The sequence below is a fragment of the Nannocystis pusilla genome (assembly GCF_026626665.1).
GTDB classification, from domain to species: Bacteria; Myxococcota_A; Polyangia; order Nannocystales; family Nannocystaceae; genus Nannocystis; species Nannocystis pusilla.
This window is the reverse complement of sequence record NZ_JAPNKE010000002.1, coordinates 10,575,120-10,632,790: the sequence shown is the minus strand read 5'-3', so window position 1 is coordinate 10,632,790 and position 57,671 is coordinate 10,575,120. Positions and strand designations below refer to the sequence as shown.

Below are 57,671 nucleotides of genomic sequence, written 5' to 3'. Positions count from 1 at the left end.
GCGCGGCCGCGCCGCTGCGCACCGTCAGCGTCCGGCAGAACACGCAGCGCAGCACCTCGTCGAGCAGCGCCGCGTCGCGGGTCGCCCCGACCAGCCGGCCGGCCAAGAAGTTGCGCAGGCGGGTGAACGCCGCCCTGGTCTCGGGGACAGGTACCGAAGAATCTGGCTCGAAGGACATGCGCGATCGGTCATCCGCGACGCAGCAGCTTGAACGCGACCTCGCGCCCCTGCCCGCCGACCAGCGCGAGGTGGATCCACAGCACCGCCATGTTCTCGAGCGCCGCCGCGTTGCGCAGCGGGCCGGCGTCGATCGGGTGGAAGCCGGCCCGCTGGATCAGCGCCGACAGCGTCGCCTTGGCCTCGGCGTCGTCGCCGGCGATCGGCACGTCGACCACCGTGTCGCCGAGCTTCGGATCGGCGTGGAACTCCGCGCCGAAGGTGTTGAACGCCTTGAGCACGCGGGCCCCGGGCAGCGCGGCCTGCAGCGCCGCGGTGATCGAGCCCTCCGGCGGCGGCGCCCACACCGGGCCCTGGGACCACGTCAGCGGGTTGTTGCAGTCGACCACGATCTTGCCGCGCAGGTCGCCGAGGCCGTGGGCCGCCTGCACCGCGACCCCGCCGGGCACCGCCAGGAACACGATGTCGGCCGCGGCCGCCGCCTCGGGCGCCAGCGACGCGGTGACCTTGCCGTCCAGCTCGGCCAGCGCCTCGGCGATCTTCGAGCCCGAGCGGACCCCGAAGCTCACCTTTTTGAAGCCCGCCGCCACCAGTCGGCGGGCGATGGCGGACCCGACGGTGCCGGGGCCGACGATGGCGATGGCTGGCTCGTGCGTCGACATGGCGCGGAGCCTACCGCGAAATAGCCCGCCGCGCGAGTTCCGCAGGTCCTGCCCGGCACCCTCGCCGAACCTACTGACAGCTCAGCGCCGCCCCGTCGAACACCGTCATCGTGCAGGTCGAGTCGGCCGCGCAGCCGCACGCCCCGGCGTAGCAGGTGTCCACGTTCTGTCCGCCCGCGCAATCGCTGTCGACCGCGCAGCCGCAGCGGCCGGCGATGCACTGCACGTAGCCCGGCAGGTTCGAGTCGACGCAGTCCTGATCGATCTGGCACACGCACTGGCCTGACGGCACGTCGCAGAACGGATGCCCCGTCTGGGGCGGACAGGCCTCGTCCCCTGCGCACGGGCTCTGACACGCCCCCGCCTCGCACGTCGCGGCCGCCTGACCACACACCGTCACCTCGCGTCCGCCCGCGAACGGCGGGAGCGTCAGCTCGACCAGCCCGAAGTCGGCGCAGGCGAACGTCCCCGGGGTCAGCGCGCAGCGGCCCGCGTCCGCCACCAGCACGCACGCCTCCTGGGCCGCGCAGTCGCCCGGTCCGGCGCACGGCGTCTTCCAGCCCGACAGCTCGGCCAGGCACTGCGCGTCGCTGGTGCACGGCGGGAACAGGCACAGGCCGTCGATGCAGCGGAACCCGAGGTCGCCGCCGCCGATCCGGCAGTCGCGGTCGTTGTCGCACTGGGACTGGCAGCGCTTGGCCTCGGGCCCCGCGGTGGTCGTCTCGGCGCCGGTGCTCCCGCTCGTCGGGCCCGTCTCGGTGCTCGTCGGCCCCCCGGTCGGCGCGGTCGTGGACGAGGTGGTCTGCGGTTCGCTCGCGGTCCCGCTGTCGGCCGGCGGACACGCCAGCAACACCCCCACCGCGAGCACGAAGATCCGGGATCGGCCAGGCAACACCATCGCACCGACGCTAGCGCATTTTCGCCCCTGGGCGAAGGAACCCGCGCATGCGGACCCCACCCGGCTCCGGGCGAGCCCCGCACGCCGCGACCAGCCCCAATGCACATGTTTCAAGAGACATGTTTCTTCGTACATCTGACGCCCGCGCCGTCCTGCTCGCGGCACCGCCCGCCTCGCGCGGCCGCGAGCGCCGGCTCGGGCCATGGTGCCGCGCCCGCAGAAGTGGCACCATCCGTCGCAATGGAGCGCGAGCGCCAGGTGTCGTGCCCGCAGTGCGGCGCTCCGGCGCCGTTCCGCGGCACCGCGGTCTCGCTGGTGTGCGAGCACTGCGGCAGCACCGTCGTGCGCACCGGCGTCGACCTGCGCCTCCTGGGAAGGGTCTCCGCCGTGGTCGACGACGGCAGCCCGTTGCTGCTCGGCGGCAAGGGCAGCTTCGCCGGCCGCGGCTTCGAGCTCGTCGGCCGCCTGCAGCTCCGCTACGCCCGCGGCGCCTGGAGCGAGTGGTACCTGCAGTTCGCCGACGGCGTCGGCTGGCTGGCCGACTTCCAGGGCAACTACGCCGTCACCACCCCCGTCGCCGGCGGCCCCGAGCTACCTGGCTTTTACAACATGGCCATCGGGACATGGCACGAAGTTCAGGGCGGCGAGCACATGGTCGTCGACAAGCGAGCCGCCCGCTACCAGGGCGCCGAGGGCGTTCTGCCCTTCGTCGCCGAGCCTGGCCTGACCTTCTTCAGCCTCGACCTCGCCGGCCCGGACGACCAGTTCGTCAGCCTCGACTACGGCGTCGACCCCTACGGCACGCGCCCCGCCGTCTACCTCGGCCGGGCCGTCGAGCTGGCCGAGCTCGGCCTCGACCGCCTGCGCAGATTCGAGGGCTGGCGTGACTGAGGCGACCCCCGAAGTCACTCGCCCGCGCCCCGCCGAGGCGACCCCGCGGCGGCTGTTCCGCGACGAGGCCCGCACCGAGGCCGTGCAGTGCCTCGCCTGCGGCGGCCCTGTCGCCCTGCGCGGCTTCGGGGCGATCCAGCGCGTCGTCTGCCCCGCCTGCGGCAGCCTCCTGCGGCCCGAGGACAGCGGCGCGCTCGCGCTGATCCACCGGGCCGCCCGCGCCCACCAGGAGTCGGTGCTGCCGCTGCACGCCCGCGGCCGCCTGGACGGCGCCACCTGGGAGATCGTCGGCATCTGCTGGCGCACCGTCCCCGGCTGGCCGTGGCAGGAGTTCCTGCTCTACAACCCCTACCGCGGCTACCGCTACCTGGCCTACTCGACGAACGACGGCCACTGGTCTTTGGGACAGGTCATCCCCGGCGCGCCGAAGATCGTCCCGGGCAAGCGCCACGCGATCACCTACCGCGGCCGCCGCTACCGCCACTTCTCCGGCGCCGACGCCTACGTCACCTACGCCGAGGGCGAATTCCCGTGGCAGGTCCAGGTCGGCGACGCCGCCCACATCGACGACTTCGTCGCCCCGCCGCACGGCATCTCGATCGAGGAGGTCGCCGCCAGCGACGGCGTCGAGCTGACCCGCACCGCCATGCGCCACCTCGACGCCACCGAGGTCTGGCGCGCCTTCGAACAACCCGGCAAGCCGCCCAAGCAGAAGGGCGTCGGCATGCTCGCGCCCAACCGCTGGCGCGAGCAGGCCCTCTCGCTGTGGTTGTCGTGCCTGGTCCTCCTGGTCGCCTGGTACTTCGCGGTCCAGCACGTCTCCGCCGGCGCGAGCGAGCGCGAGGTGTTCCAGGCCACCGACCTGCGGTTCGACGGCGTCCTGTCGCAGGAGGTCACGATCGGCGAACCGGGTTCGTCGACGACCGTCGAGATCTCCTTCACCGCCTACCCGCTCGACAACTCGTGGGCGTTCGCCGAGGTCGTGCTGATCCCGATCGACGGCGAGGAGGCGATCGGCCTCGGCATGGAGGCCAGCAGCTACAGCGGCTTCGAGGACGGCGAGTCGTGGTCCGAAGGCGACCGCCAGGTCGACCACGTCCTCGGCCGCGTCGCCGGCGGCCGCTACCTGCTGCAGGTCACCCCCGAGCGCGACACCAGCGCGCTGGCCGCGAACGACCCGCTCGGCCTCCGCCTCGGCACCTTCGGCCCGTTCGGCGTGCGCAGCCCCGACACCTGGGCGATCCGCGTGCGCGAGGACGTGTTCCTCACCCGCTACGCCACCCTCCCCGTCCCGATCATCCTCGGCTTCCCGCTGCTGGCCTGGCTGCTCGGCCGCCGCCGCGAGCGCAAGCGCTGGGCGGGCAGCGACTACGGAACGTGACCTCATGACCATGTCCCCGAGAACATGCCCTCGAGGCCATCACATGTCCCTTTGACCATGTTTAGAACGACCTACTGGATCTGCTCCGTCGCCGCCCTGCTGCTCCTGCTGTTCGGGGCCCGCTCCGGCGTCCTGCTGGCCGGCACCCCGGAGCGCGGCAAGGTCGAGCGCGACCCCGACGGCACCGTGCGCGGGCGCGCGGCCTTCGTCTGGTTGGGCGGCGGCTATCACGGCGGCAAGTGACATGTCGGCCGCGCCCGGGACCCGCCTGCTGCTCGCCTCGGTGCTCGTGGTCGCCACCTGCGGCCTCGTCTACGAGCTGATCGCCGCGACCATGGCGAGCTACCTGCTGGGCGACAGCGTCACCCAGTGGAGCCTCGTCATCGGCGTCTACCTCAGCGCCATGGGCCTCGGCTCGTGGCTGAGCAAGTTCGTCGTCAAGGACCTGCACGCCCGCTTCGTCGCCGTCCAGCTGGTGATCGCGGTCGTCGGCGGCCTGTCGGCGGTGGCGCTGTTCTACGGCTACGCCTACCTCGCCAGCGTGCGCCCGCTGCTGTTCTCGATCCTGGTGATCGTCGGCACCATGGTGGGGCTCGAGATCCCGCTGCTCATGCGGATCGTCGGCGACGGCCAGGAGCTGAAGGACACGGTCGCGCGGGTGCTCGCGTTCGACTACGTCGGCGCGCTGCTGGCCAGCCTGCTGTTCCCGCTGGCGCTCCTGCCCCACCTCGGCCTGGTGCGCACCAGCCTGCTGTGCGGCCTGTTCAACGCCGCGATCGCGCTGGCCTGCGCGCGGGTGTTCCGCGCCCATCTGCCGCGCCCGCGCGCGCTGCTCGTCCAGGCCGCGCTGATCTGCCTCGGCCTCGCGGGCGGCCTCGTGTTCGGCGGCCGGCTCGAGCGCCTGGCGGAGCGCGAGCTCTACGACGCGCCCGTCATCTTCTCCGAGAAGACCGCCTACCAGCGCCTTTCGATCACCCGCAGCGGCGACGACATCCGCCTCTACATCGACGGCAACCTGCAGTTCGCCAGCAGCGACGAGCACCGCTACCACGAGGCGCTGGTCCACCCCGCGCTCGCCGGCGTGAACCCGCGCCGCGCCCTCGTGCTCGGCGGCGGCGACGGCCTGGCCGTGCGCGAGCTGCTCAAGTACTCCGCCCTCGAGCGCGTCGACCTCGTCGACCTCGACCCCGGCATGACCCGCCTGTTCGGCCGCGACCCGCTGCTGGTCCGCATCAACCACGGCAGCCTGTCCGACCCGCGCGTGCACGTGCACAACGCCGACGCCATGCGCTGGCTCGAAGAACATGTCCGAACGGGCAGCGAGGTCTACGACGTCGCCGTCGTCGACCTGCCCGACCCCAACAACTTCTCGCTCGGCAAGCTCTACACCGGCTCGTTCTACCGCCTGCTGCGGCGCGCCCTCTCGCCCGCCGGGGTCGGGGTGGTCCAGGCGACCTCGCCGTACCTGGCGCCGCGCTCGTTCTGGTGCGTGGTCAAGACCCTCGCCGCCGCCGAGCTGCACCCGCGCCCCTACCACGCCCACGTGCCGTCGTTCGGCGACTGGGGCTTCGTCCTCGTGTCCCCGGCCCCGCGCCCGGAGCCGACCCGCCTCGCCGACGTCCCGCTGCGCTTCCTCGACGACGCCCTCCTGCCGACCCTGTTCGTGTTCCCGCGCGACCAGCGGCCGCCCGAGGTCGACACCAACCGCCTCAACGACCAGCTGCTGGTCCACTACTACGAAGAGGACCTGCGCGCCCTTCCCGGCCGCGGAGGCCGCGGGTGAGCGCGGAAGACATGCCCTCGAAATTATGTCCTTCAGGACATGTCGATCCGGGCGCTCTCGCGCCTCGCCGGCACACATGTCCCTCGGGGCATGCTCTTCCGAACATCGGCGGCGTCCCCGTCCCGAGCCGGCGGCGCACGAGCGGGCGCCGGCCTGCCCTCGGAGCCAGCGGAGCGACATGTCCCCGAAGACATGCCGCTCCGAGCGTCCACCCTCCCCGTCGCGGAGCCCCCGGGTGAAGCGGCGCGAATTCCTCGGCGCCACCGCCGGCACCGTCGCGTCCGCCGCCTGCGGCCCGGGCCAGCACTCCCCTCCCCTTTCCGAGTTCGTCGGCCCCGACCCCGAGCGCGGGCATCACCTGCGTGAAGGGACATGGCGCGAAGGACCTGTCCACGAGACCATCCACACCGAGGTTGCGATCGTCGGCGGCGGCGCGGCCGGCAGCGCCGCCGCCTGGCGCCTGCGGCGGGCCGGCCTCGGCGACGTCCACCTGTTCGAGCTCGAGGACGACGTCGGCGGCACCGCGCGCGGCGGCGAGCTGCCGCGCTCACGCCACCCGCTCGGCGCCCACTACTTGCCGACCCCGCCGCCGGGCTGCCTCGCGCTCGAGCGCCTGCTCGAGGAGCTCGGCGTCATCCTCGGTCGCGACGCCCGCGGCCGCCCCGAGTACGCGCCCTCGGCGATCGCCGCCGCCCCGCTCGAGCGCCACTTCGGCCGCGGCCGCTGGTACGAGGGCCTCTACCCCGCGGCCGGCGAGACCGCCGACGAGGCCGCCCAGTGGGCCCGCTGGCACGCTCACCTGCGCGACCTCGACGGCCGGCGCGGCGCCGACGGTCGGCCCCTGTTCGCCATCCCCGTCGCCCGCAGCAGCGCCGAGCTGCGCCACCTCGACGCCGTCTCGTTCGCCGCCTACCTCGACGACCTCGGCCTCGTCAGCGAGCGCCTGCGCTGGGCCCTCGACTACGCCTGCCGCGACGACTACGGCTGCACCCTCGCCCAGACCTCGGCCTTCGCCGGCCTGCACCACTTCCTCGCCCGGGGTCTCGAGGAGACCCGCGGCGGCTTCCTGCTCACCTGGCCCGAAGGCAACGCGCGGCTCGTCCGCGGCATGCTGGAGCGCGCCGACCTCGGCGATCGCCTCCACCGCGGCGCCGCGGTCGTCGCGGTCGACCCGCACGCCGGCGAGCTCCGCGTCCATCGGCCCGCGGACGGCCGGCGCCTGCGCGTACACGCCAGGGCGATCTTGTGGGCCGCGCCGCGGTTCGTCCTCGGTCGCCTGCTCGTCGGCGCCGACCCGCTGCCCGCCGGCGCGCTGACCTACGCCCCCTGGCTGGTCGCCAGCGTCGACGTGCGCACCGCCCCGCGGGGCATCGGCGCCCGCCTCGCGTGGGACAACGTCCCGCTCGCCGGCCCCAGCCTCGGCTACGTCGTCGCCACCCACGGCGAGTCCGTCGACGCGCGCCGCCCCGGCGCCGTCCTCACCTACTACGAGCCGCTCTGCGGCGACGGCCCCGCCGAGCTCGCGGCTCAGCGCCAGCGCCTCCTCGCCGGCGATCTTTCCACCTGGTCCGACCACGTCGTCGCCGCGCTCGCGGCCATGCATCCCGGCATCGCCAGCGAGATCTCCCGGATCGCCGTCACCCGCTGGGGCCACGCCATGATCCGCCCCGTCCCCGGCCTGCTGTTCGGCGAGTCGCTCGCCCGCGCCCGCGCCCCGATCGGCCGCCTGCGCCCCTGCGCCGCCGACGTCGCCGGCCTGCCGCTGTTCGAGGAGGCGTTCTATCAGGGCTGCGGCGCCGCTCTGGCCGCCCTCGCCGACCTCGGCCGCAACGCCCCCGACGCCCTCGCCGACGAGCTTCCGGCGTGACGTAGCCACCCATGGACATGTCCTCGAGGACAGGTTCACGATGCGCCGCGCGCCGCGTCCTGCGGGTCCGCTCGGACGGGCCCGACTGCGAGCCTCGTCCGTCGCTCGCGCCCTCGTCCATCGGCGCCGCTCGCACATGACCCTCAAGACATGTTCTGCTGCGAGCCTCGTCCGCACCGGCGCCTCTCGCACATGCCCGTTCGGACAGGTCCTCGCCCGCGCGGCGCCGACGCCTCACCTGACCTTCCAGACAGCTTCAGCTCGCCCCGCCCGCGTCCCTGGGCACAAGCGGCCCCAGCAGGTCACCTCACCGTCCGCGTCTGTCGATCCTGGCCTCACCGAGCGCTCTCGCTCGCCCGATGCGGCCGCGGCCGCGCTATCCTCCACGGGTGCCGCTGACGCTCGCGCAGCTCGAAGCGCTCTCCCAGCAGGCCTTCCCGGCGCGAGCCGTCGCGCGCCGCGACCCCGATGGTTACGCCGTGCTGCACGCCGCGATCGGCGAGGCCATCCGCCCGGTCGCGCGCGCGCTCGAGTTCGACATGAGCAGCTTCGTCGCCCGCGACCAGCAGGAGCTGCTGGCCCTGCCGCCGCACATCCTGTTCGTGTGGTGCGACGAGGCCGACCTCATGGCCTCGTTCTACGCCCTGCCCGAGGCCGACATCGCCGCCAACGTCGCCCAGGCGCTGCACGCCGTCGCCGGCCTGCGCTTCGGCGACCCCGCGCTGCTGCCCCCCGAGCAGCGCGGCGCGGTCCTCCGGATCATGGCCGCGATCGGCACCCCGCTGGCCCGCGACGCCGACGATTTCTTCGCCGCCTACGTCGCCGTCCAGGGCCCCGACCCGGAGCTGCCGGTCCGCGCCGAGGTCGAGGCCCTGTTCGACCAGTTCGCCCCCTGCTACGTCGCCGACGCCGACGACCTCGATCGCCGCTTCACCCGCGTCATCCCCGTCCACCGCCACATCGACGCCTAGCGCCTGCCCTCCAGGACATTGCTCTAAAAGCATGTCCTGAAAGACGTCCGCGAAGTCTGTCGCCCTCGCACCCCTCCCGCCGGCCGATCGCAGACCCCACCCGATCTGCCCTCCCGCCGTGGTCGCGCGAGCCCACCGCGCCGTAACTGCCAAACCACCAGGGAGTCCGTTCGCTGTCTTTCAAGGCATGTCCGAAGGGCCAGCCCCAGAAGCGCCCGCTCCGCGCCGCCACGAAAGCGCACGAGCGCTGCGGGAGCGTGCTCGCGGTCACAATATTCGTACCGCTCCTCCACGCCTGCGCAGCCCGCGAGCCCGCCGCTCACCGTCCATGCCTCGCGCCATTCTCCGGTCCGCCCAGGACGGCCGGCTCGCGGCTCGCCGTCGCCAGTCCCCTTCGGGCCCATCGTCCTGCCCCATTTCTTCGGGGAAGGAATCGCCCCTCAGCGCAGGCCCGCGCGATCCGCCACCTCGCGGATCGCCGCCGCCAGCGCCTCGGGCACCTCTTCCTGCAAAAAATGCCCGGCCCGCGTGCGCGTCACGCTCGCCGTCGGAAACGCTCGCTCGTGGCGAGCCAGCGCGCGGCCGAGGATCGGGTCGCGCTCGCCCCACACCAGCGCCAGCGGACCCCCGCCGGTCACGAACTCTTGCAGCCACGCCTCGCCGCGGCGCAGCGGCGCGATGCTCGGGTGCTCCAGGCTGTCGGGCACCATCCGCGCGAGCGCGAGCGGGCCTGACCGATCGGACAGGTGCCGCAGGGGCCAGCGATAGGCGCGGGCCACCGGCCCCCGGATCGATCTCCGATCGCCCTGGGCCACCCACAGCGCGTTCTGCGGGAAGCCAAGGCCGCGGAACGCCAGATCGCTGACCACGGGCGTCCGCGCGAACCGATGGAACCACGTCCCGCGCGGGCGCGGCGGCAACACCACCGACGTGTTGCCGAGCACCACCCCGGCCACGCGCTCGGGCATCCGCGCCGCCAGCACCGGCCCCAGCGCGCCGCCCCAGTCCTGCCCCACCAGCACGAAGCGGCGCAGCCCCAGCGCCTCCACCAGCTCCGCCAGCGCGTCGACGTGGCGCTCGACGCTGTGCTCGTGCAGCGCGATCCGGCTCGACAGGCCGAAGCCGAGCAGGTCGGGCGCCACGCAGCGCAGCCCCGGCAGGCGCGCGATCACCTCGCGCCACAGGAAGCTCCACGTCGGGTTGCCGTGGAGCAGCAGCACCACCGGCGCGTCGGCCTCGCCGTGGTCGATGCAGTGGATCTGGCTGCCGTCGGCCAGCACGCTCGCGCGCCGGCGCAGCGGCAAGAGGGCGGCCAGCCACGCCGGCAGCTCGGGGACGTCGTGCATCGCCCGACGGCAACACAGCCGCCGGGCGATGTAAAGCGGGCCGCGCTACGACGAGCGCTCAGTGACCGCCGTGACCGTGACCGTGGCCGTGGCCGTGGCCGTGGCCGCCGCCCCAGCCGCCCCAGCCGCCGTCGTCGTCGTCATCATCGTCATCGTCGTCATCGTCGTTGTTGTTGTCGTCGGGCAGGCCCTCGCCGTACTTGTCGAAGGCGCTGACGAGCAGCGCGCGGTGATCCTTGAGCGAGCCGCAGTCGCTGGGCGCCTTCTTGGGGTTGCCCTTCTTGTCGAGGAAGCACTTGGGGTACAGCCCCTGCTCCTTGTACTCCTGGTGGCGGATGTCGCGGAGGCAGTAGGCGCCGTCCGGGGTCCACTCGGCCTCGATGAACCAGTTGGTCGCGCGCGCCTCGACCTGCGGCGACAGGTGATCCCAGATGTCGATCGCCGTGCCGTTGACCGTCCACGGCTCACCGATGCCGCAGTAGTCGGCGCGAGCCATGCGCGTGCACGCCTGGTGGTGATCGGCGAGCGAGATCGTCTTGCAGTTCTTGCCCTTCTCCCAGTCCTTGCAGCGCTTGGTCGTGGCCCACGGGCGGTAGCCCCACATCACGCACTTGGCGATGACGGCGTTCGTACAGGCCCACACGAACACGTTGGGGTCGTCGACGCGGTCGCCGGTCTCGAGGTTCCAGTAGTTGGCCACCGGGATCGCCGGCACCAGCCCGCCCTGCCCGTCCTGGCACAGCGGCTTCCACTGGTTCGAGCCCTTCGCGCGGTGCACCACGTCGTACAGGTACACGTCGTCCTGCCCCGGCGCTTTGGTCATGTCGTCGATGCGGAGGACGTAGTCCTCGAAGACCTCCTCGCCGTCGACGACCTGGCCGACGGTCAGCTCCACGTGGAGCCGATGAAGTCCTTGCCGCTCGCCCACTGCTTCTTGCCGTTCTTGACGACCTTGCCGCTGAACTCCGTGCCCTGCAGCACCGGCCCCTGCAGCACCGGCCCCTGCAGCACCGGCCCGTTCAGGTTCACGCCGTTCAGCACCGGCCCTTGCTGAAGCGGGCCCTCGAGCACGTTGCCCTGCAGCACCGGACCTTGCAGCACGGGCCCCATGATGATGCCCTGCAGCACCGGCCCCTGAAGCACCGGGCCCTGCAGCACCGGGCCGTTCAAGACGAGAGAGTTGAACTCCTCGTCGCGGGTCGAGACGACGTCGGCGGGTGCATCCGACCCCACGTAGCACCCTGCGCTGAAGCCCAGCAGCGACACGACAAGCGCCACATTACGCACGGCCATAACCACCCCCCATCGATTCCCCCGACTGTAGCACAACCGGCGGACACATGAAAGGACATCTGTCCGAGCGCGCGCTTTTAGGAGCGCGTCAGCGGCCATGTCGCACATACGCGCAACCCGACCGTGCTGTGGCGGAAACTCGTAGCGACCTCGAAGCGGTTGGCGACCCGGGCGGCGAACTCGTTATAGTAGAATGCGCCGCCGCGCGCATTCAGTTGCTTGTGGTCGTACGGCGACACCGTCAATTCGTAGGCGTTGCCGATCGTGTCGTAGAGGCCGTAGGGGCTCACGGACTGGGGATACGAGCCGACCGGGTCGGGCCCGTACGCCGAGCCCACGAGGCCGTACGTCCTGTCGATATTCGCTTGAGTGACCTCGAGGTGCTCGCCGATGGAGAATCTGCGATCGTCGGCCCCGCGGGCCGCACGCTCCCATTCGTGCTCATTGCAGAAGCGGGCGCCTGGGACCCGCCCCGAGGTATTGAGCCAGGCGAAATACGCTGTCGCTTCCTCGACCCCGATTCCCGTCACTGGCAGACGTTCCCATTCGACGCGGGCCCGCTGCGTCCTGCCCTCGTAGACCAGGGGCTCGCCGGTCCGCACTGTATAGACCTGGACCGTCTGATGGAGATCGAGCTGCCAGCCGCCCTGCGGCAGCTCGGTGAGGCGGGCGCTGTCGGAGAGCACGCGGGCGGCGTTGATGGCCAGGATCGCCGCCCGCTCGCCGGCCGGCAGCGCCGACAGGAACTCGATGTAGTCGGCCCAGGTCACCTCGTGACGGCCGATCACGTAGGCGCCGGTCTCCACGCGGTGCAGCGGCTCCGCGTTGGCCGTCACGCGCAGATCGGCGATGTCGCCGGAGCCGTAGAGGAAGCGCCCGGCGGGCACGTAGACGAAGCCGGCGGGGATCGTGTCGACCGGCGGCAGCACGACCGAGGTGTCGGCGACCTCCTCGCGCCTCAGCACGATCGGCAGGACGACCGGCGCGTGACCGGCGAGCTCGAAGCGCAGGCGATACGAGCCGCGATCGAGCGGCCGCGTCGCCACCGGCGTGGTCCCCAGGTCCTCCGTCTTGTCGATGCGCGCGTGCTTGGCGTCGTAGCGCTCGAGCTGCACCCGCGCCCCCGGCGGCTGGCTCGTCACGGTGAGCTGCGCCGGCGCGTTCCACCGCTCGACCCGCGTGCCGCCCTCGTCGTAGAGCTTGAGGCGCTCGAGCAGGTCCTGGATCACGAACTCGCCGTGACCCGCCTGCTCGGCCAGCAGCGCGCGCTCGAGCAGGACCTCGCCGAGCTTGTCGCGGATCTCGTCGCGCCGGCCGTCGAGGCTCAGCGCCGTCTCGAGCTTCTGCGCCGAGCGGGCCAGCCGCAGCTCCGCCTCCGGCAGCGCCGCCTCGTAGCGGGTCCACAGCCCGTCGGCGTGGGCCGTCTTGCCGCCCTCGTAGGCCGCCAGCGCCTGCGTGCGCAGCTCCTCGGCGTCGGCCTGCGCCTTGCCGGCGACCGTCCGCTCCTGCTCGGCCGCGGTGACCTGCGCGTCGACCTTGAGCCGGAGGTCGCGCTGGCCCTTGAGCCACATCGCCCCGTACATCGAGATCGCCACCGCCGGGAGCAGCACGATCGCCCCGCGCCGCAGCGCCCGCACCCGCGCCGCCGCGGTCTTGCACGCGGCGATGAAGTCGCGCTCCTTCGGCCGCAGCGACGCCGGGTCGAGCGCCATCACTTCTTGCAGCGGCGCGCCGCTCCACAGCGCGTCGCGACCGCGACCGAGGCGCTCCCACTCGGCGACCGCGAGCTCGAGGCGGTGACGCACCGCCCGACCGTCGCGCTCCTCCTCGAGCCAGGTGCTGAGCGTCGACCAGCCGCCGAGCAGCGCCTCGTGGGCGATCTCGAAGACCGCGTCGTCGTTGACCTCGCGGGCCACCACCAGGCGCGCGCGCACCAGGGCCTTGAGCGCCTCGGCGGCCGCGGGCGAGTCCGCCGTCAGCTCGTCCTCGGTCCGCACCGCGCGGGTGTCGTCGACGGTCACGAGGCGCATCAAGATCCGCCGCGCCGCCGCGCGCTGGGCCGGGATCAGCTCGGCCAGGACCGCGTCGCCGTGCCGCGCCAGCGCCCCGGTCACGCCGCCGACCTTCCGCAGGTCGGCCGGCGAGATCACGTTCGTCGCCTGGTCGCGGATCTCCCACAGCTCGGCCAGCGCGAACTGCAGCAGCGGCAGGCTGCCGCGCGCGCCGGCCTCGACGAGCTCGTCGACCAGCGTCGACGGCTCGAAGCGCACGCCCTTGACCTTCGCCGGACCGACGATCGCCTCGCGCGCGCCCTCGGGCGACAGCGGCCGCAGGATGTAGATCGCCCGCGACAGCTCGTCGCCGATGCCGGGCACCTGGACCACGCGGGTCAAAAAGTCGCCGCGCACCGTCGCCATCACCCGCAGCCCGGGCTGCCCTGCGGCCAGCCGCGCCAGCAGCGGCCCGACGATCGCCACCTCCTGCGCGGCGCTCAGGGTCACCAGCTCCTCGAACTGGTCGATCACCAGCAGCCGCCCGCGCGCCTCGCCGAGCTGCTTGCGCAGCGCCCGGACCAGCTCGCCCGGGCTCTCGGCGATCAGCGCGGCGAGTGTCTCTTCGGACATGTCGAAGAGGACAGCCAGCGTCGAGATCAGGGTCTGCAGCGGGTAGCGGCCCGGGGTCATCGCCGCCGAGGCCCACTGGCGGTGGTGGTCGAGGTTGCCCTCCTCGACCATCGGCACCACGCCGGCCTTGACCAGCGACGACTTGCCGACGCCCGAGTCGCCGGCGACGACCACCAGCGCGTCGGCGCGGAGGCGCTCGAGGACCGCGCGGATCTCGACGCCGCGGCCGAAGAACACCGCGCGGTGCTTCGACTCGAACGCCTGCAGGCCGCGGTACGGGTTGCCCTCGGGGATGACCAGCTCGCGCCCGCTCGGCTGTAGCGACTCGAGCGCGGCCAGCAGGTCGTCGGCCGAGCCGAAGCGCATGAACGGGTCGCGGCGCAGGCAGCGGTCGATGAGCCCGGCCAGGCGCGGGTCGCAGCGCGGCGCTCGCTCGAGCAGCGGCCGCGGCTCGTGCTCTTGCAGGCGCTCGGCCAGCTCGAGCGGCGTGCTCGCCTCGGTCGGCGGGCGGCCGGAGGCGAGGATGTACATCAGCACCCCGAGCGCGTAGACGTCGGAGCGGCGCGACGCCGGCTCGGCGCGCCACAGCTCGGGCGCCATGTAGTGCGGCGTGCCGAGCAGCGTGCCGGCCTGCGTCAGCGACTCGGCGGTGACCGGGATGTCGGCGGCCGACAGCGCCGCGGCCGACAGGCCCGCGCTCGAGCGCCCGGCCCCCGACTCGTCGTGGAGGCGGGGCAGCGCCGCGCTCGCGCTGGCGTCGCGCAGCTTGATCGTCTCGGCGGCGCGGTCGATGCGGCCGCCGTCGCTGCTGCGCATCACCACCGACGACGCGGCCTCGAGCGCCTCCTCCTTGGGCGGCTCGGGCCGCACCGGGTCGAGCGAGGCCGGGTCCATCAGCTTGGCCAGGCTGAAGTCGAGCAGCTTGATCTCGCCGGTCTCGGCCAGTATCGCGTTGGCGAGCTTGATGTCGCGGTGGAGCACGCCGTGGCGGTGCGCCGCCGCCAGGCCGCGGCACAGGCCGATCGCCAGCTCCAGCACCTTGCGCGACGGCAGCGGGACCTGGATCTCGTTGAGGCTCTTGCCGCGGATGTACTCGGTGATGAGGTACGGGTGGCCCTCGAGCTGACCGACGCGGTAGATCGTCACCACGTTCGGGTGCTGGATGCGGGCGACCGCGCGGCCCTCGACCTGGAAGCGCTCGCGGTCGTCGGCGTCGGGCGCGACGTGGCCGACGAACTTCACCGCCACCGAGCGGTCGAGCACCGTGTCGTGGGCCAGGTAGACGCGGCCCATGCTGCCCTTGCCGAGCAGGCGGACCAGCTTGTACTCGTCGAACGTGGCCGGGGGCTCCCACTCCACGATCGGGGTCTCGACGATCTTCGGCACCGCCCGCATCGAGCGGCCGTGCTGCGACGCCGACGAGACCTGGCCTTTGGGACCTGGCCTCGGATCCATGTTCGGAATCGCGCCGGACGCGCCTGCGTCGTGATCGCTCACCGAAAGTCCTCGGGGTTCCGGGACATCAGCACCAGCGTCGCACGGCCAGCGGGGGGGCGGCAAGTCCGTGCGTATCCCACTTGGGAGCGGCGCAGACGCGCGCCGGACGGCGTCCGGAGCGAGGTGCAGCTTTCTTCACCCCTGCAGACCCGTCAATTCGCGTCAAGCCGTCGGAACGATCGTCACGGCGTCGGTGCCGAGAGGTCGATGCTCTGCAGCGAGTCCTCGAGCTCGATCTTCTTCTCGAGCCGCTTCGACTGCAGCTCGACGATCGTGCGCCCGATCTTGTCGGCGTCGCGCGTGAATTCGTCGAGGCGCTTGTTCAACTTGCTGCGCAGATCGCCGGCCGCCCCGTCCTTTTTGATCGCCTCGAGGTTCTGCCGCGTCTCGCTGGCGCGCTGGTCGAGCTCGGCCTGCTGGCGCGAGAGCCCCTCGACCTCGGTGTCGATGCGGCCGATCTCCTGGCGCAGGCGGACGAGCGGCTCGATCTTCTTGCGCGCGTTCGCGTCGAGGTTCGGCAGGCGCAGCAGCGCGTCGAGCAGCTGCGGCGCGCGGCCGTCCCAGATCGTGATGACCGCGTGCGACGGCGTCTGCTCGACGACCTCGACCTTGCCCTCGATCGCGTTGCCGGTGACCTTGACCGGCACGAGGTAGGCGTCGGGCAGCTCCTCGAGGCCCTCGATCTTCGACTTGAGCGCGTAGGCCCCGCCCTGCTTCGGGTGGCGGATCAGCACCGAGTAGCCCTTCGGGTCAGGTTGGCCCTTCACCGTCCACGTCGTCGCCACCCGCTGGAAGTTCTCGACCTCGAGCACGCCGCGCACGATCTTGAGGATGTGCATGTCCTCGCCGGAGTACTGCGCCTGCGACGACACCATCAGCGACGGCTCGACCGCGAACGGGATCGTCGTGCTCGTCTGCGTCCCGACCGCCTCCGACAGGCCCTCGCCGACGAAGCTGCCGCCGGCGTAGATCGCGATCGGCCCGGGCTCGAGCACGAACGGCGTGGTGTTCTTGAAGCGGACCACGCGGTACGGGTTCTGCTCGTAGCCGGTGCCGGCGCCGCCCGGGCGGAACAGGAACGTCTGCTCGGCGGCCACGTCCTGGTTGACGATCGCCACCATCGTCGAGCTGCCGTCGGGCACCGTCACGCGCGCGTCGAGGTCGAAGCGCGTCAGGCCGCTGACGCTCTTGGCCCGCGCGCTCGCCTGCGTGCTGCGGCGCAGCGACTCGAGGTCCATCGCCGGCGGGGCCGCGGCCGCCTCCTCGGCCTTGGCCACCTCGCCGCCGTAGCTCTCGTCGTCGAGGTCGTAGCTGCGGCTCACGCTGCTGCTGCCGCCGCCGCCCTTCGAGGCCCCGGCCGGCTTGGCCGCCGGCCGCCTGGCCGACTTCTTCTCGGCCTCCGTCCGGGCGTAGTCCGGCGCGGGCGAAGGTGCCGGCGCGGCCTGGCCCGCCGCGATCCCGGCGGCATCCGGGCAGCCGTCCTCGTCGGTGTAGCCGTTGAACGTCTCGGGGCTGTCGGGGCACTGGTCGAGCGAGTCGGGGATCGCGTCGCCGTCGCGATCGCCGCCCGACTGGTACGACGTCTCGCCCATCGCCACCGCGGCCCGCTTCTGCACCCCGGCCTCGGTGAGGTCCGAGCGCGAGACCGTGCGCGGCGTGTGAAGGTCGTAGCGGAAGGCGATCGGCGCGCCCGAGGTCAGGCTCATCGACACCTTGCCCCAATCCTCGCCGCTGGTGTTGTCGACCACCGCCCACGCCTGCAGCAGCGCCGGCCCCTTCTCGCCCGGCTCGGGCAGGACCACGCGGTAGGTCGGCTTCCACATCGGCGCCGCCACCACGTAGCTGACCACCAGGTCGTGGCTGTTCGCCCCGGCCAGGCGGATCTCCACCGCCACCTGCTGGAACATCCCCTCGCCCGCGGTCGCGTCGAGCGTGCGGTGGAACTGCAGCGCCAGGTCGCCGTCCTGCAGCGTCACCCCGCGCACCTTCGACAGGCGCACCACCTGCAGCTGCTTGCCGTCCATCAGCGAGACCTTGTAGTCGCGCGCTCCGCCCTGCGGCGCCGGCACCCGCTCCGACGACGGCGGCGGCGTCGGGTCGGGCTCGTCGACGATCGCCTCGACCAGGACGATGCGTCCGCGCAGCTTGCCCTGCGTCGTCTTCAGCGTCACGTAGGTGCCGCGCAGCGCGTCGAGCACCTGCGCCAAACTACCTTGCCCCGGGGCCAGGGTCGAAAGGGCAGCATTGGCCCACGACTCGGGGTCGAGCGGCATCGACACGCTGACCGCCTGACCGCTCTTGCGGTCGATCACCGTCAGGCTCTTCAGCAGGTCGTTGACCTGGTCCTTGCGGACCTTGATCACCAGGGCGTCGCCCTTGACCTCGCCGCGGCGCTCGAAGTAGCCGATCCCGTTGCGGTAGAGCACCACGCGGTCGAGCCCGAGCGAGCTCTCGGTGGCGGCGTAAGGATTGCGCCCGTGGGCGCAGCCGATGAAGAGGAGGGCGACGAGGGCGGACGAGGCGAGCCTGGACACGTGCGAGGGATCTCCTGCGAGGTCGATGCTAACGCCGCGAGCCATTCCCCTCTTACTCGTCCGGACGCCCGCCGAACCCCGCCGGAGGCGCGTCTTCGGCCGCCGCGCGGCTTTGCCCGCCGGGGCCGCCACAAATCCTGCGGAGCGGCCGCACGCGGCGCCTCTGGACGCCTTGATCGCGCTTTGCCAAGCTCGCGCCGATGGCCCCCCCACGCAGGCGCACGCTCTACCCGGAGATCGAGCCCTACAACGCCGGCTTCTTGCAGGTCAGCGGGCTGCACCGCGTGTACTTCGAGGAGTCGGGCAACCCCGACGGCAAGCCGGCGGTGTTCCTCCACGGCGGACCGGGCGGCGGCACGGTGCCCGACCAGCGGCGCTTCTTCGACCCCGATCGCTACCGGATCGTCCTGTTCGACCAGCGCGGCTGCGGCAAGAGCACCCCGCACGCCGAGCTGCAGGACAACACCACCTGGGATCTCGTCGCCGACATCGAGCGCGTGCGCGAGCACCTCAACGTCCAGCGCTGGCTGGTGTTCGGCGGCTCGTGGGGCAGCACCCTCGCCCTCGCCTACGCGCAGAAGCACCCGCGCAAGGTCACCGAGATGGTGCTGCGGGGGATCTTCCTCCTGCGCCGCAGCGAGCTGCGGTGGTTCTACCAGGACGGCGCCAGCGCCCTGTTCCCCGACGCGTGGGAGCGGTTCCTCGCCCCGATCCCGGCGGCCGAGCGCGGCGACCTGATGAAGGCCTACCACAAGCGGCTCACCAGCGACGACGCGGCCGTGCGCCTCGAGGCCGCGCGGGCGTGGAGCGTGTGGGAGGCCAGCACCAGCTACCTGCGCGTCAACTCCGAGCAGATCGAGCGCGCCGGCGAGGACGAGTTCAGCCTCGCGTTCGCCCGCATCGAGGCCCACTACTTCGTCCACCGCGGCTTCCTCGAGCGCGACAACCAGCTGGTCGAGAACGTCCCGCGGATCCGCAACATCCCCACGGTCATCGTCCAGGGCCGCTACGACGTCGTCTGCCCGCCGCAGAGCGCCTGGGACCTGCACCGCGCCTGGCCCGAGGCCGACCTGCGGATCGTCGACGACGCCGGCCACTCCGCCTTCGAGCCCGGGATCCTCCATGAGCTCGTGGCCGCCACCGACCGCTTCGCCGCGGATACCTGACCTGTCCCCGAGAACCTGAGCTTTTCGCCATGACCGTTCGACCAGCTCACTCCGCCCCGCACCGCCAGGACCCGCTGTCGGCCCTGTACCCGCCGATCGACCCGTTCCACTTCGGCCGGCTGCAGGTCCCCGGCGGGCACGACCTCTACTTCGAGCAGTCGGGCAACCGCGCCGGCAAGCCGGTGGTGTTCCTGCACGGCGGGCCCGGCGGCGGCACCGACCCCAAGCACCGGCGCTTCTTCGACCCGGCGCGCTACCGCATCATCCTGTTCGACCAGCGCGGCTGCGGCCAGAGCGAGCCGTTCGCCTCGCTCGACGACAACACCACCTGGGACCTCGTCGACGACATCGAGCGCCTGCGCGAGCACCTCGGCGTCGACCGCTGGCAGGTGTTCGGCGGCTCGTGGGGCAGCACCCTCGGGGTCGCCTACGCCGAGGCCCACCCGCACCGCGTCACCAAGCTGGTGCTGCGCGGGATCTTCATGTTCACCCGCCGCGAGTCCGACTGGTTCTACGGCCGCGGCACCCGCACCCTGTTCCCCGACGCCTGGGAGGCCTTCGTCGCCCCGATCCCCGAGGCCGAGCGCGCCGACCTGATCGCCGCCTACTACCGCCGCCTCACCTCGACCGACCCGCGCGTCCGCGTCGAGGCCGCGCGCGCGTGGAGCCTGTGGGAGAGCCGCGTCGCCACCCTGCACCCCGACCCCGACGTCGAGATGCACTGCGACAACACCGACTTCACCCTCGCCTTCTCGCGCATCGAGTGCCACTACTTCGTCAACAAGGGCTTTAAATCACGAGACCCAGCTGCTCGACGAGGCGACGAAGATCGAGCACATCCCGACGACGATCGTGCACGGCCGCTACGACGTGATCTGCCCGCTCGAGAACGCCTGGCACCTGCACAAGCGGCTGCCCCGCTCGGAGCTCGTGATCGTCCCCGACGCCGGCCACTCCGCCTTCGAGCCCGGCATCGCCCTCAGCCTGCGCCGCGCCACCGACCGCTACGCCCACCTGTAGCGCGAGCCACGGCTGACCCGCGCGCCGGCTCGTCGCGCGCCGAGGCGCGCCGCGCCCTCGCATGGACGGGGGCGCGGCTTCACGAACATGCCCTTCATGACATGTCCTCCTGGGCATGTCCTCGCGGACATGCCCTACATGACATGTCCGAAGTTCACATCGCCGAGACGTCGCCGCCGGCCGCCGCGGCCGCCAGCGTGAGGCGATCGGCGCCCCAGTAGAGCTGCGGCCCGCGCTCGCGGGTGTGCACCACGAAGGTCGGCACCCCGAACACCCCGGCCGCCTCGGCCTCGGCGGTGGCGGTCACCAGCGCCTGCTTCAGCGCCGGCGTGTCCGCGGCGGCCACCAGCGCCGCCCCGTCGAGCCCGACCGCATCGGCGATCGCCGCCACCACCGCGGGGTCGCTGATGTCGCGGTCCTCGGCCCACATCGCCGTCGCCAGCGCGCGCACCAGCGGCGGCGGCGAGCCGGCGGCCAGCGTCACCCGCAGCGGCAGGACCGTGCGCATCGGGAAGCCCTGCGGGATGGAACGGCAGCCCCGCGCGCGCCGCCTGGCGATCGAGGTCCTGCATCGTGTGGCGCCGCTTCTCCGGGCTCTGCACGAACAGCGGCACGTCGGGCGTGCCGAGGGTGCGGAACAGCCCGCCGAGCAGGATCGGCCGCCAGCGCACCTGCGGGCCCAGCTCGCCCGCGCGCATGATGGCCAGATAGGCGAACGGGCTGCTGTAGTCGAAGTAGAAGTCGACCGGCGCCTCCGGCGACGGCGCCGGCTGCGAGGGGGCCCCGCCGAGCGCCGCCTCGACCATGTCCGCGCGGTCCTGCCCCCAGAACAGCTCGTCGCCGACGAAGTAGGTCGGCACGCCGAACACCCCGCGCGCGACCGCCTCGTCGGTGCGGCGGCGCAGCTCGTCCTTGATCTCCGGCGACTCGGCGCGGGCGAGGATCGCCGCGGCGTCGAGGCCGACGTCCGCGAGCGCCCGCGCCAGCACCTCGCGGTCGGCGATGTCGGCGTTCTCGTCCCAGTAGGCGCGGTAGATGCGGTGGACGAGCGGCAGCGACGGCCCGGCCGCGAGCACGCAGCGCAGCGCCTCGACCGTGCGCATCGGGTGGTTCGGCGGCATGCGCAGCGGCACCCCGGCGCGCTGGGCCGCGCGGCGGATGTCGTCGAGGTTGTGGCGGGCCTTGGCCGGGTTCAGGGTCGCCGCCAGGTTCTGCGGCGTGCCGCGGGCCTTGAACACCCCGCCGAGCAGCATCGGCCGCAGGTCGAGATCGGCGCCTGTCCTTGGGCCAGCTGCTCGACCTGCGTCGACGCCACGTAGGCGAACGGGCACGAGAAGTCGAACCAGAACTCGAGCCGCGGCGCCATCGCTACTTCCTCGCGCCCGTCAGCCACTCCGCCGCCTGGCGGGCGAAGTAGGTGAAGATCACGTCGGCGCCGGCGCGGCGGATGCCGAGCAGGCTCTCGAGCACCACCCGCTTCTCGTCGAGCCAGCCGCGCTCGCTGGCCGCCTTGAGCATCGCGTACTCGCCGCTGACCTGGTAGGCCGCGAGCGGCAGGTTGCTCGCGCGGCGCAGCGCCGCGAGGATGTCGAGGTACGGACCGGCCGGCTTGACCATCAGGATGTCGGCGCCCTCGACCTCGTCGAGCTCGGCCTCGCGCAGCGCCTCGCGGGCGTTGGCGGGGTCCATCTGGTAGGTCTTCTTGTCGCCGCTCTTGGGCGCCGAGTCGAGCGCGTCGCGGAACGGCCCGTAGAACGCCGAGGCGTACTTGGCCGTGTAGGCGAGGATCGACGCGTCGGTGAAGCCCTCGCCGTCGAGCGCCTCGCGCAGCGCTTGCACGCGGCCGTCCATCATGTCCGACGGCGCGACGATGTCGGCGCCGGCGTGGGCCTGGCACAGCGCCTGGGCGCACAGCGCCTCGACCGTCTCGTCGTTCAAGATGCGCCCGTCGGGCGCGACGATCCCGTCGTGGCCGTCGCTGTTGTACGGGTCGAGCGCGACGTCGGTGACGATCACCAGGTCGGGCCAGCGGTCCTTCAGCGCCTTGATCGTCTCGGGGATGAGCCCGTTCGGGTTCCACGCCTCGCGCCCGTCGGACGTCTTGAGCGCCTCGGCCACCGCCGGGAACAGCGCGACGAGGTTGACCCCGACCGCGCGCGCGGCCTCGACCTCGGCCAAGAGCCCCTTGCGCGACAGGCGGGCGCACCCGGGCATCGACGCGATCGGCTCGTCGTCGTCGCCGGCGTGGATGAACAGCGGGTAGATGAAGTGCTCGGGCCCCAGCGTCGTCTCGCGCACGAACGCGCGGATGGCGGGGTGCTTGCGGTTGCGCCGCGGTCGTTGCAGCAGGTTCAGCGGGTCGTGCGTCATCGCATCTGTCCTTCGTGACATGTCCTCAGAGACACCAGTCGCCCGCGCCCTCGGGCGCCAGCTTGGCCAGCGCCTGGCGCAGCTTGTCGGCCGCCTCGTCGAGCGCGGCCGGGCTGGCGCGGTGGTCGGCGTTGGCGAAGTCGAGGTCGTGCGGCCCGTCGATCGGGACCACGTGGAGGTGCACGTGCGGCACCTCGAGCCCGGCGATCATCAGCCCGACGCGGGCCGGCGCGAACGCCAGCATCTGCCCGCGGCCGATCGCCTGCGCCACCGTCGTCAGGTGCGCGGCGAGGTCGGCCTCGAGGTCGAGCCAGTGGTCGACCTCCTGCTTCGGCACCACCAGCGTGTGGCCGGGGCGCAGCGGCGCGATCGACAGGAATGCGGCGCAGCGGTCGTCCTGGTAGACGAAGCGACCGGGCAGCTCGCCGTTGATGATCCGGGTGAACACGGACGGCATGGCCGGGGATGCTACACCGGGCGGAGGCCCTTCGGCGCGCTGACCCACTTCGTCCCGGCCACGGCCAGGCGCCACGGGGCGTCGCGGTCGGCCGGCGTGGCGAAGTCGATGCCGACGCGCGGTCCGGCGAGGATCTCGCCGACCGGCGGGGCGTCGAGCGCCTCGAGCCCGCCGGGCTCGGTGACCGGATGATGCGACCACGACGTGTCGAGCTGCAGCGCCTGCCCGACCTTGCCCGGCCCGGTGAGCAGCGTCGGCCCCGTCGTCGTGGCCCCGCGGCGGCGCTGGATCTCCGTCAGCCCCAGCACCGGCTCGGCCGAGCGGATGAGCACCGCCGCCCCCTCGCCCTCTTCGTTGGTCGAGAGGTTGAGCATGTTGTGGATCCCGTAGCAGAGGTACACGTACGCGCGGCCCGGCGGGCCCCACATCGCCGCGTTGCGCTCGGTGAGGCCGAAGCGGCAGTGGTTCGCGCTGTCGTTCGGGTGGCGATAGGCCTCGACCTCGGTGATCCTCACGATCACCCCGTCGCGTCGCAGCAGCTTGCCCAGCAGATCGCGCGCCACGTCGAGCGCGTCGCGAGCGAAAAAGAGCGCGGCAGGAGTCGGTAGTCGTCGGCGGCCATATGGCTCCAGCGAGGGATGCTGACAGACCCGCAGCGTAGCCGTCGAGTGGGCCGCGCGTGTACGCCGTTCTTTGCGGAAAGTCGCGCCCCTGAGGCCGGCTGAGCGCTTCTGGCGCGCACGAGGCCGGTCGGCGTGGCATAATGTCAGGCCCCCTCAGGCGATGCTGATCTACCTCTACCTGTTCGCATTCGGACTCGGCGGCGTCCTCCTCCTCGGCTCGATCCTCATCGGCGACAAGGACGGCGGCAGCGACGGCGGCGACGGCGGCACTCAGGCCGAGCACTTCGACCACGGCGTCGGCGAGGACCACGGCGCGGTGGCCGGGCTGTTCACCGCCTTCTTCTCGCTGCGCTTCTGGATGTTCTTCCTCGCCTTCTTCGGGCTCACCGGCCTCGTGCTCGACGGCCTCGACCTCGTCGACAGCCCGACCTTCGCCCTCGTCGCCGCGGTCGCCATGGGCCTTCTGACCGGCCAGGGCACCGTCGCGGTGTTCCGCAGCCTGTCGCACAGCGAGACCAGCACGGCCGCGAGCGCCGCCGACTACATCGGCCGCAGCGGCCGCGTGATGGTCGGCTTCGGCGCCGGCGACCTCGGCAAGGTGCGGCTCACGCTCAAGGGCACCACCGTCGACGTCCTGGCCACCACCGAGGAGGAGCGCGGCTTCTCCTCCGGCGACGAGGCCCTCGTCATCGCCATGAACGACACCACCGCCGTCGTCGCCCGCGCCCCGGGCGTCTGACCGCGGCCAACCTGCACCGGAGGATCGAGTGAACCTGCCCGTCACGTCCCTGGCGTTCGCGCCAGCTGTGGAATCCACCTTCGAAGCGTTGACCCAAAACGTCGCCGGTCTGGCGATCGTCGGCGCGCTCGGCATCGGCCTCGGCGTGCTGCTCTTGCTGCTGCTGGTCAAGAACTTCCTCCACATCTGTCACCCGAACGAGGCGCTGATCTTCACCGGCCGCAAGCGCGTGAAGGACGGCGTCGACCTCGGCCCGCTGGTGATCCTCGGCCGCGGCGTCGTCGGTCAGGCGCCCGAGTTCCACGGCTGCGGCAAGGGCCGCGCCTGGCGGATCCCCGTGCTCGAGCTCGTCGACCGCCTCGACATGTCGGCGATGTCGATCGACGTCTACGTGCAGAACGCCTACTCGGCCGGCAACATCCCGCTCAAGATCCACGCGATCGCCAACGTCAAGATCAGCCCCGACCCGCGGCTGATCCGCAACGCGATCGAGCGCTTCCTCGGCCGCTCCACGCAGGAGGTCATGCAGGTCGCGCGTCAGACCCTCGAGGGCGCGCTGCGCGAGGTGCTGGCGCAGATGACCCCCGAGGCGGTCAACCACGACCGGCTCGAGTTCGCCAACAACCTGGCCAAGAGCGCCCAGGACGACCTCGACAAGCTCGGCCTGCAGCTCGACACCCTGAAGATCCAGCACGTTGCCGACGAGACAGGTTATCTCGACTCGCTGGGTCGGCCGCAGATCGCCGCGGTCCTGCGCGACGCCGAGAAGGCCGAGAGCCAGGCCCAGCAGGAGATCACCGAGGCCCAGGCCCAGGCCAACCAGCGCGCCGAGGTGGCCAAGGCCGCCGCCGAGACCGCGATCCTGGTCAAGCGCAACGAGCTGGCGAAGATCCGCGCCGAGCTCGAGGGCCGCGCCGCCGCCGTCGAGCGCGAGGCCGAGGCCGCCGCCAAGACCGCGCGCGCCAACGCCGAGCAGGAGCTGCAGACCGTGCGCAGCGACCTCGAGCAGAAGCGCCTCATGGCCGAGGTCATCATCCCGGCCGAGGTCGACCGGGCCGCGCGGCTGCTCCTGGCCAAGGGCGACGCCGCGCCGACGATCGAGAACGGCGCCGCGGTGGCCGAGGTCCTGCGCCTCACCAGCGAGGCGTGGCAGACCATGGGCCCGCAGGCGCGCGAGATCTACGTCATCCAGCACCTCGAGGAGCTGCTGGCCGCGGTGCTGCAGCCGATCGAGAAGCTCAAGATCCGCGAGGTCGCCGCGCTCGACCCGGGCGACGGCAGCGCGATCTCCAGCTACGCCGCCTCTTACCCGCGCGCGGTCGCCTCGGTGCTCAGCGCCCTGCGCGAGACCACCGGCGTCGACGTGCCCGCGATCCTGGCCGGAAAGACAGGTGCCCAGTGAACATGGAAGTATTGATGGCCCTGCTCGGGGTCGCCGCGATCGCGTTCGTCGCCCTGCTGCTCATCATCAAGAACGTCCTCTACGTGTGCCAGCCGAACGAGGTGCTGATCTTCAGCGGCCGCCAGCGCCAGACCGAGGACGGCAAGCTGTTCGGCTACAAGATCATCCGCGGCGGCCGGGCGATCCGGATCCCCTTGTTCGAGACGGTCGACCGCATGGACCTGACGAACATGATCATCGAGGTCCAGGTCAAGAACGCCTACTCGCGCGGCGGCATCCCGCTCAACATCCAGGGCGTCGCCAACATCAAGGTGCCGGGCGAGGAGCCGCTGCTCAACAACACCGTCGAGCGGTTCCTCGGCCGCTCGCGCGACTCGATCATGAAGACCGCGCGCGAGACCCTCGAGGGCAACCTGCGCGGCGTGCTGGCGACCATGACGCCGGAGCAGGTCAACACCGACAAGGAGACCTTCGCCCAGCGCCTGGCCGCCGAGGCCGAGCACGACCTCAACAAGCTCGGGCTCGTGCTCGACACCTTGAAGATCCAGAACGTCAGCGACGAGGTCGGCTACCTCGACGCCATGGGCCGCCAGCGGGCCGCCGCGATCCGGCGCGACGCCCTGATCGCCGAGGCCGTCAGCCAGGCCCAGGCCACCGAGCAGCGGTGGACCAACACCCGCAACTCCGAGCTCACCACCCTCGAGGCGCACACCCAGATCGCCCTCAAGGAGAACGAGCGCCGGATCGCCGACGCCCAGACCCGCCGCGCCGCCCTCATCGCCCAGCAGCAGGGCGAGGTCGAGGCCCTCATCGCCCAGGCCCGCGCCGAGGTCGGCATGCAGGACGCGCGCATCGAGCAGGTCCGCCGCCAGCTGCAGGCCGACATCCTCGCCCCCGCCGACGCCGCCCGCCGCAAGGCCGAGGAGGACGCCAAGGGCCACGCCGCGCGGATCATCGAGCAGGGCCGCGCCACCGCCCATGTGCTCTCGCAGATCGCCGCCACCTACAACAAGGGCGGCGCCGCGGCCCGCGACGTGCTGCTGATGCAGAAGCTGGTCCCGCTGTTCCACAGCCTGGCCGGCACGATCGGCGAGCTCAAGATCGACCGCCTGACGATCCTGCCCAGGGGGACAGGTACCGAAGGACAGCCGCTCGCCGCCCACCTGGTGGACGCCTCGGAGCAGATCAAGGCCGCCACCGGCATCGACGTGCCGAAGTCCTTGCGCGACGCGCTCGGAGATCTGCGCCCGCAGAAGGCCCCGCCGCTCCCACGTACGACCTGAACTTCGATTCAAGGCCATGAACCCGCGCCAGAGCTCGCTCCTGCAGCGGCCTGGCGCGAAGTTTTTGTGCCAATCGCCAAGCCAGCGAAAGTCGGCCCGTTTCGCGAGCGATACTGATCTCACCTTGACATGAATCTCCGTTCACGCCAATGAACCCCCGGTGTCGCGCAGGGTCGATGGCGGTGACGATGTGCCGCGCAAATCGCGTGGTGCGCGAGTCCGCGAGGTGGTACGGACGGAGACGCGCGCCGCATACCGCGAGGCGATCCTCGACGCGGCCACGCGGGTGTTCGGGCGGCTCGGATTCCAGGACGCGAAGATGGCCGACATCGCCGCCGAAGCGGGCGTGGCCGCGGGCACCGTCTACAACTACTTCAAGAACAAGGAAGAGGTGTTCCGCTCGATCCTGCAGCGGACGCACGAGCTGGTGTACCAGCGGATCCTGGTCCACCAGCGGCTCGAAGACCCGATCGAGCGCATGCGGGCCTCCACGCGCGAGGCGTTCGACTTCCTCGAGGAGCACGGCGCGCTGTTCCTGCTCTACGTCTCGATCGGCGGCGGCTTCGACTGGGCCCAGAAGCGCATCGAGCAGGCGCTGATCGACGAGAACCACGCCCGCTACTTCGCGCTCAGCCAGGCGACCTTGCGCGACGCGGTCGAGCGCGGCCAGCTGCGCAGCGACCTCTCGATCGAGCGCCTCGCGGTGCTCCTCAGCGGCCTGACCGACGCGACGATCTTCTCCTGGGTGCGAACCGGCTGTCCCCCGGCCTCCGCACGCAAGCCGACCCCCTGATCGACTTCTTCCTCCACGGCGCCAAAGCCCCATGACCGCACGCCACACCATCGTCCCCCTCGTCCTCGCCGGTCTCCTCGTCGCCGCCTGCGACAGCAAAGAGGCCGAGAAGCCCGCCTTGCCGGCGCAGGGCGCCGCGCCGACGATCCCGGTCCCGAGCAACAAGGGTCCCGGGCCGCAGCCGGGCGTCAAGGCGGGCGCGCGCGACCTCTCGATCGAGCGCTACGTCGGCACCGCGCTGCCCAAGCAGGAGGCCGAGCTCGGCCCGCGCATGAGCGGCACCCTCGCCACGGTCGACGTCGAGGAGGGGCAGATGGTCAAGAAGGGCCAGGTGCTGTTCCGCCTCGACGCTCGCTCGACCCGGCTCGGCGTCAGCCAGGCCGAGACCAGCCTGCAGGGCGCGCAGATCGCCCGCGACAACGCCAAGCGCGAGCTCGAGCGACAGCAGCAGCTCGCCGCCAAGGGCACCGTCGCCGCGGCCGTGCTCGAGCGGGCCGAGTCGGCCTTCAACAGCGCCGAGAACGGCGTCAGCGCGGCCACGGTCGCGCTGTCGATGGCCCGCCGCGGCACCGCCGACTCGGCCGTCGTCTCGCCGATCGACGGCCTCGTCGCCCACAAGTTCAAGGACGTCGGCGAGACCGTGACGATGATGCCGCCGACCATCGTCGTCGTGATCCAGGACCAATCTGTCCTCGAGGTCAGGGCGCGGATCCCCGAGGCCGCGCTGCGGCTGGTCCACGTCGGCGACCAGGTCACCGCCCACTTCTCCGCCCTCGGCGTCTCGCGCGAGGCCAAGGTCGTGCGCGTCCAGCCGACCGTCGACGCCGCCACGCGCACGATCGAGATCGTCACCGACGTCGACAACAAGGACGGGACGCTGCGCCCCGGCATGTACGTCGAGCTCGAGCTGCGCCCGCCGCTCGCCTCGGTGCTGCCCGGCGCCGAGGGTTCGGCGCCCGCGCCCGACGCCAAGGCCGCGCCCGACGTCAAGGCCGAGGTGGCCAAGGCGAACCCGAGCAAGAAAGCCCCGAGCGATCCCCCGCCGCCGTCTGCCGGCACCCACTGAGGTCCCGCCATGCTGCTCGCCGAAGTCTCGATCCGCCGCTCCATCTTCGCTACGATGCTGATCGCCGCGCTGATGGTGTTCGGCTTCTTCAGCTTGCCGCGCATCGGCGTCGAGCTGTTCCCGAACGTCGAGTTCCCGGTCGTCACCGCGACCGTCGTCTACCCGGGCGCCGACCCGGAGACGATGGAGACCAAGGTCGCCGACCCGATCGAGGAGGCGCTGCAGTCGATCAGCGGCGTCAAGCGCATGACCTCGCGCAACCTCGAGGCCGTCACCCAGGTGGTGATGGAGTTCGAGCTCGAGGTCGACGGCGTGCAGGCGCTGCAGGACGTGCGCGACAAGATCTCGGCGATCGAGCGCGACCTGCCGCAGGGCATCGACCCGCCGGTGGTGCAGAAGTTCGACGTCGGCGCCGCGCCGATCCTCTCGATCGCGCTGGCCGGCGACGTGCCGATGGCCGAGATGACGCGGATCGCCAAGGACGAGGTCAAGCAGCGCCTCCAGCAGATCTCGGGCGTCGGCAACGTCGACCTCATCGGCGGCCGCGAGCGCGAGATCAAGGTCCTCGTCGACCCGGCGCGCATGACCGGCTTCGGCCTCACCGCCGACGACGTCGCCAACGCCGTGCGCGCGCAGAGCCTCGAGCTGCCGGCCGGCTTCATCAAGACCGGCACCAGCGAGCTGACCCTGAAGACCCGCGGCGAGGTCAAGAGCGCCGCCGAGATCGCCGACATCCTGATCCCCGGCCCGCCCGGCGCGGTGGTCCGGATCCGCGACGTCGCCGAGGTCGTCGACGACGTCGAGGACGCCCGCTCGGCCTCGTTCCTCAACGGCAACTCGGCGCTCGCGCTGGTCGTCAAGAAGCAGTCCGGCGCCAACGTCGTGTCCCTCGCCGAGCAGGTGCGCGAGGTGCTGGACGAGATGCGGCCCGACCTCGAGCGGCGGGGCATCACCGCCGCCGTGCCGACCGACAACTCGGTGTTCGTCGAGCACGCCATCGGTGACGTCAAGTTCGACCTCATCCTCGGCGCGATCCTCACCATCGTCATCATCCTCGTGTTCCTGCACGACATCCGCGCGACCTTCATCGCCGCGCTGGCGATCCCGACCAGCATCGTGGCGACGTTCGCGTTCATGCAGTACATGGGGTTCTCGTTCAACAACATCTCCATGCTGGCGCTGTCGCTGTCGATCGGCATCCTCGTCGACGACGCGATCGTGGTGATCGAGAACATCTACCGCCACCTCGAGATGGGCAAGCCGCGCATGCGCGCCGCCCTCGACGCGACCAGCGAGATCGGCCTCGCCGTCATCGCCACGACCCTGTCGATCGTCGCGGTGTTCGTGCCGGTCGCCTACATGAAGGGCATCATCGGCCGCTTCTTCTTCCAGTTCGGCCTGACCGTCTCGGCGGCGGTGCTGCTGTCGATGCTGGTGTCGTTCACGCTGACGCCGATGCTGTCGTCGCGCATCATGCGGCAGCAGCACGGCCACGCCCCCGGCCTGTTCGCCCGCCTGTTCAACAAGATGTTCGGCGCCGTCGAGCGCGGCTACGCCGGCGTCCTGCGCTGGTCGCTGCGCTGGCCGTGGACCACCGTCCTCATCGCCCTGCTGTCGCTGTTCGGCTCGTGCGCCCTCGTCACCCGCGTGCCCGCCGAGTTCCTCCCGCCCGAGGACCAGTCGCAGTTCGCGGTCAACGTCGAGCTGCCGACCGGCACCGCGCTAGAGGCGACCATCGAGACGTCCGAGGCCGTGGCCGCCGACCTGCGCGCCAACCTGCCGCAGATCAAGGACACGTTCACCACCATCGGCGGCGGCGCGGTCGGCCAGGTCAACCGCGCGCGCATCACCGTCACCCTCGACCGGCCCAAGCAGCGCGGCTTCTCGCAGCAGGACGCGATGAAGTGGACCCGCGAGCGCCTCGCCAACGTCGAGGGCGCGATGTTCACCGTCGACCAGCTCGACCCGTTCGGCAACGACGGCGGCTTCCGCAGCCAGCCGATCCAGTTCTCGATCCGCGGCACCGACCTGAGCGAGGTCGTCGCCGCCGCCGAGGCGCTCAAGGGCGAGCTCGCCCAGACCGGCAAGTTCGTCGACCTCGACACCTCCTACCGCGGCGGCAAGCCCGAGGTCGCGATCGCGGTCGACCGCAACAAGGCCGCCGACCTCAGCGTGCCGATCGCCTCGATCGCCCGCACCGTACGCTCGCTGATGGCCGGCGACCCGATCTCCGACCTCAAGGAGGGCTCGGAGATCTACGACGTCATCCTCTACATGCCCGAATCGCTGCGCTCGAGCTTCGAGTCGCTCGGCAACATCAAGGTCCGCTCGGCCTCGGGCCGCCTGGTCGACCTGTCGGCGGTGGTCCGCGTCGAGCGCGGCGAGGGCCCCAGCGAGATCGAGCGCCAGAACCGCCTGCGCCAGGTGCTGGTGCTGGCGGCGCTCAACGACGTCACCCTCGGCGAGGCCCAGCAGCTCGTCACCGACGCGGCCAAGCGGGTCGTGCCGGCGAAGCTGCAGACCAGCTTCATGGGCGACGCCGAGGTCATGCAGGAGTCGTTCGAGTCGATGATCTTCGCCCTCCTCCTGGCGATCATCCTCGTCTACATGATCCTCGCGGCCCAGTTCGACAGCCTGATCCAGCCGATCACGATCATGGTCTCGCTGCCGCTGTCGGTCGTCGGCGCGTTCGGCGGCATCTACCTCGCCGGGATGTCGCTCAACATCTTCTCGTTCATCGGCCTCATCATGCTGATGGGCCTCGTCACCAAGACGGCGATCTTGCTGGTCGACTTCGCCAACAGCGAGCGCGAGAAGGGGGCCGTCATCACCGAGGCGCTGGTCCAGGCCGGCACCATCCGCCTGCGCCCGATCGTCATGACCGCCGCGGCCACCATCTTCGGCATGATCCCCGTCGCCCTGGCCCTCGGCGAGGGCGGCGAGACCCGCGCGCCCATGGCCGTCATCGTCATCGGCGGCATGATCACCTCGACCGTCCTCACCCTCGTCGTCGTCCCCGTCGTCTACCTGCTGTTCGACCGCATGGTCACCAGCCGGTCGATGCGCTGGATCAGCTTCAAGTTCTTCGGCGTCGACGCCAGCAAGCCCGCCGAGACCCTCGACGACCCGCTCCCGACCCAGGTGCAGGCCCACGCCGCGGCCGCCACCCCGGCCCAGGCCCCGCCCCCCGATCTGGTCATGCCGGTGCTCGTCGCCGAGGCCCCGCGGCCGCCGTCCGACGACTTCGAGATCGAGCGCGAGGTCGTGTTCCCCGCCTCCGCCGCGTCACCAAGCCGCCGGAGTGAGCGGCCGGGGCACCTTCCCCTTCGAACAGGTTCTTTAGAACAGGTTCTTTCGCACAGGACTCTCCCACCATGTCCCTCGTGTTGTCCGTCGCCCTGGCGCTGACGGCCCCGGCCCCGCAGGGCCGCCGCCGCCGCCCACCCGGCAAGCTCCGCCCGCCTCCGCCGACGCTGCCCCCTTCGATGCCACCGCGTACCTGCGCGAGGGCCCGCTCGCCGAGGCGCTCGCGCCCAGGTCCGGCGGCCTGACCGCCGACAAGGTCGCGGTGCAGGCGGTCGCCGAGTCACCGTCGGTCGCCGCCAAGGAGGCCCAGATCCAGGCCGCCGCGGCCAAGCTCGATCAGACGATGATCGCCTTCCTGCCGCAGCTCTCGGGCAAGGCCGGCTACACCCGCCTGTCCAAGGCCGCGATCAACTTCGGCGGCGGCTACAGCGTCGGCGCCGCGACCGGTCCCGAGCCCGGCGGCGACCCGATCCCGATCGGCATCGGCCCGTGCGCGATGGGCTCGCCGCAGATGTGCACGGTCGACCCGAACACCGGCCAGCCGCTCACGCTGGTGGTCGCGCCGCCGTTCAAGATCCAGATCCCGCTCAACTCGTACTCGCTGCAGGCCCAGCTGTCGGTCCCGATCTCGGACTACATCCTGTCGCTGGTGCCGGCCAAGCGCGGCTCCGAGACCCGCCGCGACGCCGTCGCCCTCGCCCGCGACGCCGAGCGCATCAAGGTCGAGACCGACGCCCGCCTCGCCTACTACAACTGGCTGCGCACGGTCGCCTCGGTGGTCGCCGTCGAGGACTCGCTGCGCCGCGTCAAGGCGCGCGCGCTCGACGTCGAGAACCTGTTCAACGCCGGCAGCGCGACCAAGGCGGAGGTGATGCGCCTGACCGCCCAGATCGCGCAGATCGAGCAAGCGATCAACGACGCCCGGGTGTTCCGCACGACCGCCGAGCAGGGCCTGGCGATCATGCTCAACGACCAGGACCTCGACTTCTCGCCGGGCGAGGACGTCATCGACCTGCCGCCCGACATGGCCGACCTCGGCAACCTCGACAGCCTGATCCGCGAGGCCCACGACAAGCGGCTCGAGCTCAAGTCGATGGAGAAGAGCATCGGCGCGGTCGACTACGGCATCAAGGCGACCCGCGCCGGCTACTTCCCGCGCCTCGACGCGTTCGCCGAGGCCACCTACGCCAACCCGAACCAGCGCTTCTTCCCGCTGGCGCCGGTGTGGCGCGGGTCGTGGTCGGTCGGCGCCCAGCTGACCTACTCGCTCAACTCGGCCCTGCGCACGCGCGCCGAGATCCGCGAGTACAAGGCCAACAAGCGCGAGCTCGTGGCCCAGATCGAGGTCATGCGCCGCGGGATCGCCATGGAGGTGACCCAGGCCTACCTCGCCCGCAACAAGGCGATCGCCGACATCGAGCTCAGCGCCCGCACGCTCGAGTCCGCGGTCGAGGCCTACCGCGTCGCCACCGAGCTGTTCGCCGTCGGCTCCGCCACCACCAACGACATCATCGACGCCGAGGCCGACCAGCTGACCGCGATCCTCCGGATCGTCAACTCGCGCATCGACCTCCGCACCGCCAACGCGCGCCTGCTCTACGCCACCGGGCGTATGAAGCCCAACAACGTCCAGGTCTACGACACCCGCGACAAGGCGACCCGCGGCTGAGCGACCTCGACCGCATGTCCGAAGGGGCATGTCCGCCAGGACATGCCCCTTTCGTCATGCGCGAAGGACATGCTCCTGCGAGCATGTCCTGGCGACCGCTAGCCCTGCGGGGCCGGCAGCGGGCCCGACGCGGCGCCGCGGCGGACCATGTCGACGCGGCGCCACAGCGCCTCGAGCAGCTCCGGCACGCCCTCGCCGGTGCGGGCCGAGATCGGGAACAGCGGGATGCCCTGGGCCCGCAGCAGCTTGCGCAGCGGTCCCATCGCCTCCTGGCCCTCGGGCGTGTCGATCTTGTTGAGCGCGACCACCCGCGGCCGGCCCTCGAACATCGTGCCGTACTGCGTGAGCTCCTTCTCCAGCGCCTTGAGGTCGGCCATCGGGTCGCGGCCGGGCGTCGGGTCGGGCGAGAGCAGGTGCAGCAGCACGCGCGTGCGCTCGAGGTGGCGGAGGAAGTCGAGGCCGAGGCCGCGACCCTCGCTGGCGCCGTGGATCAGGCCCGGCACGTCGGCGACCACCAGCGAGCGCTCGCCCGCCAGGGCGACCACGCCGAGCTGCGGCACCAGAGTGGTGAACGGGTAGTCGGCGACCTTCGGACGCGCGCGGCTGATCGCGCGGATGAAGGTCGACTTGCCGACGTTGGGGAAGCCGACGATGCCGACGTCGGCCAGCAGCCTGAGCTCGAGCCGCAGCCAGTACGCGTCGCCGCCGACGCCGGGCTCGGCGAAGTCGGGCGCGCGGTTGGTCGAGCTGCGGAAGTGGACGTTGCCGCGGCCGCCGAGGCCGCCGTGGGCCACCACCAGCTCCTGGCCGTGGAAGGTCAGGTCGCCGAGCTGCGCCCCGGGCTCGAGCTCCGTGTCGCGGCGCTCCTTCTCGGCCTGCGCGCGGCGGATCGGCCCCGACTTCTGGACCCGCACCGGCTCCGGGATGTCGGTGCCGTCGTCGGTCCAGGTGATCGCGCCGATCTGGTCGAGCTCCTCGTCGAGGCTGTCGGCCAGCCACGGCGGACGCTCGCCGGGCTCGCCCGCCAGCGCCTCGAAGAACACCGTCGTGCCGACGGGCACGCGGATCCGGAGGTCGTTGCCCGAGCGGCCCGTCATCTTGTTGGGGCCGCCGGGGCGCCCGCTCTCGGCCGCGAAGTGCTGGCGAAATTTCAGGTCCAGCAGCGTCGTCAAATGATCGTCGGCGACAAAGACGACATCGCCGCCCTTGCCGCCGTCACCGCCCGCGGGACCGCCGTCGGGCACGAACTTCTCACGGCGCCAGCCGACCAGCCCGTCGCCGCCTCGCCCTGCGCGGACGACGATCCGGACCTGGTCGATGAAGCGCATCGCTCACTCCGCAGCGGCGGCAGTGTCTGCCTGGGCCGCGAGCGGGTCGATGGCGATGAACGCCTTGCGCTCGTGGCCGCGCTTGTAGAAGCGGACCGTGCCGTCGACCAGCGCGAACAGGGTGTAGTCCTTGCCGGTGCCGACGTTCGGGCCAGCGTGGAAGCTGCTGCCCGCCTGGCGGACCAGGATGTTGCCGGCGCGCACGACCTCGCCGCCGAACCGCTTCACGCCGCGGTTCTGCGCGTTCGAGTCGCGGCCGTTCTTGATCGAACCTTGACCTTTTTTGTGTGCCATCGTCGTTCTCCAGCGGCGCGGTTCAGCCGGTGATCGAGGTGATCTTCACCTCGGTGTAGGCCTGCCGGTGGCCCTGCTTCTTGCGGTAGTTGGTGCGCTTGCGGAACTTGTAGACGATGAGCTTGGGCCCGCGCCCGTGGCTCACGACCTTGGCCTCGACCTTGGCGCCCGAGACCAGCGGCTTGCCGATCTTCACGGCGTCGCCCTGGCCGACGAGCAGCACCTCGAAGTCGATTGTGGCGCCGGCTTCCACCGGGAGCTTCTCGACGCGGAGCACGGAACCGGTGCTGACGCGGAACTGCCGCCCGCCGGTACGAATGATGGCTTGCTGGTTCTCAGACACGAAGCGCTCGCATTCTCTGGGGCGATCCGCCCGCCCGCGCGGCAGCCAGATGGTGGCTGCGACCGCCCGGATCGTTCTTCGAGACCCCCGCCGGGCGCGAGGAACAGGCTTATATGCGTGGCCGCCCGGGCCGGTCAAGCCGCGGGGGCGCGGTCGAGGTCACGCGCGCGTCCGCGCACGGACCGCCGACGGCTTCAGGCCCGGCGGCGCCGGCGGGCCCGGTGGGCCAGCCACAAGCCGAGGAGCGGCAAGCCGAGCGCGCTGCCCGCCCCCTGGTCGGTGCTGCGGCACTCGCACCCGCCCTTGTCGTCGGCGCCCGGACCCACTTCGGAGGTGCTGCCGTCGCTGGCAGATCCCCCGGTGTCGTCGGAGTCGGAGTCGACGCCGGCAGTGGTGCCCTCGCTGTCGCCCTCGCTGTCGCCCCCGGTGCTGGTGGGCGGGCTCGGCGTGCCGACGAGGATCGTCAGCTTGTCCTGGACCACGTGCTCGGCGTGGTCCTCGGCCTCGAGCACGACCTCGTAGGTGCCGGCCTCCAGGTTGGAGAAGTACCAGGCGCCGACCTTCTCGTAGTCGACCTCGTCGAGCGCGACCTGGCCGTCGCGGCTGACCTTGATGCGCCAGCCGACGCCGCCGTAGTTGTCGTGGATGTCGGCCTTGACCTCGATGTTGGCGCCGACCTCCAGCTCGATCACGTCGCCGTCGGGCAAGATGTTGACCGTGGGCGGCTCGGTGTCGGGCTCGGGGGTGCCGAAGATCTTGTTGAGCTCCGCGAGGTCGTTCTGCTGCTCGCTGTCCACGCCGCAGTAGATCTCGTGGATCAGGCGGCAGCCGATGGTGCCGGGGCCCTGACACTGCTCCTCGCACAGGGCCTGGCAGTTGTCGCCGAAGTGCTTGTTGTTGCCGGCCTGGTAGCTCATGATGCGATCGCTACCGAGCGTGTGGTCGAGGCCCCACGCGTGGGCGACCTCCTGGCTGATCGTCGCCGAGCTGCTGTCGAACGCGTAGACCACGTTGCGCTGGTCGCGGTCCTCGCAGTCGGTGCCCAGGGCGACGCCGCCGGCCGGGTCGCTGATGTTGGTGTCGGACCACGAGCCGCCGACCATCGCCATCGTGTAGGGCACGGTCTTGCTCGGGCGGTTGAGGTAGAGGACGCGGACGCCGAGCGTCTCGAGGTCCTGCTGGACCGCCTGGATCAGGGTCAGCGCGGTCGCCTCCGAGCCGTTGAACACCGGGTACGGGTGGTTGTGGCGGGCCAGCGTCGACTTGTTCTCGGCCGAGTTGTCGTCGCCGGCCTTGAGCATGCCGCCGTTGAAGTTGAGGAACACCGTGCCCTTGCGCGGGTACTGGTTGCCCTCGATGTCCTCCCAGGCCGGCAGCGGCTTTGGGTCGATCTGCTTGCGGCCCTCGGCGATCTCGCGCCGCTGCACGACCTCGCCGATCTGCACCCACCCCTCGGGCAGCTGCCCGGGCGCCTGCGGCTCCGACGCGCGCGCGCTCAGGGGCAGCGAGTCGAGCAGCGACAGGTCCGGCTGCTGGACCGGTTCGGCCACGAACTTGCCACGCGCCTGCAACACCTCGCGCATGTCGTAGTGATGCGCGCCGGTGGCCATCTTCGCGTAGGGGTCGTATCGCTCGCCGTCGGCGGCCGCGGCGACCGCCGGCAGCCCGACCGTCACGCCGCAGAGGAGGAGAATTGCGTCTGCCTTCAAAGCCATGTCTCCGCTCCTGCCCGCGCGCCTGGCGAGCTACGAGAACCCATCATACGAACATTCCCTTCGAGCACGCGTGGCGAGATGCACGCCCGCCTCGATTTTCGCTAAACTCTGGGTCCTCCCCGGACAATGTAGGATATTTCACACCCATGACTACCCTACAGCCTTCGACCGCGCCGCGAGCCCTCAAGAGCCTCCGCCATGCGCGATGGACCGTTGTTTGGATGTTGCTGGGGGCCGCCCTCGGGGCTCCCGGCTGTGCCACCTCACGCGTGGAGCCTGCGCGATCTCCCGCGGAAGCCTCGCTGGACCCGCAGGACGGCGGCGGGGGCGACGCCTGCGAACGCTGGCCTGCCTCGCAGCGCAAGGAGATCGCGGCGGTGCAGCCGCACGTGAAGTCGGCGGCGAAGAACAACAAGCTCGACCCGCGGCTCATCAACGCGGTGATCTGGGTCGAGAGCAAGTTCAACGCGCGTGCTCGCGGCCCCGGCGGCACGCAGGGGCTCATGCAGCTGATGCCGTCGACCGCGCGCGAGCTGGCGAGCAGCCTCGGCGAGCGCTCGCGTCCGCTCGACCCCGGCTTCAACGTGCGCGCCGGCAGCCTCTACCTGGCCCGCATGATCCGCAAGTTCGACGGCAACACCGACCTCGGGCTGGCCGCCTACCACGGCGGGCCCGGGCACGTGCTCAAGTGGCGCAAGGCCGGCAAGCGCGGCGTGCCCGAGGGCAGCAAGAAGTACGTCGAGAAGATCAACGCGGCCAAGAAGATGTTCTGAGGGCCCTGCCCTCGCGGACAGAGCCCTCAGGACAGGGCCTTTCGGACATGCCCGCCTGGACATGTCCGAAGGAAGCTGCGCTCAGCGGGACGCGCTCTTGCCGGTCTTGTCGAGGAACTCCTCGTAGTTGCCGGGGAACAGGTCGTAGCCCTTGTCGCCCTTGAGCTCGAGCACCTGGGTGGCGACCTCGGAGACCATGGCGTGGTCGTGGGACACGAAGATGAGCGTGCCCTCGTACTTCTGCATCGCCTCGGTCAGCGCGCGGATCGACTCGAGGTCGAGGTGGTTGGTCGGCTCGTCGAGCAGCAGCAGGCTCGGCTTGATGAGCGTCATCTTGGCCAGCAGGAGGCGCACGGTCTCGCCGCCGCTGAGCGCCTTGACCGGCTTGTCGGCGTCCTCCGAGGGGAACAGCATGCGCCCGAGCAGGCCGCGGATCTCCTCGACCGTCGACTTCGGGTCCCACTGGTACAGCCACTGGAACGCGGTCCGGTTCTCGACGTTGCCGAGCCCGTCCTCGTGGTCCTGCGGCAGGTAGCCGAGCACGACCTCGTGGCCGAGGGTGAGCTTGCCGCGGTCGGGCTCGTAGGTGCCGGCGATGCACTTGAGCAGGGTGGTCTTGCCGATGCCGTTGGGCCCGACGACCGCGATCTTCTCGCCCCGGGTGGCGTTGAAGGTGATGTCCTTGAGGACAGGCTTGCCGTCGAACGACTTCCACAGGCGGTCGACCGACAGCGCCAGCTTGCCGCTCGGGGCCTTCTGGTCGAAGCGGATGAACGGCCGCTGGATGTTGCTGCGCTTGAGGTCGACCAGCTCGATCTTGGCGATCGCCCGCCGCCGCGACTGCGCCTGGCTGGCCTTCTTGGCGTTGGCGCCGAAGCGCTGGATGAACTCCTTGAGCTCGGAGATCCGCTTCTGCTTGCTCTGGTTGTTCTTCTCGGCCGAGATCCGGTACTGGATCTTCTGCCGCAGCATGTCGTCGTAGCCGCCGGTGTACGTGATGATGTTCTCGTAGTCGACGTCGGCGGTGTGGGTGCACACCTCGTTGAGGAAGTGGCGGTCGTGCGAGATGACGACCAGCACGCCCTTGTACTCGAGCAGGAAGTTGGTGAGCCAGTGGATCGACTCGAGGTCGAGGTGGTTCGTCGGCTCGTCGAGCAGCAGGATGTCGGGGTTGCCGAACAGCGCCTGGGCCAGCAGCACGCGCAGGCGCATGCCGCCGGTCAAGGTCGACAGCGGCAGCTCGTGCTCGGCGGCCGGGATGCCGAGGCCCTCGAGCAGCCGCTCGGCCTCGGTCTCGGCGCCGTAGCCGTCCTCCTCGCTGATGACCATCTCGAGCTCGCCGAGGCGCATGCCGACCTCGTCGCTCATGTCGCCGCTGGCGAGCAGCTTCTCCTTCTCCTCCATGGCGTCCCACAGGCGGCGGTTGCCCATGATGACGACGTCGCGGATCCGGCAGCCCTCGAAGCGGAAGTGGTCCTGGTGAAGGACGGACAGGCGCGTCCGCGGCGGCTTCCACACCCCGCCCTTGTCGGGGTCGAGCTCGCCGGCGAGGATCTTCATGAAGGTCGACTTGCCGGCGCCGTTCGCCCCCGTCAGACCGTAGCGGTGACCGGGCTCGAACGACGTCGTGACGTCGTCGAACAGCACCTTCCCGCCGTACGACTTGGTGATCTCAGATACCGTCAACATCGCTGGCTTCCTCGCAAATAACCTCGTTCAGGGCCGCGCCCCGATCGGCGACGATCGTTAGGCGCCACAAGGCCCCGAGGCCGGCACGCCGCTTGCCGGGCGCGCCGGTGCGTGGTTAGCTTGCGGGACTTGCACCGGCAACGCCCAATCCTCCTCGCCGTGAGCCTGGTCGCGGTCGCAGTCTGGGCGGTTCCTCACGAGGTGCAGGCCTGCAGCTGCATGCCGCCACCCGCGCCCACGGTCGCCCGCGACCAGGCCGAGGCCGTGTTCGAAGGCCGCGTCGAGACCGTCCAGACCTCCGACGGCACCGGCATGGTCCGCTACGCGCTCGCCGTCCAGCGCGTGTTCAAGGGCGACCTGCCGGCGTCGACGACCCTCGTGACCCGCTCGAGCAGCGCCGCGTGCGGCCGCAGCTTCGTGCTCGGTAAATACCTGGTCTACGCCCACCGCACCGCCGAGGGCGATCTCGGCGACACGATGTGCTCCCGCACCCGCCAGATGGGCACCGCCGACGAAGATCTCGCAGCCCTCGGCGCCGGCACGCCGCCCCCGCCCCGGCTTCGCCGGAGACGCAGAGCCGCGAACCGCCCCGGATCGAGCCCCCGGCCCCGCCGCCGGCCCTGGACGCCCCGGCGCCGGCCACCCGCCGCGGCTGCGACCTGGCCGCCAGCGGCCCCGCTGGCCTCGCCGGCCTCGCCCTCCTCGCGCTCCTTCCTCGCCGACGCCGACCCCCGATGTGCGCGAGCCCGCGCACGCAGGCCGCTGTCAGCGAGCCCGGAGCCTGATAGCCTTCGCGCCCGCCTGGGCGGCATGCCCTGGAGCCACCGCGACCGTCGCCGACGGCCGGGATTCCGTGCATGCTTGCGCCAGCCTGGAGACCGCCCTGATGTCGTTTGGCCTGTTCCGCGTCCCCGACCCCGTCAACGAAGCCGTGCGCACGTACGCGCCCGACACGCCGGAACGGGCTTCGCTCAAGGCCACCTACGCCGAGCTCGCCAATAAGAAGTTCGACCTGCCGCTGTGGATCGGCGGCAAGGCGGTGCGGACCGGGAACATCAGCCCCATCGTCTGCCCCCACCAGCGGAAGGCCGAGCTCGGCGGGTTCCACCAGGCCGGGACCCGCGAGGTCGGCGACGCCATCGCGGCGGCACAGGCGGCCCGCGGCGAGTGGGCGGCGATGCCGTGGGACCAGCGGGCGGCGATCTTCCTGCGAGCGGCGGCGCTGCTGCGCGGGCCGTTCCGCGACCGGCTCAACGCGGCGACGATGCTGAACCAGTCGAAGACCGCGCACCAGGCCGAGATCGACGCGGCCTGCGAGCTCATCGACTTCTTCCACTTCAATGTCCACTACCTGACGCAGCTTTACGGCGAGCAGCCGATCTCGTCGCCGGGCACGTGGAACCGCGTCGAGTACCGCCCGCTCGACGGCTTCGTGTTCGCCGTGACGCCGTTCAACTTCACCTCGATCGCCGGCAACCTGCCGACGGCGCCGGCGCTGTGCGGCAACACGGTGGTGTGGAAGCCGGCCTCGACCGCGGTGCTGTCGGGCTCGGTGATCATGGAGCTGCTGCAGGCGGCCGGCCTGCCCCCGGGGGTCATCAACTTCGTGCCCGGCTCGCCCGCCGCCATCGGCGAGCAGGTGCTGGCCCACCGCGACCTGGCCGGCGTCCACTTCACCGGCTCGACCCCGGTGTTCAAGCAGATGTGGCGGTCGATCGGCAACAACATCGACAACTACGTCAGCTATCCGCGCCTGGTCGGAGAGACAGGTGGCAAGGACTTCGTGTTCGCCCACCCGAGCGCGGACGTGCAGTCGCTGGCGCACAACCTGCTGCGCGGCGCCTTCGAGTACCAGGGCCAGAAGTGCTCGGCCGCCTCGCGGGCCTATATCCCCGACAACCTGTGGCCGCAGGTGCGGGAGCACCTCGGCGACGGCATCGCCAGCATCAAGGTCGGCGACGTCAGCGACTTCACCAACTTCATGGGCGCGGTGATCGACGCCCGCGCCTACGCCAAGCTGCGCGAGGCGATCGAGGAGGCGCGCAGCCGCCAGGGCGGGCGCGTCGGCGAGGTCATCGGCGGCGAGAGCGACGACAAGACCGGCTTCTTCATCCGCCCCACGGTCATCGCCGGGGTCGAGCCGGAGTACCGGACGATGAAGGAGGAGCTGTTCGGGCCGGTGCTGACGATCCACATCTACCCGCAGGCGCGCTTCGAGGAGACCCTCGCGCTGTGCGAGCGCGGCAGCGAGTACGCGCTGACCGGCGCCATCTTCGCCGAGAACCGGCAGGCGATCGTCGACGCGACCCGGACGCTGCGCCACGCGGCCGGCAACTTCTACATCAACGACAAACCGACCGGCGCCGTCGTCGGTCAGCAGCCGTTCGGCGGCAGCAAGGCCAGCGGCACCAACGACAAGGCCGGCAGCCTGCTCAACCTGGTGCGGTGGATCTCCCCGCGGACGATCAAGGAGACCTTCGCGCCGCTCCGCGACTTCCGCTATCCGTTCATGAACGCCGGCTAGAGCGACCTCCTCGGCCGCGCAGCGGGCGGAGCGCATCCGCGCCTCGACTTCGTCTACCTTCGCCCGTAAGCCAGTCCCGAGGACCCCTCATGCGTCACGTCATCCTGCCCGCCTGCGCGTCCTTCGTCCTGCTCTTCGGGGCATGTTCCAACGGCAAGGCGACGGAGTCCGAGTGCGCCCAGTTCGCGGCCCACTTCGAGAAGCTGATGAGCGGCGGAGCGGGCGCGGCCGAGGCCGACAAGACCACGCAGCTGGCCAAGGACATGGCGAAGGACCTGCAGGCCAAGTGCCTGAGCGAGGGCACCTCCGCCGAGGTCCGCTGCGCGCTGGCGGCCGAGTCGATGGAGGCGCTGCAGCGCTGCGGCGACCCCAAGTGAGGCGCTGATGGCCACGGACCGGGCCCCGGACGCGCGCGGCGTCGTCGTCGGCGTCCACGTCAACCCCGCGGGCGGGGTGCCGAAGTACGCCGTCGGCCTCGCGCTCGTGACCAGCAGCGGGGTCGCGGGCGACCGCCAGCTCGACCTCAGGCACCACGGCGGCCCCGACCGCGCGGTCTGCCTGTTCGCGCTCGAGCGCATCGAGGCGCTGGCCGCCGAGGGCCACCCGATCGCCCCCGGCACCACCGGCGAGAACCTCACGATCGCCGGCCTCGACTGGGACCGCGTCGGCGTCGGCGACCGCCTGGCCGTCGGCGACGACGTGCTCCTCGAGATCACCGGCCCCGCCCCGCCCTGCAACACCATCGCCGGCTCGTTCAAGGGCGGCGAGTTCAAGCGGATCTCCGCCAAGCTGCACCCCGGCTGGAGCCGCCTCTACGCCCGCGTCCTGCGCGAGGGCGTGGTCCGCGAGCGGGCCACCGTCTGTCTGCTCGGACAGGGCGTTTAATACATGCCCAATCGGGCATGTCCATGCGGACATGCACGAAGGGGCATGCCCGAACAGACATGCCCCTTCTCGCTCGCCGGCAGCGGGCTCAGCAGCCGCCGCGCTTGCGCCGGCGCAGGCTACTGAAAAACCCTTCTTCGGCTCGGCGACCGACTCGCCGCCGAGCTCGGCGAGCTCGCGCAGCAGGTCCTCCTGGTCACCCGACAGCTTGGTCGGCACGGTGACCTCGACGTGGATGTGGTGGTCGCCGAAGCCGCGGCCGCCGATGACGGGCACGCCCTTGCCCTTGCGGGAGACGACGTGGTTCGGCTGGGTGCCGGCCTCGAGCTCGAGGTCGATGTCGCCGGACAGGGTCGCGGCCTTGACGGTGCAGCCGAGCGCCGCCTGGACCATCGAGATCGTGACCTTCGAGTGGACGTCGTACTCGTCGCGCTGGAACCGCTCGTCGGGCTGGACCGCGACCTCGACGTAGAGGTTGCCGGCCGGGCCGCCCTTGGCGCCGGCCATGCCGCGCCCGGGGATCCGCAAGGTCTGGCCGTCGTCGACGCCGGCGGGGATGTTGACCTTGAGGGTCGCCTCGCGCTGGACCGCGCCGGTGCCCGAGCAGGTCTTGCACGGCGTGGTGATCATCTGCCCCTGGCCCTGACAGCGCGGGCAGGTGGTCTGGATGGTGAAGAAGCCCTGGCGGTGGATCACCTGGCCGTGGCCGCCGCACTGACTGCAGGTCTGCGGCTTGGTGCCGGGGGCCGCGCCGCTGCCGTTGCAGTCCTCGCAGGCCTCGCGGCGCTGGACCGTGAGCTCGCGCTCGACGCCGGACACCGCCTCGGCGAACGGGATGACCACGCGGGTCTTGAGGTCCCCGCCGCGCTGCGGGCCGTCGCGGCGGCCGCTGAACCCGAGGTTGCCGAACAGGTCGCCGAACAGGTCGCTGAAGCGGCTGAAGATCTCGTCGGTACCCTGGAAGCCGGAGAAGCCGGCGCGCGACGGGCCCTCGTGCCCGTATTGATCGTAGAGCCGACGCTTGTCGTCGTCGCTCAAGACCTCGAACGCCTCGGCCGCCTCCTTGAACTTCTCCTCGGCCTCGGGATTGCCGGGGTTGCGGTCGGGATGCCACTGCATCGCGGCCTTGCGATAGGCGCGCTTGATGTCTGGCGCGGGGGCCGTTTTTCGACCCCGAGAACCTCATAGTAATCGCGTTTTGCGGGCACCGCGCGCGAGAAGCTAAACACCTGCGTGGTCGCTGTCAACGACGGCTCCCCCGAGCGGGCGAGGCCCGCCGTGCGGACCGCCACGCGCTCAGCGGAGCGCGCGCGGCGATGACGCTTGTGGTAGCGTGGCGCCCCCGAGGACACTGCCCGATGCACAAGACTGCTCTCATCCGCGCGCTCGTAGCGACCACCTGCGCACTCCCGGTCCTCGCCGGCGGGTGCAAGGAAGAACCGATCCCGCTGTTCGACGAGCAAGGCACCTGGGTGCTCTCGCTGTTCGCGCTCGAAGACGGCGACGCCATCAGCGACTTCGGCTCCGGCCTGCGCCAGGAGAAGTACATGATCTTCTTCGACAAGGAGGCGAAGATCGTGGCCACCGCGGCGTGCAACGACTCGATGGGCGAGCAGGGCTTGAAGGCGAGCCAGTGCGACCTGGCCGCGGAGCAGGGCGGCTACTACTGCCGCTGCTTCGAGTACGAGTACGACGAGACGGAGATGCTCTGGACCGAATTCGTGCCCAAGGGCCAGCCGGCGCCGCCGGAGCCGAGCGAGGAGGACATCGCCGCCGGCGTGGTGCTGCCGAAGAACGGGGTCCGGATCCAGCTCGAAGAGTACAGCCCGGAGACGTACAACGAGACCTACCGCTACACGCCGCTGCCGTTCGGCGTGTTCGACAGCAACGGCGTGACCTCGCAGTACGTGTTCCAGGGCCGCAGCGAGGCGTTCTTCGACGGGACCGGCTGCCGGAAGGTGTGCGGCATCGCCGGCGAGCCCGAGATGTGAGCCGCGCGCCGTTCCCTCGCCGGAGCGCTTCCGCTATCCTCCCTCGCGGAGGCGCTCGGCTCGCTGGTGCGGCCCCCGGTCTTCAACACCGGAGTGGGGTGCGAGGAGCGCCCTGGGCAGGTTCGATTCCTGTGCGCCTCCGATCTCCTCGGCACTGACGCATGTTCGACCCCACCTCCGGCCTGCTCGCGCTCCTCGTCGCCGTCTTCGCGTCCGCCGGCCTGCTGGTCGCCGCCCTCGGCGGCGCGCCGCGCTGCGCGGCCTGGCGCAGGCGTTCCGCCCCAGCCGCGCGCGGCTCCGCCTGTGGGCCGGCGCCGGCCTCGGCGCGGTCGTCGGGGCCGCGTTCGCGCTCGCGGCCGGCGGCCCCGGCGCGCTCGCCTGGTGGTGGCTGGCCGGCCTGCTCGGCGCCGGCCTCCACTGGGCCGAGGCGCGCCTCGGTCCCGACCTCGAAGATGATGTGTCCGAAAGTTCCGGTCGCTTCGGACATGTTTTGAAGTACATGTCCGCTTGTGCAGGTCTGGCCGCCGCCCTCGCCGCCGGCGGGCTGCTGCTGGCCCAGCAAGGCGGCGAGGTCCTGCGCGACGGCCTCGGCCTGGCCCCGTGGGCGGCCGGCCCGCTGCTCGCCGCGATCGTGCTGGCGCTCGCGCTGGTCGCTCGCCGTCGCCCCGGCGGCGACGACCTCGCCGGCGTCGGCCTGCTCGCCGGCTTCGCCCTGATCGCGTGGGCCACTCTGGCGCTGGCCGCCTTGCTGGCCGCCCCGGGCGCGCTCGCGGCTGGCCTTTCGACCATGGTCCGAGAGGCATGGACCGGCGAGGCCGCGCTGGCCGGCGCGCTGGTGGCCGCGGGCCAGGCTGTCCTTTGGAGCAGCTTCGCCGCGGGCCCCGGCACGGGCGGCGCGGCGGGCGGTGACCCGGCCGAACCCGCCGAAGGGGTGGTGGCCGTCGCTCCGCTGACCGCCGCGGCGGCGACCCTCGCCGGCCTGCTCGTGCTCGCCGGCGGGGACCCGCGCGCGCCGATGTTCTCCGCCGAGCCCAGCCCGTTGCCCGGCGCGCCGGCCGGCGCGGTCGCGCTCGAGCAGCACCTCGGGGTCGGCCTGCAGCCGAGCGACTACGGTCAGACCATCGTGCTGGCGGACGGCCTCGGCCTCGAGGCGGGCAAGCGCTACGAGGTCGTGCTGCGCGCCAGCCCGCGGGGGCACCGGGCCGGCGAGATCATCACCGGCGAGAACATGGTGGTGGTGCCGGCCTACGCCGTCGCGGCCGACGTCGACGCCGTCATCCTGCGCGACAAGGACCCGACCCGCGCCGGCAACCCCGGCTTCGACGTCCACGTCGCCTGCACCCGCGAGCACGTGACGACCCGCGTCGGCGAGTTCTACAAGCTGCGCCCGCGCGACCCCAACATCAACCTGTTCCAGCTCATGCGCGCGCGCGGCCTCGACGGCCCGTACGTGCCGCTGCGCGACTATCACTTCACCGCCAGCGTCCGCGCCGCCGTCACCCTCGGCAGCAACCAGACCCGCCACCTCCTCTACGAGGAGTCGCGCCCCGACGACGCCCCGGCCGACCCCGCCCTGCGCGAGCTCATCACCCTCGGCTACGCCGGCCCGTACCTCGACCCCGGCGGCGCGACCGAGGCCCCGCCGCTCGCCTTCGCCGGCGCGCCGGGGGCCTCGTTGACCCTCGACGAGCGCGTCCATCTCCGCCTCGACCCGCCCGCCCGCGGTCTGGAAATCGGGTTCGTCAATCGCCTCGGCGAGCTCGAGGTCCCGCCGTGGGATCTGCTCGCCGGCGCCACGCTCGCCGTGTTGCCTCACCGCGACGATCCGCAGCTCGACCTGCGCGTGCCGGTGCAGAGCCGCCTCGCGTTCGGCCGCCTGCGCTTCGCCAGCGCCGACCCCGCGATCGCGTTCGGCGAGCTGGCCACGACTCATCCCGACCATGGGGTCCCGCGCCTGGTGCCGCCGAGCCACCGCTTCGCCGCCGAGGCGCGGGCGTCCACTCGCGTGCCGCCGCCGCGCCCCGCGGGTCCGGTGTTATCCCGCTTCACCGCGATCTGCGTCCGGCCGGCAATCCGGGCTACTCGCTCTACACGCCGCACCCGGCCGAATTGCTGCTGGCGGGCATGCAGGCGCCGGTGCGCGACCAGTTCGGCGCCGCCCAGGTGCTGCCCGGCCTCACCGCGGCGCTCGGCCGCACGGGGGCGGTCGCCGGCGGGCTCGTGCTCGGCGTGCTCACCCTCGCGGGGCTGATGTTCTGGCTGCGACAGGGCCAGCGCTTCGCTGCGCGCTGCTTCGGCGGCGGCGAGGCAGGGGTCGCGCTGGTGTTCCTCGTCTGCGTCGTCGCCGGCCCCGCGTGCGATCCGGCCGCGCTGCTGCGCATCGCCGTGCCGGCGGTGGCCCTCTGCGCTGTGCTCGGGCTCACCGTCATCCTGGTCCGGTCGCCGCGGCTGCGACGGCGCTGAGCGCACGCGTCCGCTCGTCTCGCCTCGGGGTCTTCATAGGCCCTAGCACCGCGACGATTCGCCGCGCTTGTCGGGCCCGCGCGCGCCGGATAGCGTGTCCTTATGACGCGCCCTCAGCTCTCGATCTCCGCAGCCTTAGCGCTCGTGCTCGCCCCTGCGTGCGGCGACGACACCGGCGCCGCCACGGCCAACATGGCCTCCAACGTCAACGTGACCGACGACGAGCCCGAGGGCGGGCTCACCGAGGACGAGTCCGAGTCCGACAGCGTCGGGACGACCACCGCCGAGCCGGAGCCGTTCGTGCCGGTGCCGGCGGTCGGCGGCATCGAGCTCGAGTGGGTCGAGGCCAACCAGGGCATCGGCGTGGCGATCGGCCGCGACGGCGCGGGCGTCGGCGGGGCCGACCGCACCTCGTACCTGCTGCAGAACCGGCTCACTCTGGTCCGCGCCTTCTGGAAGAAGCTGCCCGAGGACTGGGTGCCGCGCGAGATCGAGGCGCGCCTCATCATCTCGGGCTACCCCGAGGGCGAGAAGGTGCTGAAGAGCAAGGCGGTGGTCGAGGGCGAGTCGTTCGTCGGCAACCTCGAGAAGAGCTTCTACTGGGGCCTGATGCCGGCCGAGGTCATCCCCGGGCTCAAGTACCGCATCGAGCTGTGGGAGACCGAGAAGGGCTGGGCGCAGATCGATCCGTCCACGCAGCCGGGCAAGAACCCGCCCAACCTGCCGCTGTCCGGCAACACCTTCATCGGTGTCGAGGACAGCTACCAGATCATGAAGGTGACCATCGTCCCCTACAACTACAACTTCGGGGAGTGCAAGACGACGCCGGACACCTCGGCGGAGCAGATGAAGCGGTTCGAGAACTACATGTTCATGATGAACCCGATCGAGAAGCTCGAGATCACGATGCACGAGCCGATCGATTGGCAGGGCGAGCTGACGAACTTCGGCCAGCTCAACCAGTTCATGGTCGACCTGCGCCAGCAGGACGGCGCGCCGCCGGAGCAGTACTACTTCGGCTACGTCGACGTGTGTTCGGGCGGCCTCGGCGGCGCCGGCGGGCAGGCGATCGACATCCCGAGCGGCGCCAGCAAGAGCGACGCGTGGAAGCGGATCTCCTCGGGCCTGTCGCTGCCGGGCAACCCCGAGTACGCGGCCGAGACCTTCGTCCACGAGGTCGGCCACTCGCAGGGCCGTTATCACATCGCGTGCAGCGGCGAGGCCGGGACCGACAACACCTATCCGATCCCGGGCGGCGACATCGGCGAGTGGGGCTTCGGCATCGTCAACTTCAAGCTCTACCACCCGACCGTCCACAAGGACTACATGACCTACTGCCACCCGGTGTGGGCCTCGACCTTCGGGTGGAACAAGGTCTATCCGACGATCCAGCAGCTCAGCTCGTGGGACATGGACGGCGCCCCCGCGCCCGAGGACGACGGCGCGATCCTCCTCGGCATGGTCTACCCCGACGGCACCGAGTCGTGGGTCACCACCCCGGGCGCGGTCGACGAGGCCAACCTCAGCGCCGTGCAGAACGTCGAGTTCTTCGCCGGCGGCGAGCAGCTGGCCGTCCACGCCGCCGAGGTCCGGCCGCAGCCCGACAGCGACGTCGTCAACATCGTCGTCCGCCTGCCCGAGGGCTTCGACGACGTGACCCAGATCGCCCGCGTCGCCGACGGCAAGCGCACCGTCACCAAGGCCGAGCACATCAAGATCAGCCACAAGTACCGGTCGCTGCCCCTGACGAACGAGTAGCGCCTGGCGCTCCGGTCAGGTCCGAAGGGACATGTCGATCGCGACATGTCCCTTCGTGCATTCATGGCACCGACCCGCGGGCGCACGAAGGGCCCCGGCGCGGGCGCGCCGGAGCCCCGGGGCCCTGCCGGCGCCGGCTCACGCGCGCTTGCACGAGCGGCGGATGCCGAACACGCCGAGCAGCAGCAGCGAGCCCCACAGGCCGCGGGTGCCGCCGCCGTCGGCGACGCAGCCGCAGCCGTCGTCGTCGAGCTGGCACTGGCCGTCCGCGCCCGGGGCGCCGCCGTCGGGGCACTGGCCGTCGGTGTCCGAGGCACTCTCGCCGCAGTCCTCGGGGCAGCTCTCCTCGGTCTCGTTGGGGTCGCACACGTTGTCGCCGCACACGCCGCAGTCCTGCGGGCAGGTCTCGCCGCCCGTCGGCTCGCAGACGCCGTCGCACATGCCGTCCGTCTCGCCGCAGTCCGCCGGGCACACCTCGCCGGCGTCGCAGGTGCCGTCGCCGCACATCGAGCCGGAGTCGCTGTCCGTGCCCGCGCAGTCCTCGGGGCAGGTCTCGTCGGGGTCGCACACCCCGTTGCACGGGCAGTCCTGCGCGCAGTTCATGTTGTTCTCGGCCGGCTCCTCGCACATGCCGTTGCCGCAGGTGTTCTCGCACTGCACGCACGTGGCCGAGTCGTCGTCGCAGGTCTCCCACTCCTGGACCACGCCGTCGCCGCAGTCGTCCGGGTCGACCTGCAGCTCGACCGTGAACGGACCGACGCAGGTGCGGTTCGTCGCGGCATCGATCGCGCAGTACTGCCAGGTCAGGGTGTCGGTCTTGCTGCCGTTGTAGGGCACGGTGAAGCCGACCCGCCACAGCGCCTCGCCGAACCAGATCGACGGGGCGATGTACTTCTTCGGGTCGTTGTCGGCCATCGTGACCAGCTCTTGCGGGTCGGCGAGGCCGAGCGCGAACTCCATGTACGGCAGGCGGCGGCCGTGAGCGGTGAGCGTCGCGCCGTCGCCGGTCAGGTTGAGGTCGCCCAGGTTCGCGTCGAACAGGTAATCGTGCCAGTGGCTCGGCGTCTTGTAGTCGTTGACGCGGGCCTCGAAGCCGGCCTGCTTGCCGAAGAACAGCAGCGCGCCGAGCTTGTCCTTGATGTTGTCGTCGTAGATCCGCGGCACCGTCGTGTCGACGGGCACGCCGTCGGCCGGGTCGTCGCGGCCGAAAAGCACGAAGTTCGGCAGCGCCGCGTCGCGCGAGGCCAGCGCGACGTCCTCGCGCATGTCGTGGTTGAAGTCGGCGAACATCAGGCCGAACGTCTGCGCCAGCTCGGGCACCACCGGGAACGCCGCGTCCATCGGCACCGCGGCCGGCGCGAACTTGCTGCCGTTGTTGAGGAACACCCGCGAGTTCTTGTCGTTCGGCCCGAGGCGCAGGCCGGTGGTCACGAAGTCGGGCGTGCCGTTGTTGTCGAAGTCGAGCGTCGCGGCGTCGAAGTCGAGCTTCGGCGGGTTGTTGACGATCTCCCAGAAGTTGTTCGGGTTGTCGGCGAAGTCGCCGCTGCCGTCGTTGATGATCACCGAGTTGCGCTTGGCGCAGTAGTCGATGCCCATGATGTCGACGCAGTTGCCCATCTGGCCGACGCCGTCCTGCAGCGTGACGACGTCGACGAAGCCGTCGCCGGTGAAGTCCATCGCCGTGAAGCCGGCGTTGACCTGCTTGGCGATGTTGCTCTCGAGCGCGGCGATCGGCAGGTGGGTGAAGTTGCCGTCGCCGTCGTTCTTGAGCACGACCGCCCAGCCGACGCCGCGGGTCGCGACCAGCACGTCGAGCGCGTAGTCGTTGTCGATGTCGGCCAGCTCCATGTCGAACGACCACACCGCCCAGCTCTCCATGCCCATCGGCAGGTTGGCCGCGCCGTCCTCGAAGGTGCCGTCGCCGTTGCCGAGCCACAGGCGCAGCGACGCGCCCTGGTCGACCGGGTCGCCGTACGGCTGGCTCGAGCCCCAGTCGGTGGCGACGATGTCGAGGTCGCCGTCGCCGTCGACGTCGCCCAGCTCGAGGTCGCCGATGCTCTTGTTGAGGCTGGGGCCGATGTCCTGGCGGGTGAAGGCGCCGTTGCCCTCGTTGACGAGGACGTAGCTCTGGCCGGTGAAGTTGACGCCGACCACGAGGTCCGCGTCGCCGTCGCCGTCGACGTCGCCGGCCTTGATCGCGTAGGCGTTGTCGGGGTCGTCGAACACGCCGCCCTGCTCGGTGAAGCCGGTGCCGCCGTTGTTGATGAACAGCTGGTTGGGCTGCGCGTTCTGGTCGCCGCCGGTCGCGTCGCCCGAGCTGTTGGCGAACACGACGTCGACGAAGCCGTCGCCGTTGACGTCGACCAGCTCGACCTTCTGGGTGATGTACCCGGAGTCCGACAGCTGGACGTTGTTGTCGAGCGCCCACGGGGCCGCGCCGGCCAGCGCCGGCAGCAGCGCCGTCGACACGGCCGTGACGGCCTGGAGCACGCGACCCGGACGAGGACAGGAGATGGACCTAATGCGAGCGTCGAACATGGCGTTTCACTTTCAAGCGAGGGGATTACTTCGTCAGCGAAAGACAGGTCAAAAATCGAACGGGGCCGAAGGTGGCGGACGCGCCGCCGGACCCTCGGCCCCGGTCACGGGCCGGCACTACGCGCGCTTGCGGAAGCGACGCACGCCGAACACGCCGAACAGCAGCAGCGAGGCCCACAGGCCGCGCGTGCCGCCCTCGGGCTCGGCCACGCAGCCGCAGCCGTCGTCGTCGAGCTGGCACTGGCCGTCGACGCCGCCCGCGGTGTCGGGGCACTCGCCGTCGCTGGCCGAGTTGCCGCCGCAGTCCACCGGGCAGCTCTCGCGGCTCTCCGGCGGCTCGGTGCAGATGCCGTCACCGCACACGGCGCAGTCCTCGGGGCAGGACGTGACCGTCTCGCTCGGGTCGCACACGCCGTTGCCGCAGCTGCCCTCGGTCGGGTCGCCGCCGCAGTCCTCGGGGCAGTTCGTCCCGTTCTCCGGTTCCTGGCACTCGTTGTCGCCGCAGAAGCCGTCGTAGTCGCAGTCGTCCGGGCAGTTCATCGCGTCTTCCGGCGGCTCGCAGGCTTCGTCGTTGTCGCACGGGCCGCAGTCGTCCGGGCAGTTCTCCGGGGTCTCCGGCGGGTTCTGGCAGATGTCGTCGCCGCACACGCCGTCGTAGTCGCAGTCGTCCGGGCAGTTCTCCGCGTTCTCCGGCGGCTCGCAGGCGCCGTCGTTGTCGCACGGGTTCGGGCCGCAGTCGTCGGGGCAGTTCTCCGGCGTCTCGTTGGGGTCGCAGGTCCCGTTGCCGCAGGTCTCGTCGCACAGGACGCAGGTCGCCGAGTCGGAGTCGCAGGTCTCCCACTCTTGCACGACGCCGTCGCCGCAGTCCTCCGGATCGACCTGCAGCTCGACCGAGAACGGACCGACGCAGACCCGATTCTCGGCGGCATCGATCGCGCAGTACTGCCAGGTCAGGGTGTCGGTCTTGCTGCCGGCGTAGGGCACGACGAAGTTCACGCGCCACAGCGCCTCGCCGAACCAGATCGACGGGGCGATGAACTTCTTCGGGTCGTCGTCGGCCATCGTGACCAGCTCTTGCGGGTCGGCGAGGCCGAGCGCGAACTCCATGTACGGCAGCCGCCGGTTGTGCGCCGTCAGGGTCGCGCCGTCGCCGGTCAGGTTGAGGCTGGCGAGGCCGGTGTCGATCATGAAGTCGTGCCAGCGGACCGGGGTCTTGTAGTCGTCGACGCGCGCCTCGATGCCGGCGTCCTGGCCGAAGAACAGCAGGGTGCCGAGCTTGGCGGCGAAGCCGTCGTCGTAGATCCGCGGCTCCCGGGTGTCGACCGCGACGCCGTCGGTCGGGTCCTCGCGGCCGAACAGCACGAAGTTCGGCAGCGCCGCGTCGCGCGAGGCCAGCGCGACGTCCTCGCGCCGGTCGTGGTTGAAGTCGGCGAACTGCAGGCCGAAGGTCTGCGCCAGCTCGGGCACGATCGGGAACGCGGCGTCGAGCGGGACCGAGGCCGGCTCGACCGCGGTGCCGTTCTTGTTGAGGAACAGCCGCGAGTTCTTGTCGTTCGGGCCCAGGCGCAGGCCGGTGGCCACGAAGTCGGGGCGGCCGTCGTTGTTGAAGTCGAGGGTCGCGGCGTCGAAGTCGAGCTTGGCCGGGTTGTTGACGATCGCCCAGTAGCTGCCCTGGTTGTCGGTCGGGTAGTTGCCGATCCCGTTGTTGATCAGCACCGAGTTGCGCTTGGCGCAGTACTGCACGTTCATGATCTCGATGCAGTTGCCGCCCTGACCGACGCCGTCCTGCAGCGTGATGAGGTCGATGAAGCCGTCGCCGTTCAGGTCGGTCGGCGTGAACGCGGCGTTGACCTGCTTGGCGATGTTGACCTCGAGCGCGGGCACCGTCAGCTTGGTGAAGATGCCGGAGCCGTCGTTCTGCAGGCCGAAGCCGAAGCCGACGCCGCGGTTCGAGACCAGCACGTCGAGCGCGTAGTCGTTGTTGACGTCGACGAGCTCGATGTCGAACGAGTAGGACGACCAGGTCGCCATCCCCATCGGCAGGTTGGTGTCGCCGTTGTCGAAGGTGCCGTCGCCGTTGCCGAGCCACAGGTGCAGCGAGGCACCCTGGTCGACCGGGTCGCCGTACGGCTGGCTCGAGCCCCAGTCGGTGGCGACGATGTCGAGGTCGCCGTCGCCGTCGACGTCGCCCAGCTCGAGGTCGCCGATGCTCTTGTTGGCGCTCGCGGCGATGTCCTGGCGCGTGAACTCGTTGTTGCCCTCGTTGATGAGGGCGTAGCTCTGGCCGGTGTAGTTGACGCCGACCACGAGGTCGGCGTCGCCGTCGTTGTCGACGTCACCGGCCTTGATCACGTAGGCGTTGTCGGCGTCCTCGAACACCGCGTCGAGCTGGGTGAAACCGGGCTCCATGCCGTTGTTGATCAACAGCTGGTTGGGCTGGGCGCTCTGCGGGCCGCCGTTGGTGTCGCCGGAACAGTTGGCGAACACGATGTCGACGAAACCGTCGTTGTTGACGTCGACCAGCTCGAGCTTCTGCGTCACCAGGCCGGAGTCCGGCAGCTGCACGCCCGGATCGAGAGCCCACGGAGCCGCGTCCGCGAGCGACGGCATCAGCGCCGCCGTAAGGGCCGTCGCGACCTTGAGACTCCGGCAGAGGGGTTGAGACTTCGGCAGACGGACGAAACGCATGATGTTTGAACCTTCAATCGGGGGAACAAAGTCGAGGCAGACCCGACGGGGGCCGCCCACGACACGGCCCTGGAGCGCCGTAGCCAGCATAAGAAGGGTCTCGCGCCGCCGTCCAGTAAAAGTGAGTCCACGCGCGGTCTCGAGCCTCCGGCTTACACCCCCTGCGCAATGGGGAAACCGGACGCCGGGCCCTTGGAACAGGCGACGTCCGTGTGACGCATCGGCGGCTCCACCGCGACCACCTGTCTGCAAGAACAGGTGACTGCAGGCGCGCTGGGCGCTACGCACCTCCCGGACCTACACCCGCGGTCCGACGTCGCGGAGGTCTCAGATGCCGACGACGTCGCCGTGCTTGCGGACGACGTAGCCGAGGCTGAGGCTTGCGCGTCCGTAACCCGGCAGTTCGACCTTCCAGCGCACCATCCCGTTGCTGTCGGGTCGCGCCCGATCGCTGGTCGTCGCCGCGTCGACCTCGATCTTCACCTTCTCGAGCTCCGACACCGGCACCCGTTCGCTGACCTGCACCGTGCGCGGCTCGGGGCCGAGGTTGCTGAGCTTGACCTCGATCTTGTGGATCTGCGACGTCCAGCCCGACAGCATCGCCCGCTCCTCGCGCGCCTGCGTCACCGTCCGCTGCACCCGCACGGCCCCGTCCGGGCCCCAGCCGATGGCGAAGTTCTCGTGCGGCGCGATGAACAACACGCTGGTGCGACCGACGAAGCCGCCGTTTTTGATCAGGTCGACCGGGCCGGCGAGGATGGGTTGATGCAGGCGGTCGTTGACGTGGGTGGTCTTCAAGACCACCGCCTCGGCGAGCTCGGCCATCAACACGTGCTCGCTGGTGGTCTTGAGCGTGCCGCTCATCAGCGGCACGCGGTAGGGCCGACCGTCGCTCGGCACGCTGGCGCGGGCCGCCGCGCGCAGGGTCAACACCTCGCCGCCGTCGTCGATGCCGGGCAGGTCCTGCGAGCGCTGCTTCGGCGCCGCGCCGAGCCCGGTGGTCTGCACCTCCTGCTCGCGCGCCTCGACGACGATGACCTCGCTCTTGCGCTGGACGAACAGCACGTCGCTGCCGAGCTGCGGCGGCTCGGTGCCCAGCGACGGCCGCTCGGTCGAGAAGATCAGCTGGACGTCGCTCCAGTCCTCGCCGGTGTTCTGCCACACGCAGCCCTCGCTGCTGAAGTGCAGCACCGGGTCGGCGCCCTTGACCAACTCGACCAGCTGCGCGCGGTGGTACGGCCGCCAGCACGCGCCCGGCACCACGTAGTCGACCTGCACCCCGTAGGCGCCGGCGGCCGCGACCCACACCTCGACCACGACCTCGGCCCTGACCGCGTCGCTGACCTGCGAGGTCGCGCCGATGCGCTGGTTCAGCCGCTTGATCTCGTGCTCGACCTCGGTGATCTCGAAGTCGAGCTCCTGCCGCTTCTGCCGGGCCTCGCCCTCGCGCGCGGCCACCCGCGCCAGCGCCTCGGCCCACTTCGCCGGCTCGTCCTGGCCGTAGCAGACGTCGACGCCGATGTCCTGGATCGTGACCTCGCCGACCCCGGCCAGCGCGGTCTCGTGGCGCTGCGCCAGCTCGCGCGCGGCCTGCAGCTCGGCTAGCCTTTGGGACAGGCGCTCGCGCTCGCGCTGCAGCTCGCGCGCGCGCTCGGGCTTGTCGTCGCCGAGCACCAGCTTCGAGCGGCGCACCCGGACGTCGCTGACGCGCTCGCGCCCGCCCTCGCCGGACTTCTGGCCGTGCGGGACGATCGCCGCGCACAGGGTCTTGTCGGCCATGACCGGGGCGACGTCGGCGATCCGCAGGCGCGTGAGGCCGGCGCGCAGCTCGAGCGAGGCGCGGCGGACGACGTGGGCGCGGTCCTCGAGGACGGTGACCTCCACGATCGGGGCCTTGAACTCGACCGGGGCGATCGAGGGGATGGCGGGCTCGTGCTTGTCGATGACGGTGGACTCGGACATGACTCACTCCCGGCGGTTGCCGCCGACCAGTTCCTTCTTCCCGGAGATCCGGACCACGTAGGTCGCGCTGAGCTTCTTCTGCTGGCCGGCCGGCACCTGCACGCGCCAGCGGTAGCCGCCCTTGAGCTCGTAGTGCTCGGGCTCGAACGGCGCCCAGGCCGGCTCGACCGCGCCGACGTCGAGCTGGATCTCGTCCTCGCGCTCGCGCAGGCTCGGCAGCCGCTCCTGCACCTCGACGTCGACCGGCCGCGCCGAGCGGTTGGCGACCTCGACCTCGATGTCGTGGCGGAGCGACAGCGAGCCGCCCATCAGGCCGGCCGCCTCTTCCCTGTAGTGAGTGTTGCGCGAGACCTTGATCGCCTGCTCGACGCCGAGGCCGATCTGCACCTCGCCGCGCGGCGGGGCGACCTTGAGGTCGGCCGACAGCAAGTAGTCGCCGCCGACGTAGATGTCCGCCGGGCCAGGCAGCAGCGGCGCGTCGAGCGGGTTCTTCAGCTTGACGAAGCGGTACACGTCGGTGCTCTCGCGCGGCACCACCACGTAGCCGAGCTGGATCGGCGTCTGCTGCTTGAGCAGCGGGATCGAGTGGTAGTCGCCGTCGGACGGGATGTCGATCGGCGTCTCGGCGGCGTACACGTAGTCGAAGCCGAACCACGACTCGGCGAACCGGTGGCGCGGCGGCAGCCCGCGACCGCCCGCCTGCTGCGCCCGCGTCACCGCGCCGTCGATCAGCGAGACCACGTCGATCTCGCGCGTCACCTCGCGCACCCACAACATCTCGAGGTAGCGCTCGCGCCGGTGCGACAGCGTCAGCGCGCCGCGCCGGCTGGCCTCGGGGCCAGGCATGCGCAGGTCGCCGTAGGCCAGCTGCTCCGGCGCCGCCTCGTGCTCGGGCTCCTGCT

Annotated in this window: 43 protein-coding genes, 1 tRNA gene and 4 pseudogenes (2 of these 48 cut by a window edge); 24 read left to right on the top strand and 24 right to left on the bottom strand. The window is 71.2% G+C overall.

The window, feature by feature from the left end; all coding sequences use genetic code 11:
• The 3 genes and pseudogenes from OV079_RS59750 to OV079_RS47010 form a co-directional block, all read right to left on the bottom strand.
• Positions 1-178: pseudogene (locus tag OV079_RS59750) on the bottom strand (HsdM family class I SAM-dependent methyltransferase) (its annotated part extends 1,094 nt beyond the left edge of the window); the annotation flags it as partial.
• Positions 179-188: 10 nt separating this feature from the next.
• Positions 189-839, bottom strand: coding sequence for an NADPH-dependent F420 reductase (locus tag OV079_RS47015; protein WP_267776557.1), 651 nt, complete (start codon positions 837-839; stop codon positions 189-191).
• 70 nt (positions 840-909) lie between these two features.
• A complete protein-coding gene (locus OV079_RS47010; protein ID WP_267776556.1) occupies positions 910-1,737 on the bottom strand; it encodes a hypothetical protein in 828 nt (275 codons plus the stop codon).
• A gap of 240 nt (positions 1,738-1,977) precedes the next feature.
• On the opposite strand from OV079_RS47010, the gene OV079_RS47005 reads away from it, so the two are divergent.
• The 6 genes from OV079_RS47005 (at position 1,978) to OV079_RS46980 (ending at position 8,630) form a co-directional block, all read left to right on the top strand.
• Positions 1,978-2,628, top strand: coding sequence for a DUF4178 domain-containing protein (locus OV079_RS47005; RefSeq protein WP_267776555.1), 651 nt, complete (start codon positions 1,978-1,980; stop codon positions 2,626-2,628).
• A complete protein-coding gene (locus tag OV079_RS47000; RefSeq protein WP_267776554.1) occupies positions 2,621-4,009 on the top strand; it encodes a DUF4178 domain-containing protein in 1,389 nt (462 codons plus the stop codon). The genes OV079_RS47005 and OV079_RS47000 overlap by 8 nt, the downstream gene beginning before the upstream one ends.
• Positions 4,010-4,066: 57 nt before the next feature.
• Positions 4,067-4,252: a hypothetical protein gene (locus OV079_RS46995; RefSeq protein ID WP_267776553.1), complete on the top strand. Its 186-nt coding sequence runs from the start codon at positions 4,067-4,069 to the stop codon at positions 4,250-4,252.
• Between the two features lies 1 nt (position 4,253).
• A complete protein-coding gene (locus OV079_RS46990) occupies positions 4,254-5,792 on the top strand; it encodes a polyamine aminopropyltransferase (RefSeq protein WP_267776552.1) in 1,539 nt (512 codons plus the stop codon).
• A 235-nt stretch (positions 5,793-6,027) separates the two neighbouring features.
• On the top strand, positions 6,028-7,659 hold the full coding sequence (locus OV079_RS46985) for an NAD(P)-binding protein (protein ID WP_267776550.1): 1,632 nt from the start codon (positions 6,028-6,030) through the stop codon (positions 7,657-7,659).
• A 389-nt stretch (positions 7,660-8,048) separates the two neighbouring features.
• Positions 8,049-8,630, top strand: a complete 582-nt coding sequence (locus tag OV079_RS46980; protein WP_267776548.1) for a hypothetical protein — start codon at positions 8,049-8,051, stop codon at positions 8,628-8,630.
• Between the two features lie 440 nt (positions 8,631-9,070).
• On the opposite strand, the gene OV079_RS46975 is transcribed toward OV079_RS46980, so the two are convergent.
• The 5 genes from OV079_RS46975 to OV079_RS46955 form a co-directional block, all read right to left on the bottom strand.
• Complete coding sequence (locus tag OV079_RS46975) at positions 9,071-9,976, bottom strand: alpha/beta fold hydrolase (protein ID WP_267776546.1); 906 nt, start codon at positions 9,974-9,976, stop codon at positions 9,071-9,073.
• A gap of 58 nt (positions 9,977-10,034) precedes the next feature.
• Entirely contained in the window at positions 10,035-10,871 is an 837-nt protein-coding gene (locus OV079_RS46970; protein ID WP_267776544.1) for an ADYC domain-containing protein, read from the bottom strand.
• Positions 10,862-11,242, bottom strand: a complete 381-nt coding sequence (locus OV079_RS46965; protein WP_267776542.1) for a hypothetical protein — start codon at positions 11,240-11,242, stop codon at positions 10,862-10,864. The genes OV079_RS46970 and OV079_RS46965 overlap by 10 nt, the downstream gene beginning before the upstream one ends.
• Positions 11,243-11,346: 104 nt before the next feature.
• Complete coding sequence (locus OV079_RS46960) at positions 11,347-15,390, bottom strand: nSTAND1 domain-containing NTPase (RefSeq protein ID WP_338089016.1); 4,044 nt, start codon at positions 15,388-15,390, stop codon at positions 11,347-11,349.
• A 182-nt stretch (positions 15,391-15,572) separates the two neighbouring features.
• On the bottom strand, positions 15,573-17,924 hold the full coding sequence (locus OV079_RS46955; RefSeq protein WP_267776541.1) for a DUF4139 domain-containing protein: 2,352 nt from the start codon (positions 17,922-17,924) through the stop codon (positions 15,573-15,575).
• 200 nt (positions 17,925-18,124) lie between these two features.
• Here OV079_RS46955 and pip (OV079_RS46950) point away from each other — a divergent pair, with 200 nt between their 5' ends.
• Positions 18,125-19,090 (top strand): prolyl aminopeptidase, encoded by a 966-nt coding sequence (gene pip / locus OV079_RS46950; RefSeq protein WP_267776540.1) that lies wholly within the window; start codon positions 18,125-18,127, stop codon positions 19,088-19,090.
• Positions 19,091-19,119: 29 nt separating this feature from the next.
• Positions 19,120-20,110 (top strand): annotated as a pseudogene (gene pip / locus OV079_RS46945) (prolyl aminopeptidase).
• Positions 20,111-20,264: 154 nt separating this feature from the next.
• On the opposite strand, the gene OV079_RS59745 reads toward pip (OV079_RS46945), so the two are convergent.
• The 6 genes and pseudogenes from OV079_RS59745 to OV079_RS46920 all read right to left on the bottom strand — a co-directional run bounded on the left by OV079_RS59745 (position 20,265) and on the right by OV079_RS46920 (position 23,569).
• A complete protein-coding gene (locus OV079_RS59745) occupies positions 20,265-20,540 on the bottom strand; it encodes a DsbA family protein (protein WP_420829593.1) in 276 nt (91 codons plus the stop codon).
• 94 nt (positions 20,541-20,634) lie between these two features.
• Positions 20,635-21,363: pseudogene (locus OV079_RS46940) on the bottom strand (DsbA family protein); the annotation flags it as partial.
• Complete coding sequence (locus OV079_RS46935; RefSeq protein ID WP_267776537.1) at positions 21,303-21,476, bottom strand: hypothetical protein; 174 nt, start codon at positions 21,474-21,476, stop codon at positions 21,303-21,305. The gene OV079_RS46935 and the pseudogene OV079_RS46940, both read right to left, overlap by 61 nt.
• Positions 21,477-21,478: 2 nt before the next feature.
• Complete coding sequence (gene hemB, locus OV079_RS46930) at positions 21,479-22,465, bottom strand: porphobilinogen synthase (RefSeq protein ID WP_420829592.1); 987 nt, start codon at positions 22,463-22,465, stop codon at positions 21,479-21,481.
• A gap of 40 nt (positions 22,466-22,505) precedes the next feature.
• Positions 22,506-22,937, bottom strand: a complete 432-nt coding sequence (locus tag OV079_RS46925) for an HIT family protein (RefSeq protein WP_267776535.1) — start codon at positions 22,935-22,937, stop codon at positions 22,506-22,508.
• 11 nt (positions 22,938-22,948) lie between these two features.
• Positions 22,949-23,569, bottom strand: coding sequence for a DNA-3-methyladenine glycosylase (locus tag OV079_RS46920; RefSeq protein ID WP_267778804.1), 621 nt, complete (start codon positions 23,567-23,569; stop codon positions 22,949-22,951).
• A 151-nt stretch (positions 23,570-23,720) separates the two neighbouring features.
• Here OV079_RS46920 and OV079_RS46915 point away from each other — a divergent pair, with 151 nt between their 5' ends.
• From OV079_RS46915 to OV079_RS46885, 7 genes are all read left to right on the top strand, one after another.
• Positions 23,721-24,299 (top strand): hypothetical protein, encoded by a 579-nt coding sequence (locus OV079_RS46915; RefSeq protein WP_267776534.1) that lies wholly within the window; start codon positions 23,721-23,723, stop codon positions 24,297-24,299.
• Positions 24,300-24,387: 88 nt separating this feature from the next.
• Positions 24,388-25,701 (top strand): flotillin family protein, encoded by a 1,314-nt coding sequence (locus tag OV079_RS46910; protein ID WP_267776532.1) that lies wholly within the window; start codon positions 24,388-24,390, stop codon positions 25,699-25,701.
• Positions 25,702-25,703: 2 nt separating this feature from the next.
• Positions 25,704-26,984, top strand: coding sequence for a flotillin family protein (locus OV079_RS46905; RefSeq protein WP_267776530.1), 1,281 nt, complete (start codon positions 25,704-25,706; stop codon positions 26,982-26,984).
• A 226-nt stretch (positions 26,985-27,210) separates the two neighbouring features.
• Positions 27,211-27,777, top strand: coding sequence for a TetR/AcrR family transcriptional regulator (locus OV079_RS46900; RefSeq protein WP_267776529.1), 567 nt, complete (start codon positions 27,211-27,213; stop codon positions 27,775-27,777).
• A 31-nt stretch (positions 27,778-27,808) separates the two neighbouring features.
• On the top strand, positions 27,809-28,843 hold the full coding sequence (locus tag OV079_RS46895) for an efflux RND transporter periplasmic adaptor subunit (protein WP_267776528.1): 1,035 nt from the start codon (positions 27,809-27,811) through the stop codon (positions 28,841-28,843).
• A 9-nt stretch (positions 28,844-28,852) separates the two neighbouring features.
• Entirely contained in the window at positions 28,853-32,251 is a 3,399-nt protein-coding gene (locus OV079_RS46890; protein ID WP_267776527.1) for an efflux RND transporter permease subunit, read from the top strand.
• A gap of 160 nt (positions 32,252-32,411) precedes the next feature.
• Positions 32,412-33,818: a TolC family protein gene (locus OV079_RS46885; RefSeq protein ID WP_267776526.1), complete on the top strand. Its 1,407-nt coding sequence runs from the start codon at positions 32,412-32,414 to the stop codon at positions 33,816-33,818.
• Positions 33,819-33,916: 98 nt separating this feature from the next.
• On the opposite strand, the gene OV079_RS46880 is transcribed toward OV079_RS46885, so the two are convergent.
• The 4 genes from OV079_RS46880 to OV079_RS46865 form a co-directional block, all read right to left on the bottom strand.
• Positions 33,917-35,146: an Obg family GTPase gene (locus tag OV079_RS46880; protein WP_267776525.1), complete on the bottom strand. Its 1,230-nt coding sequence runs from the start codon at positions 35,144-35,146 to the stop codon at positions 33,917-33,919.
• 3 nt (positions 35,147-35,149) lie between these two features.
• On the bottom strand, positions 35,150-35,440 hold the full coding sequence (gene rpmA, locus OV079_RS46875) for a 50S ribosomal protein L27 (RefSeq protein WP_267704272.1): 291 nt from the start codon (positions 35,438-35,440) through the stop codon (positions 35,150-35,152).
• A gap of 22 nt (positions 35,441-35,462) precedes the next feature.
• Positions 35,463-35,783 carry a 50S ribosomal protein L21 gene (gene rplU / locus OV079_RS46870; protein ID WP_267776523.1) on the bottom strand — a complete coding sequence of 107 codons (321 nt, stop codon included), beginning with the start codon at positions 35,781-35,783 and terminating at the stop codon, positions 35,463-35,465.
• Between the two features lie 194 nt (positions 35,784-35,977).
• The gene (locus OV079_RS46865) at positions 35,978-37,498 is read right to left on the bottom strand and encodes an MYXO-CTERM sorting domain-containing protein (RefSeq protein WP_267776522.1); all 1,521 of its coding nucleotides are present in this window, start codon (positions 37,496-37,498) and stop codon (positions 35,978-35,980) included.
• 221 nt (positions 37,499-37,719) lie between these two features.
• Here OV079_RS46865 and OV079_RS46860 point away from each other — a divergent pair, with 221 nt between their 5' ends.
• Positions 37,720-38,271: a lytic transglycosylase domain-containing protein gene (locus tag OV079_RS46860; protein WP_267776521.1), complete on the top strand. Its 552-nt coding sequence runs from the start codon at positions 37,720-37,722 to the stop codon at positions 38,269-38,271.
• An 81-nt stretch (positions 38,272-38,352) separates the two neighbouring features.
• Here the strand turns inward: OV079_RS46860 and OV079_RS46855 are convergent, their stop codons facing one another.
• Positions 38,353-39,960, bottom strand: a complete 1,608-nt coding sequence (locus OV079_RS46855; protein WP_267776520.1) for an ABC-F family ATP-binding cassette domain-containing protein — start codon at positions 39,958-39,960, stop codon at positions 38,353-38,355.
• 886 nt (positions 39,961-40,846) lie between these two features.
• Between OV079_RS46855 and pruA the strand changes: the two genes are divergently transcribed.
• The 3 genes from pruA to OV079_RS46840 all read left to right on the top strand — a co-directional run bounded on the left by pruA (position 40,847) and on the right by OV079_RS46840 (position 43,369).
• Positions 40,847-42,484 carry an L-glutamate gamma-semialdehyde dehydrogenase gene (pruA, locus tag OV079_RS46850; RefSeq protein ID WP_267776518.1) on the top strand — a complete coding sequence of 546 codons (1,638 nt, stop codon included), beginning with the start codon at positions 40,847-40,849 and terminating at the stop codon, positions 42,482-42,484.
• Between the two features lie 89 nt (positions 42,485-42,573).
• Complete coding sequence (locus tag OV079_RS46845) at positions 42,574-42,861, top strand: hypothetical protein (RefSeq protein WP_267776517.1); 288 nt, start codon at positions 42,574-42,576, stop codon at positions 42,859-42,861.
• 7 nt (positions 42,862-42,868) lie between these two features.
• Positions 42,869-43,369, top strand: coding sequence for an MOSC domain-containing protein (locus OV079_RS46840; protein WP_267776516.1), 501 nt, complete (start codon positions 42,869-42,871; stop codon positions 43,367-43,369).
• A gap of 201 nt (positions 43,370-43,570) precedes the next feature.
• On the opposite strand, the pseudogene dnaJ reads toward OV079_RS46840, so the two are convergent.
• Positions 43,571-44,488: pseudogene (gene dnaJ / locus OV079_RS59740) on the bottom strand (molecular chaperone DnaJ); the annotation flags it as partial.
• Between the two features lie 239 nt (positions 44,489-44,727).
• Here dnaJ and OV079_RS46830 point away from each other — a divergent pair.
• The 5 genes from OV079_RS46830 to OV079_RS46810 all read left to right on the top strand — a co-directional run bounded on the left by OV079_RS46830 (position 44,728) and on the right by OV079_RS46810 (position 49,581).
• Complete coding sequence (locus OV079_RS46830; protein WP_267776515.1) at positions 44,728-45,360, top strand: hypothetical protein; 633 nt, start codon at positions 44,728-44,730, stop codon at positions 45,358-45,360.
• Between the two features lie 47 nt (positions 45,361-45,407).
• Positions 45,408-45,503, top strand: a tRNA-Sec gene (locus tag OV079_RS46825).
• A gap of 314 nt (positions 45,504-45,817) precedes the next feature.
• On the top strand, positions 45,818-47,611 hold the full coding sequence (locus tag OV079_RS46820; RefSeq protein WP_267776513.1) for a hypothetical protein: 1,794 nt from the start codon (positions 45,818-45,820) through the stop codon (positions 47,609-47,611).
• Positions 47,590-47,823 (top strand): hypothetical protein, encoded by a 234-nt coding sequence (locus tag OV079_RS46815; protein ID WP_267776512.1) that lies wholly within the window; start codon positions 47,590-47,592, stop codon positions 47,821-47,823. Before OV079_RS46820 ends, OV079_RS46815 begins: the two co-directional genes overlap by 22 nt.
• A 144-nt stretch (positions 47,824-47,967) precedes the next feature.
• Positions 47,968-49,581, top strand: a complete 1,614-nt coding sequence (locus OV079_RS46810) for a hypothetical protein (protein ID WP_267776511.1) — start codon at positions 47,968-47,970, stop codon at positions 49,579-49,581.
• Positions 49,582-49,719: 138 nt separating this feature from the next.
• On the opposite strand, the gene OV079_RS46805 is transcribed toward OV079_RS46810, so the two are convergent.
• From OV079_RS46805 to OV079_RS46790, 4 genes are all read right to left on the bottom strand, one after another.
• Positions 49,720-52,050: an FG-GAP-like repeat-containing protein gene (locus OV079_RS46805; RefSeq protein WP_267776510.1), complete on the bottom strand. Its 2,331-nt coding sequence runs from the start codon at positions 52,048-52,050 to the stop codon at positions 49,720-49,722.
• Positions 52,051-52,236: 186 nt separating this feature from the next.
• Positions 52,237-54,729, bottom strand: coding sequence for an FG-GAP repeat domain-containing protein (locus OV079_RS46800; protein WP_267776508.1), 2,493 nt, complete (start codon positions 54,727-54,729; stop codon positions 52,237-52,239).
• Positions 54,730-55,134: 405 nt separating this feature from the next.
• Entirely contained in the window at positions 55,135-56,769 is a 1,635-nt protein-coding gene (locus tag OV079_RS46795) for a mucoidy inhibitor MuiA family protein (RefSeq protein ID WP_267776506.1), read from the bottom strand.
• Between the two features lie 3 nt (positions 56,770-56,772).
• A protein-coding gene (locus OV079_RS46790; protein WP_267776504.1) for a mucoidy inhibitor MuiA family protein crosses the window boundary here: on the bottom strand, positions 56,773-57,671 show its 3' portion. It continues 1,381 nt past the right edge of the window; the window shows 899 of its 2,280 coding nt (coding positions 1,382-2,280); the start codon falls outside the window, past its right edge; the stop codon is at positions 56,773-56,775.

Excerpts from the sequence above, each read along its gene's own strand:
- OV079_RS47015 (WP_267776557.1), bottom strand. The coding sequence starts at position 839 with ATGTCGACGCACGAGCCAGCCATCGCCATCGTCGGCCCCGGCACCGTC.
- OV079_RS47010 (WP_267776556.1), bottom strand. The coding sequence starts at position 1,737 with ATGGTGTTGCCTGGCCGATCCCGGATCTTCGTGCTCGCGGTGGGGGTG.
- OV079_RS47005 (WP_267776555.1), top strand. The coding sequence starts at position 1,978 with ATGGAGCGCGAGCGCCAGGTGTCGTGCCCGCAGTGCGGCGCTCCGGCG.
- OV079_RS46995 (WP_267776553.1), top strand. The coding sequence starts at position 4,067 with ATGTTTAGAACGACCTACTGGATCTGCTCCGTCGCCGCCCTGCTGCTC.
- OV079_RS46990 (WP_267776552.1), top strand. The coding sequence starts at position 4,254 with ATGTCGGCCGCGCCCGGGACCCGCCTGCTGCTCGCCTCGGTGCTCGTG.
- OV079_RS46975 (WP_267776546.1), bottom strand. The coding sequence starts at position 9,976 with ATGCACGACGTCCCCGAGCTGCCGGCGTGGCTGGCCGCCCTCTTGCCG.
- pip (WP_267776540.1), top strand. The coding sequence starts at position 18,125 with ATGGCCCCCCCACGCAGGCGCACGCTCTACCCGGAGATCGAGCCCTAC.
- OV079_RS59745 (WP_420829593.1), bottom strand. The coding sequence starts at position 20,540 with ATGTGGGCCGAGGACCGCGACATCAGCGACCCCGCGGTGGTGGCGGCG.
- OV079_RS46935 (WP_267776537.1), bottom strand. The coding sequence starts at position 21,476 with ATGGCGCCGCGGCTCGAGTTCTGGTTCGACTTCTCGTGCCCGTTCGCC.
- OV079_RS46925 (WP_267776535.1), bottom strand. The coding sequence starts at position 22,937 with ATGCCGTCCGTGTTCACCCGGATCATCAACGGCGAGCTGCCCGGTCGC.
- OV079_RS46915 (WP_267776534.1), top strand. The coding sequence starts at position 23,721 with ATGCTGATCTACCTCTACCTGTTCGCATTCGGACTCGGCGGCGTCCTC.
- OV079_RS46905 (WP_267776530.1), top strand. The coding sequence starts at position 25,704 with ATGGAAGTATTGATGGCCCTGCTCGGGGTCGCCGCGATCGCGTTCGTC.
- OV079_RS46895 (WP_267776528.1), top strand. The coding sequence starts at position 27,809 with ATGACCGCACGCCACACCATCGTCCCCCTCGTCCTCGCCGGTCTCCTC.
- OV079_RS46890 (WP_267776527.1), top strand. The coding sequence starts at position 28,853 with ATGCTGCTCGCCGAAGTCTCGATCCGCCGCTCCATCTTCGCTACGATG.
- OV079_RS46880 (WP_267776525.1), bottom strand. The coding sequence starts at position 35,146 with ATGCGCTTCATCGACCAGGTCCGGATCGTCGTCCGCGCAGGGCGAGGC.
- rpmA (WP_267704272.1), bottom strand. The coding sequence starts at position 35,440 with ATGGCACACAAAAAAGGTCAAGGTTCGATCAAGAACGGCCGCGACTCG.
- OV079_RS46865 (WP_267776522.1), bottom strand. The coding sequence starts at position 37,498 with ATGGCTTTGAAGGCAGACGCAATTCTCCTCCTCTGCGGCGTGACGGTC.
- OV079_RS46860 (WP_267776521.1), top strand. The coding sequence starts at position 37,720 with ATGTTGCTGGGGGCCGCCCTCGGGGCTCCCGGCTGTGCCACCTCACGC.
- OV079_RS46855 (WP_267776520.1), bottom strand. The coding sequence starts at position 39,960 with ATGTTGACGGTATCTGAGATCACCAAGTCGTACGGCGGGAAGGTGCTG.
- pruA (WP_267776518.1), top strand. The coding sequence starts at position 40,847 with ATGTCGTTTGGCCTGTTCCGCGTCCCCGACCCCGTCAACGAAGCCGTG.
- OV079_RS46845 (WP_267776517.1), top strand. The coding sequence starts at position 42,574 with ATGCGTCACGTCATCCTGCCCGCCTGCGCGTCCTTCGTCCTGCTCTTC.
- OV079_RS46840 (WP_267776516.1), top strand. The coding sequence starts at position 42,869 with ATGGCCACGGACCGGGCCCCGGACGCGCGCGGCGTCGTCGTCGGCGTC.
- OV079_RS46830 (WP_267776515.1), top strand. The coding sequence starts at position 44,728 with ATGCACAAGACTGCTCTCATCCGCGCGCTCGTAGCGACCACCTGCGCA.
- OV079_RS46800 (WP_267776508.1), bottom strand. The coding sequence starts at position 54,729 with ATGCCGTCGCTCGCGGACGCGGCTCCGTGGGCTCTCGATCCGGGCGTG.
- OV079_RS46795 (WP_267776506.1), bottom strand. The coding sequence starts at position 56,769 with ATGTCCGAGTCCACCGTCATCGACAAGCACGAGCCCGCCATCCCCTCG.